At 33.5% G+C, this 57,671-nt stretch carries 54 protein-coding genes and 1 tRNA gene (2 of these 55 only partly in view); 30 read left to right on the top strand and 25 right to left on the bottom strand.

The genetic code is table 11. The annotated features are described in order from the left end of the window. A protein-coding gene (locus OZP07_RS22085) for a DNA-binding protein (protein WP_281636810.1) crosses the window boundary here: on the bottom strand, positions 1-489 show its beginning. Its footprint begins 561 nt before the window's first position; 489 of the gene's 1,050 nt are visible here — the first part of the coding sequence; it begins with the start codon at positions 487-489; the stop codon falls past the left edge of the window. 32 nt (positions 490-521) lie between these two features. Here OZP07_RS22085 and OZP07_RS22080 point away from each other — a divergent pair, with 32 nt between their 5' ends. After that, positions 522-827 (top strand): DUF1294 domain-containing protein, encoded by a 306-nt coding sequence (locus tag OZP07_RS22080; RefSeq protein WP_281636809.1) that lies wholly within the window; start codon positions 522-524, stop codon positions 825-827. Here OZP07_RS22080 and OZP07_RS22075 read toward each other — a convergent pair. The 4 genes from OZP07_RS22075 to OZP07_RS22060 all read right to left on the bottom strand — a co-directional run bounded on the left by OZP07_RS22075 (position 817) and on the right by OZP07_RS22060 (position 4,653). After that, complete coding sequence (locus tag OZP07_RS22075; RefSeq protein ID WP_281636808.1) at positions 817-1,959, bottom strand: ATP-binding protein; 1,143 nt, start codon at positions 1,957-1,959, stop codon at positions 817-819. The genes OZP07_RS22080 and OZP07_RS22075 overlap by 11 nt on opposite strands. 207 nt (positions 1,960-2,166) lie before the next feature. After that, positions 2,167-3,084: a cation diffusion facilitator family transporter gene (locus tag OZP07_RS22070; protein ID WP_281636807.1), complete on the bottom strand. Its 918-nt coding sequence runs from the start codon at positions 3,082-3,084 to the stop codon at positions 2,167-2,169. Positions 3,085-3,090: 6 nt separating this feature from the next. Beyond that, the gene (gene rpiB, locus OZP07_RS22065; protein ID WP_281636806.1) at positions 3,091-3,519 is read right to left on the bottom strand and encodes a ribose 5-phosphate isomerase B; all 429 of its coding nucleotides are present in this window, start codon (positions 3,517-3,519) and stop codon (positions 3,091-3,093) included. A gap of 900 nt (positions 3,520-4,419) precedes the next feature. Beyond that, a complete protein-coding gene (locus OZP07_RS22060) occupies positions 4,420-4,653 on the bottom strand; it encodes a DUF2007 domain-containing protein (protein WP_281636805.1) in 234 nt (77 codons plus the stop codon). Positions 4,654-4,759: 106 nt separating this feature from the next. Between OZP07_RS22060 and rnr the strand changes: the two genes are divergently transcribed. The 3 genes from rnr to OZP07_RS22045 all read left to right on the top strand — a co-directional run bounded on the left by rnr (position 4,760) and on the right by OZP07_RS22045 (position 8,424). Further along, entirely contained in the window at positions 4,760-6,940 is a 2,181-nt protein-coding gene (gene rnr, locus OZP07_RS22055) for a ribonuclease R (protein WP_281636804.1), read from the top strand. Positions 6,941-7,046: 106 nt separating this feature from the next. Next, on the top strand, positions 7,047-7,712 hold the full coding sequence (locus OZP07_RS22050; RefSeq protein WP_281636803.1) for a head GIN domain-containing protein: 666 nt from the start codon (positions 7,047-7,049) through the stop codon (positions 7,710-7,712). Between the two features lie 34 nt (positions 7,713-7,746). Next, positions 7,747-8,424, top strand: coding sequence for a LysE family translocator (locus tag OZP07_RS22045; RefSeq protein ID WP_194642472.1), 678 nt, complete (start codon positions 7,747-7,749; stop codon positions 8,422-8,424). Between the two features lie 256 nt (positions 8,425-8,680). Here the strand turns inward: OZP07_RS22045 and OZP07_RS22040 are convergent. From OZP07_RS22040 to OZP07_RS22025, 4 genes are all read right to left on the bottom strand, one after another. Continuing rightward, positions 8,681-8,751: transfer RNA gene (locus OZP07_RS22040), tRNA-Cys, on the bottom strand. Between the two features lie 81 nt (positions 8,752-8,832). Next, entirely contained in the window at positions 8,833-9,204 is a 372-nt protein-coding gene (folB, locus tag OZP07_RS22035) for a dihydroneopterin aldolase (RefSeq protein WP_281636802.1), read from the bottom strand. Between the two features lie 4 nt (positions 9,205-9,208). Then, entirely contained in the window at positions 9,209-9,505 is a 297-nt protein-coding gene (locus OZP07_RS22030) for a type II toxin-antitoxin system RelE/ParE family toxin (RefSeq protein ID WP_281636801.1), read from the bottom strand. Continuing rightward, positions 9,498-9,719, bottom strand: a complete 222-nt coding sequence (locus tag OZP07_RS22025; protein ID WP_281636800.1) for a hypothetical protein — start codon at positions 9,717-9,719, stop codon at positions 9,498-9,500. The genes OZP07_RS22030 and OZP07_RS22025 overlap by 8 nt, the downstream gene beginning before the upstream one ends. A 106-nt stretch (positions 9,720-9,825) precedes the next feature. On the opposite strand from OZP07_RS22025, the gene OZP07_RS22020 reads away from it, so the two are divergent. From OZP07_RS22020 to OZP07_RS22005, 4 genes are all read left to right on the top strand, one after another. Then, positions 9,826-11,946, top strand: coding sequence for a glutamine--tRNA ligase/YqeY domain fusion protein (locus OZP07_RS22020; RefSeq protein ID WP_281636799.1), 2,121 nt, complete (start codon positions 9,826-9,828; stop codon positions 11,944-11,946). Positions 11,947-12,479: 533 nt separating this feature from the next. Then, complete coding sequence (locus OZP07_RS22015; protein WP_194642467.1) at positions 12,480-12,809, top strand: YtxH domain-containing protein; 330 nt, start codon at positions 12,480-12,482, stop codon at positions 12,807-12,809. A gap of 10 nt (positions 12,810-12,819) precedes the next feature. Continuing rightward, entirely contained in the window at positions 12,820-13,170 is a 351-nt protein-coding gene (locus tag OZP07_RS22010) for a competence protein (RefSeq protein ID WP_194642466.1), read from the top strand. 3 nt (positions 13,171-13,173) lie between these two features. After that, the gene (locus OZP07_RS22005) at positions 13,174-13,419 is read left to right on the top strand and encodes a DUF6327 family protein (RefSeq protein ID WP_194642465.1); all 246 of its coding nucleotides are present in this window, start codon (positions 13,174-13,176) and stop codon (positions 13,417-13,419) included. A 35-nt stretch (positions 13,420-13,454) separates the two neighbouring features. Here OZP07_RS22005 and gltX read toward each other — a convergent pair whose 3' ends face one another. After that, a complete protein-coding gene (gene gltX, locus OZP07_RS22000; protein WP_281636798.1) occupies positions 13,455-14,966 on the bottom strand; it encodes a glutamate--tRNA ligase in 1,512 nt (503 codons plus the stop codon). 151 nt (positions 14,967-15,117) lie between these two features. Between gltX and OZP07_RS21995 the strand changes: the two genes are divergently transcribed. The 10 genes from OZP07_RS21995 (at position 15,118) to OZP07_RS21950 (ending at position 28,248) form a co-directional block, all read left to right on the top strand. Next, complete coding sequence (locus OZP07_RS21995; protein WP_281636797.1) at positions 15,118-18,438, top strand: hypothetical protein; 3,321 nt, start codon at positions 15,118-15,120, stop codon at positions 18,436-18,438. Further along, complete coding sequence (gene ybeY / locus OZP07_RS21990; RefSeq protein ID WP_281636796.1) at positions 18,435-18,854, top strand: rRNA maturation RNase YbeY; 420 nt, start codon at positions 18,435-18,437, stop codon at positions 18,852-18,854. Before OZP07_RS21995 ends, ybeY begins: the two co-directional genes overlap by 4 nt. Before the next feature lie 210 nt (positions 18,855-19,064). After that, positions 19,065-20,936 (top strand): tRNA uridine-5-carboxymethylaminomethyl(34) synthesis enzyme MnmG, encoded by a 1,872-nt coding sequence (gene mnmG, locus OZP07_RS21985; protein ID WP_281636795.1) that lies wholly within the window; start codon positions 19,065-19,067, stop codon positions 20,934-20,936. Positions 20,937-21,678: 742 nt separating this feature from the next. Continuing rightward, a complete protein-coding gene (locus OZP07_RS21980) occupies positions 21,679-22,659 on the top strand; it encodes an IS30 family transposase (RefSeq protein WP_281635297.1) in 981 nt (326 codons plus the stop codon). Between the two features lie 452 nt (positions 22,660-23,111). Further along, on the top strand, positions 23,112-23,360 hold the full coding sequence (locus OZP07_RS21975) for a hypothetical protein (RefSeq protein ID WP_281636794.1): 249 nt from the start codon (positions 23,112-23,114) through the stop codon (positions 23,358-23,360). Positions 23,361-23,667: 307 nt separating this feature from the next. Further along, complete coding sequence (locus OZP07_RS21970; RefSeq protein WP_281636793.1) at positions 23,668-24,516, top strand: class I SAM-dependent methyltransferase; 849 nt, start codon at positions 23,668-23,670, stop codon at positions 24,514-24,516. A gap of 59 nt (positions 24,517-24,575) precedes the next feature. After that, positions 24,576-24,839, top strand: coding sequence for a hypothetical protein (locus tag OZP07_RS21965; protein ID WP_281636792.1), 264 nt, complete (start codon positions 24,576-24,578; stop codon positions 24,837-24,839). 40 nt (positions 24,840-24,879) lie between these two features. After that, positions 24,880-25,020, top strand: coding sequence for a hypothetical protein (locus OZP07_RS21960; RefSeq protein WP_281636791.1), 141 nt, complete (start codon positions 24,880-24,882; stop codon positions 25,018-25,020). 302 nt (positions 25,021-25,322) lie between these two features. Next, the gene (locus OZP07_RS21955; protein WP_281636790.1) at positions 25,323-25,877 is read left to right on the top strand and encodes an OmpH/Skp family outer membrane protein; all 555 of its coding nucleotides are present in this window, start codon (positions 25,323-25,325) and stop codon (positions 25,875-25,877) included. Positions 25,878-25,977: 100 nt separating this feature from the next. Continuing rightward, positions 25,978-28,248: a helix-turn-helix domain-containing protein gene (locus OZP07_RS21950; protein WP_281636789.1), complete on the top strand. Its 2,271-nt coding sequence runs from the start codon at positions 25,978-25,980 to the stop codon at positions 28,246-28,248. A 658-nt stretch (positions 28,249-28,906) separates the two neighbouring features. On the opposite strand, the gene OZP07_RS21945 is transcribed toward OZP07_RS21950, so the two are convergent. Together OZP07_RS21945 and OZP07_RS21940 are read right to left on the bottom strand one after the other, a co-directional pair. Further along, a complete protein-coding gene (locus tag OZP07_RS21945) occupies positions 28,907-29,122 on the bottom strand; it encodes a hypothetical protein (RefSeq protein WP_194642453.1) in 216 nt (71 codons plus the stop codon). A gap of 244 nt (positions 29,123-29,366) precedes the next feature. Beyond that, the gene (locus tag OZP07_RS21940) at positions 29,367-30,215 is read right to left on the bottom strand and encodes an AraC family transcriptional regulator (protein WP_281636788.1); all 849 of its coding nucleotides are present in this window, start codon (positions 30,213-30,215) and stop codon (positions 29,367-29,369) included. A gap of 91 nt (positions 30,216-30,306) precedes the next feature. Between OZP07_RS21940 and OZP07_RS21935 the strand changes: the two genes are divergently transcribed. The 3 genes from OZP07_RS21935 to OZP07_RS21925 all read left to right on the top strand — a co-directional run bounded on the left by OZP07_RS21935 (position 30,307) and on the right by OZP07_RS21925 (position 32,307). Beyond that, complete coding sequence (locus tag OZP07_RS21935) at positions 30,307-30,696, top strand: DoxX family protein (RefSeq protein WP_281636787.1); 390 nt, start codon at positions 30,307-30,309, stop codon at positions 30,694-30,696. Between the two features lie 8 nt (positions 30,697-30,704). Further along, positions 30,705-31,652 carry a polysaccharide deacetylase family protein gene (locus OZP07_RS21930; RefSeq protein ID WP_281636786.1) on the top strand — a complete coding sequence of 316 codons (948 nt, stop codon included), beginning with the start codon at positions 30,705-30,707 and terminating at the stop codon, positions 31,650-31,652. Between the two features lie 91 nt (positions 31,653-31,743). After that, entirely contained in the window at positions 31,744-32,307 is a 564-nt protein-coding gene (locus OZP07_RS21925; protein WP_281636785.1) for a TetR/AcrR family transcriptional regulator, read from the top strand. Between the two features lie 617 nt (positions 32,308-32,924). On the opposite strand, the gene OZP07_RS21920 is transcribed toward OZP07_RS21925, so the two are convergent. Continuing rightward, positions 32,925-33,908, bottom strand: coding sequence for an HU domain-containing protein (locus OZP07_RS21920; protein ID WP_281636784.1), 984 nt, complete (start codon positions 33,906-33,908; stop codon positions 32,925-32,927). A 204-nt stretch (positions 33,909-34,112) separates the two neighbouring features. Here OZP07_RS21920 and dprA point away from each other — a divergent pair, with 204 nt between their 5' ends. Then, on the top strand, positions 34,113-35,213 hold the full coding sequence (gene dprA / locus OZP07_RS21915; RefSeq protein ID WP_281636783.1) for a DNA-processing protein DprA: 1,101 nt from the start codon (positions 34,113-34,115) through the stop codon (positions 35,211-35,213). Positions 35,214-35,440: 227 nt separating this feature from the next. Here the strand turns inward: dprA and OZP07_RS21910 are convergent, their stop codons facing one another. After that, entirely contained in the window at positions 35,441-36,337 is an 897-nt protein-coding gene (locus tag OZP07_RS21910; protein WP_281635207.1) for an IS982 family transposase, read from the bottom strand. Positions 36,338-36,471: 134 nt separating this feature from the next. On the opposite strand from OZP07_RS21910, the gene OZP07_RS21905 reads away from it, so the two are divergent. Continuing rightward, on the top strand, positions 36,472-36,720 hold the full coding sequence (locus OZP07_RS21905) for a type II toxin-antitoxin system HigB family toxin (protein ID WP_281636782.1): 249 nt from the start codon (positions 36,472-36,474) through the stop codon (positions 36,718-36,720). Positions 36,721-36,736: 16 nt separating this feature from the next. Continuing rightward, a complete protein-coding gene (locus OZP07_RS21900; RefSeq protein WP_281636781.1) occupies positions 36,737-37,093 on the top strand; it encodes a helix-turn-helix domain-containing protein in 357 nt (118 codons plus the stop codon). Positions 37,094-37,277: 184 nt separating this feature from the next. Here OZP07_RS21900 and OZP07_RS21895 read toward each other — a convergent pair whose 3' ends face one another. Continuing rightward, positions 37,278-39,764, bottom strand: coding sequence for an Hsp70 family protein (locus tag OZP07_RS21895; RefSeq protein ID WP_281636780.1), 2,487 nt, complete (start codon positions 39,762-39,764; stop codon positions 37,278-37,280). 13 nt (positions 39,765-39,777) lie between these two features. Beyond that, complete coding sequence (locus tag OZP07_RS21890; RefSeq protein WP_194642444.1) at positions 39,778-40,065, bottom strand: hypothetical protein; 288 nt, start codon at positions 40,063-40,065, stop codon at positions 39,778-39,780. Between the two features lie 138 nt (positions 40,066-40,203). Here OZP07_RS21890 and OZP07_RS21885 point away from each other — a divergent pair, with 138 nt between their 5' ends. Beyond that, a complete protein-coding gene (locus tag OZP07_RS21885) occupies positions 40,204-41,049 on the top strand; it encodes a hypothetical protein (protein WP_281636779.1) in 846 nt (281 codons plus the stop codon). 109 nt (positions 41,050-41,158) lie between these two features. On the opposite strand, the gene OZP07_RS21880 is transcribed toward OZP07_RS21885, so the two are convergent. Next, a complete protein-coding gene (locus tag OZP07_RS21880) occupies positions 41,159-41,788 on the bottom strand; it encodes a hypothetical protein (protein WP_281636778.1) in 630 nt (209 codons plus the stop codon). A gap of 319 nt (positions 41,789-42,107) precedes the next feature. Between OZP07_RS21880 and OZP07_RS21875 the strand changes: the two genes are divergently transcribed. The 3 genes from OZP07_RS21875 to OZP07_RS21865 all read left to right on the top strand — a co-directional run bounded on the left by OZP07_RS21875 (position 42,108) and on the right by OZP07_RS21865 (position 45,051). Then, the gene (locus OZP07_RS21875; protein ID WP_281636777.1) at positions 42,108-43,502 is read left to right on the top strand and encodes a DUF1800 domain-containing protein; all 1,395 of its coding nucleotides are present in this window, start codon (positions 42,108-42,110) and stop codon (positions 43,500-43,502) included. Positions 43,503-43,581: 79 nt separating this feature from the next. Continuing rightward, complete coding sequence (locus tag OZP07_RS21870; RefSeq protein WP_281636776.1) at positions 43,582-44,751, top strand: DUF1501 domain-containing protein; 1,170 nt, start codon at positions 43,582-43,584, stop codon at positions 44,749-44,751. 69 nt (positions 44,752-44,820) lie between these two features. Then, on the top strand, positions 44,821-45,051 hold the full coding sequence (locus OZP07_RS21865) for a uroporphyrinogen decarboxylase (protein ID WP_281636775.1): 231 nt from the start codon (positions 44,821-44,823) through the stop codon (positions 45,049-45,051). A 340-nt stretch (positions 45,052-45,391) separates the two neighbouring features. Here the strand turns inward: OZP07_RS21865 and OZP07_RS21860 are convergent, their stop codons facing one another. From OZP07_RS21860 to OZP07_RS21835, 6 genes are all read right to left on the bottom strand, one after another. Beyond that, complete coding sequence (locus tag OZP07_RS21860) at positions 45,392-45,904, bottom strand: alpha/beta hydrolase (protein WP_281636774.1); 513 nt, start codon at positions 45,902-45,904, stop codon at positions 45,392-45,394. Beyond that, positions 45,862-46,125 carry a hypothetical protein gene (locus tag OZP07_RS21855; RefSeq protein WP_281636773.1) on the bottom strand — a complete coding sequence of 88 codons (264 nt, stop codon included), beginning with the start codon at positions 46,123-46,125 and terminating at the stop codon, positions 45,862-45,864. Before OZP07_RS21855 ends, OZP07_RS21860 begins: the two co-directional genes overlap by 43 nt. 403 nt (positions 46,126-46,528) lie before the next feature. Further along, complete coding sequence (locus OZP07_RS21850; RefSeq protein WP_194643939.1) at positions 46,529-47,197, bottom strand: potassium channel family protein; 669 nt, start codon at positions 47,195-47,197, stop codon at positions 46,529-46,531. A 234-nt stretch (positions 47,198-47,431) separates the two neighbouring features. Continuing rightward, positions 47,432-50,350: an FAD-binding and (Fe-S)-binding domain-containing protein gene (locus OZP07_RS21845; RefSeq protein WP_281636772.1), complete on the bottom strand. Its 2,919-nt coding sequence runs from the start codon at positions 50,348-50,350 to the stop codon at positions 47,432-47,434. A 299-nt stretch (positions 50,351-50,649) separates the two neighbouring features. Beyond that, positions 50,650-52,545: a phosphoglycerate dehydrogenase gene (gene serA / locus OZP07_RS21840; RefSeq protein WP_281636771.1), complete on the bottom strand. Its 1,896-nt coding sequence runs from the start codon at positions 52,543-52,545 to the stop codon at positions 50,650-50,652. A gap of 376 nt (positions 52,546-52,921) precedes the next feature. Further along, a complete protein-coding gene (locus tag OZP07_RS21835; protein WP_281636770.1) occupies positions 52,922-53,734 on the bottom strand; it encodes a DUF1338 domain-containing protein in 813 nt (270 codons plus the stop codon). A 187-nt stretch (positions 53,735-53,921) separates the two neighbouring features. Here OZP07_RS21835 and OZP07_RS21830 point away from each other — a divergent pair, with 187 nt between their 5' ends. Continuing rightward, complete coding sequence (locus OZP07_RS21830) at positions 53,922-54,392, top strand: Lrp/AsnC family transcriptional regulator (protein WP_281636769.1); 471 nt, start codon at positions 53,922-53,924, stop codon at positions 54,390-54,392. A gap of 80 nt (positions 54,393-54,472) precedes the next feature. On the opposite strand, the gene trpS is transcribed toward OZP07_RS21830, so the two are convergent. Continuing rightward, positions 54,473-55,447 (bottom strand): tryptophan--tRNA ligase, encoded by a 975-nt coding sequence (trpS, locus tag OZP07_RS21825; protein WP_281636768.1) that lies wholly within the window; start codon positions 55,445-55,447, stop codon positions 54,473-54,475. Between the two features lie 192 nt (positions 55,448-55,639). Between trpS and OZP07_RS21820 the strand changes: the two genes are divergently transcribed. Then, positions 55,640-56,401 (top strand): lysophospholipid acyltransferase family protein, encoded by a 762-nt coding sequence (locus OZP07_RS21820; protein ID WP_281636767.1) that lies wholly within the window; start codon positions 55,640-55,642, stop codon positions 56,399-56,401. A 292-nt stretch (positions 56,402-56,693) separates the two neighbouring features. Here the strand turns inward: OZP07_RS21820 and recA are convergent, their stop codons facing one another. After that, positions 56,694-57,671 carry the 3' portion of a recombinase RecA gene (gene recA, locus OZP07_RS21815; RefSeq protein ID WP_194643926.1) on the bottom strand. Its footprint extends 42 nt past the window's final position, so the window shows 978 of its 1,020 coding nt (coding positions 43-1,020); its start codon lies off the right edge, out of view; it ends in the stop codon at positions 56,694-56,696.

The raw sequence follows: 57,671 nt of genomic DNA, 5'->3' as shown, positions 1-57,671 counted from the left end.
ATTAATAAATTTAGTAGAACCTCCTAATTTTTTATTTAAAACATCAATTACTACATTTAAAACAAAAGTTCTTACCTCTTTAGCTTTATCAGAAGTTTGTAATAACATTCCAATGTTTAATAACGCTTTAAAAGTAAAAACAGACAAACTCGTTGCTCTTTTTCCTACCAATTCATTGTCATTATCTTCCATCAACTGACCGACATTGATGTCGGTCAGTTGATTTATAAAGTCTTTAAAATCTTTAAGTTTAACACCTCTAAAAATTTCATAACCTGAATTATGCAACTCCTGATTATTATCCTGCAAAATACGTTCTATAGTTCTTGTATCGACTTCATAAAATTTAGCAACCTGATTCAGTGTAAACCTATATTTATTTTCAAAATATATCCCCGTAAAACCTAATTGGTTATACATTTCTTTAATAGCTACATTGTTATTTAATATATTATTTCTGTCAATCTGTGAATTAGTTAAATCTTTCATTTTATTAATATAAATTAATAATTATAATATAAATGCTAAAATACTATCTTTCACTTCCAATTCGAACTCCAATGCTATTTTTATTCTACACTTTCTTAATTTTAAACATAATCGTTTTTTTATTAATGGCCTACGACAAAAATCGAGCTCAAAACCACCAAAGAAGAATTTCCGAAAAAACACTTTTAACTTTTGTTTTACTTGGAGGAACAATTGGTTCAGGATTAGGAATGCTGTTTTTTAGACATAAAACTTCGAAAATATCCTATTTGTGGAAATATTTTGGAATCGTTTTTATTCAAATTTTGATTGCTTGGTTTTATTTAACTAGAGAATAAAATCCAAATAATTACTCCTGTTAATTACTTCAAAAGTCGCTTCAGGATAGGCTTTGGCAAAAGCTGTAGGAATCTTTGCTTTTCTATTCTCGTTCCATTTGAATTCAAATCCGGCGAGTGTTTCTCCTCTTTCTTCTAACCAATCCAATTCTTGTTGGTCGTAAGTGCGCCAAAAATAATTTTTGGTATTTATTTTTTGATACTGCTGTTTTTTTATTCTTTCGGATGCAAGATAATTTTCCCAAAGTTCGCCAATATCATTGCGGTTTTCAATGGTTTTAAAGTTGTTTATAATGCCATTTCGAATGCCGTTGTCATAAAAATACCATCGCGACGATTTTACTATTTCTTTACGAAGATTGCGACTAAAACCTTCTACTTTAAACAAAACAAAAACTTTAGAAAGTAAATCCAAATAATTAGCCACCGTGTTTTTTGACATTTGCAATTGCTTGGCCAATTCGAGTAGCGAAACCTCTTTTCCGATTTGAAAAGCAATTAATCGCAACAAATCATAAATTTTATTCGAATATTTGATACCGTCAAAAATCAAAATATCTTTTAGCAGATAGGAGTTTATAATTTCGTTGATATACTCCTCTTTACTTGCCCAATCTTCATATTGTTCGAGTTCTGGATAGCTTCCAAAAAGTAATCTTTGCTCTAGATTTTCGATGGTTTTCTTATAATTTTCTTTCTCTGAAAACTCTATCTGTGCCAGTGGAAAAAGATAGATCGTGTTTTTTCTACCTACCAAAGGTTCGCCCAAATTATTCGACAAATCAAAAACCGACGATCCTGTAGCGATTACTTTTATACCATCGATAGAATCGACTATCAATTTCAAAATCATTCCAATATCAGGAATATGCTGCGCTTCGTCAATGACCAACAAAGGCACATTTGCTAAAAGCCGTTTATAATTACTTACGGAACGTTCTTTTAACAAATTGGCATCTTTTATATCTTCTCCATTCAATTGCAAATAAGAATCGGCAGGAATTGTTTTGAGATAATTTTTGATTAAGGCTGTTTTACCCACTCGCCTTGCGCCCAACAAAATCAATACTTTATTAGGCAGTAACTTGCGGGTAAATTCAGTTAAAATGGCTCTTTTATAATGATTAGGCATTTCTAATTATTTAAAAATCATAATGCAAATATAACTAAAAAACGTTAATTTAGTCAATACGATGACCAAATTAACATCAATTCAGTCAATGCGATGACTAAATTAACATTAATTCAGTCAGTAGAAAACAAAAAAAGCCCAGTTTTTTGACCAGCTTTGTAATATTATTGGTGCGAAGCACCGCGATTTTTTTTTTCAATAAACAACCTAATCCTGAACGATGAAATCCTTGGAATCTTCCTCCTTTTTATATTCCGGCTGAATATTAATGTGATTAATATGAAATTTTTCGAACAGAACGTGTTCAACTTTGTCCAAAAGTTCATTGAACTCAGACATTTTTATATCTTCGGAACAGTCGAGATGTGCTTCGAGATGTAATTCCTCTTCGTTGAGATACCAAAGATGAATATGGTGCAGTTTATGCACTCCCGAAATTTTATGAACTTCGTTGATAATACTATCAATATCAAGATGACTTGGCGTAAAAAGCATCAGCATTTGTGTTGACTTTTTTAGCAGATCAAAACCGACGATTATCAGGTAAATGGCAATTATCAAAGTTAATAAACTGTCAATCCAAAACCATTGGAAATATTTCATCAGCAGACCACCTATTAACACAGCAATGGAAGCCATCATATCAGTAAACAAATGCAGATAAGCCGATTTCATATTCAGATTTTTGTCGGCATCATTTTTTAGCATTATTACTGACAAACCATTGGCAACAATACCTATAATTGACATCCAAATCACCAATCCTGATTCTATATGCTGTGGATTGAAAAACCTTTCTACTGCTCCATAAACCAAAAACAAAGCCACTATTATCAAAGTCATTGCATTAATAAAAGCGGCTATCAATTCGGCTCGCTTGTAACCAAAAGTTTGGTCGTTGGAAGCTTTTTTTCGGGATAATTTATGGGCTACATAACTAAATACTAAAGAAAGTACATCGGAAAAATTATGCAGGGCATCTGACAGCAAAGCCAGACTTCCTGAAAGAATTCCGCCAATAACTTGTGCTACCGTAATCACAATATTCAATACAATCGAAAACAGCAGATTTTTACCTTCTACATGATGGTGATGGCTGTGGCTATGATCGTGATGATGTTCCAAAATATTTTAACAGCTTATTTTATCAACTCTGGTTTGATGTCTTCCTCCTTCAAATTCGGTTTCCAAGAAAGTTTCAACAATCTCTACTGCCTGCTGAATAGAAGTATAACGGGCTGGAATGCTTACGATATTAGCGTTATTGTGTAAACGGGTCAAATAGGCAATTTCCTTAGTCCAGCACAAACCTGCACGAACTCCGGCATGTTTATTAACAGTCATTGCAATTCCGTTGCCGCTGCCACAAATTACGATTCCAAAATCAGCTTTTCCTTCTTCAACATCTGTCGCAACTGGATGTCCAAAATCTGGATAATCTACAGATGCTTCTGTATCTGTTCCATAATTAGTAACCTGATGTCCTTTTGATTCTAAATATTGAACAATTGCTTTTTTGTAATCCGGTCCGGCGTGGTCATTTCCTATTGAAATTTTCATTTTTTTTGTATTAGTTTTTAAAATACAAATTTAACCATTCTATTTAAGATAGCATACAAAAATCCTTTTCACTTTCTATTACTAACACATTAAGAAATACAAAAAAAGAGAAACTTTATAATCTGCTATAATTTGCTGATTATAAGAAAATTTGAAGGTTATTAACATATTTCCTTATTTATAAGAAGCTGTAAACCAGTAAAGAGAATGTAATTATAATGTTAATTTTTTATCATGTTAATACCAAAATGTAACTACTTGATATTCAGTTAACCTTAAATTAACACAAAATGTTTATAACTTTGAAAAGAATTTTAGAAGTTTTTTTAGTTTGTTTCAAAAAATTATGTAATCCAAAACCTGTTTTTAAAAACCAAATAAAGTTTGAGGAATTTTTGGAAAAGTTATCAATACTAAATTTTAGTTTTTGAACAAGAAAATAAAAAACACTTATTTACAATTTATCGCAATTTTGAAATATTAACAGTTGTTAACTATTTTTAAAAATATCTTAAAAGACAGGAATTTACATATAAATAACACTGTTGATAACTCAAGATAAAAACCTAAAACTTGATTTCAATGCATTTTTTTAAAAATTTATAGCAACAATTAACAAGCTATAATAACCATAAATATTTTTTAAAATTTTAAAATTTCTTTTTGTTGTATTTAATATATGTTGACAACTTTGAAATTTGAAAACAAAAAAAAAATTTAAAATATTCTGTTTCTTCAAAAGTTGTTTCTTTTTTACTGTTTCTGTTCTTGTTTTGCAGGATTTGCGTGAGGGATGGAAGTGGAGCTCTCCCGATTTTTCATCGGGAAGCGGGAACGGACAGCCCGACCCGACCTTTTCGGGAGGGTCACGCCCAAAAAAAAGTTGAATTGTGAAGTTTTCTAAACGATGGAAAGTTTTGGATTCAAATTGTCGAGAATTTCCTGAACTTGTTCAAAATCGTTTGGATGTACCTTGAGCTGTATGCCTCCGAAGGCAAAGCTTGCCAGCGGATCAATGGAGACAATGTTTTCGTTTTCAAAAAAATAATGAATTTCCTCCTGATCCAAAATGTGTTTAAGTACCACAATTTCATGCTGATAATTGAAAACAGCAATTGTTTTAAAGCCTTTCATTTAGAATTTTTTATAAATGTAATGAAGTTATTATTAGTTTAAAACTCTTTTGGAATACGGAATAGTGAATACAATTTCGTAATTTTAGGCATTTAAGAAAAGATACATGGGTAAAAGATTAAGAAAGCCGATTAAGAAAGATAAAGATTTCTCGGATAAAATTATAAAAATATTATCGCAAAGTGCCAATAAAGCCTTTAACTACAAACAAATAGCTTCGAAATTAGAATTGGATGATACGCAAAGCCGTAATCAGATTATAAAAGATCTGAAGATTTTGGCTTCTTCCAAAAAAATTATAGAAACCGAACCTGGAAAATATTTAATAAAAGCCACCAGCAGAGAATATTACGAAGGAACAATTGATATGACAGGCCGAAAAAGTGCCTATTTCATTTGTCCTGAATTTGAAGAAGATGTTTTTATTCCATCCAATAATCTGAATCACGCCTTGGATAAAGATACCGTAAAAGTGTATGTTTATAACAAAAGAAGCGGCAGAAGGGCTGAAGGTGAGGTTATTGAAGTTATCGAAAGATACAAAACTGATTTCGTTGGAGTGATTGATATTCAGAAGAATTTCTCTTTTGTTTCGACTGCGAATCCAAAAATGTATACGGATATTTTTATTCCAAAAGATAAAATAGGGGAGGCTGAACAAGGAGATGTTGTTTTGGTTCATATAGAAGATTGGCCGGCGAGAGCCGACAGTCCGTTTGGAAAAGTGGTAAAAGTACTTGGAAAACCAGGAGAACACGATACTGAAATTCATGCTATTCTTGCTGAATATGGTCTGCCTGCAGAGTTTCCTATTGAAGTGGAAACGTATGCGCAAAAAATTGATACTTCGATTTCAGAAAGTGAAATTGCAAAACGTCGTGATATGCGCGATACGCTGACTTTTACGATTGACCCGAAAGATGCAAAAGATTTTGATGATGCTTTGTCTTTCAAAAAATTAGAAAATGGGAATTACGAAATTGGTGTACACATTGCCGATGTTTCTCATTATCTGGAAGAAGGAACTATCCTTGATGATGAAGCATATCAGCGTGCTACGTCGGTTTATTTGGTGGATAGGGTAGTGCCAATGTTGCCTGAAGTGCTTTCTAATTTTGCCTGTTCATTGCGTCCTCAGGAAGAGAAATATACGTTCTCGGCGATATTTGAAATTACTGAAAAATGTCAGGTTGTCAATCAATGGTTTGGAAGAACGGTTATTTTTTCAGACCAGCGTTTTGCTTACGAAGAAGCGCAATATATTATTGAAAATAAAGACAATACAATTCCTGTTGAAATTTCGATTACCGGAAATTCTTATGTTGTTTCGGATGAAATCGTCGAAGCAACTTTGAAAATGGATCAATTAGCGAAGATTTTTAGAAGAAAAAGAATGAATGAAGGTGCTATTTCTTTTGATAAAGTAGAAGTAAAATTCAACTTAGATCAAGAAGGAGAACCGGAAGGAGTTTACTTCAAAGTCTCAAAAGATGCCAATCATCTGATTGAAGAATTTATGTTATTAGCCAATAGAAAAGTGGCAGAATTCATTGGAAAACAAAAGAAAACGTTCATTTACAGAATTCATGATGAACCCAATGAAGACAAATTAATTGCAATGCAGAATGTGATTGCTAAGTTTGGTTATAAAATTGATTTCAGAAATAAAGGCGATATTTCAAAATCGTTGAATCAGCTTATGGTTGATGTTAATGGCAAAAAAGAGCAGAATTTAATTGATACTCTGGCTATTCGATCGATGAGCAAAGCCAAATATTCTACGGATAATATTGGCCATTACGGATTAGCATTTGATTATTATTCACATTTCACTTCGCCAATTCGTCGTTATCCCGATGTTATGGTTCATCGTTTACTGCAGTTTTATTTGGATGGTGGTAAATCGGTAGATGAAGAAGAGTATGAAACCAAATGTCTGCATTCATCAACAATGGAAGGTTTGGCTACTAATGCCGAAAGAGATTCTATAAAATACATGCAGGTTAAATACATGCAGAATCATCAGGATCAGGAGTTTTTGGGTGTTATTTCGGGTGTTACTGAATGGGGAATTTATGTTGAAATCATCGAAAATAAATGTGAAGGAATGGTGAGAACCCGAGATATAAAAGAAGATTACTATACTTTTGATGAAAAACAGTATGCTTTGGTAGGTGCTAATTCCAATAGATTACTGCAATTGGGTGATGAGATTTACGTTAAAGTCAAAAACGCGGATTTGGTTAAAAAACAATTGGATTTCAATTTTATTAAAAGAAACGAATAAGTTTTTTTTTAAATAGTTGCTAAGTTTCAAAGCTGCTAAGTTCCTAAGATTAAAAACTTTGTAGTTTAGTAACTTAGAATTTTTACTAACAATTAATTTTTAAAACATGAAAAGGATAATTTTAATAAGTTTTGTGTTTTTAGCAAAATTCTCTTTTGCACAAACGACTATAGAACTTAAGGATTTTGATGATGTAAAAGTGTTTGATAAACTGAGTGTTACTTTAGTCGCTTCTTCCGAAAATAAAGTAGTTATTACAGGAACAAGCCAAAGTAAGGTTGAAGTTGTTAATAAAAACGGGCTTTTAAAAATAAGAATGCCATTGACCAAAATAATGTCTGGTGACGAAGCAAAAGTGACATTATACTTCAAAAGAATCCAGAGCATTGATGCCAATGAAGGAAGTAACGTAATTTGTACTGATACTTTTAAACAAACTTCTTTTTTGTTAGGTGCTCAAGAAGGTGCTAAGATAAATGTTAGTTTAGATGTCGATAAAGCTGAAATTAAAGCGTATTCAGGAGGAATTATCAAAGTTAAAGGTAAAGCAGTCACTCAAAAGGTTTTGATTAATTCTGGAGGAATTTTAGAAGCTGGAGATTTAGAAACTTCACAAACCACTGTCAGTTTATCAGCAGGAGGAAGCGCTGATGTAAGAGCCAGCTCTCTTGTTGATGCAAAAATAAAAGCCGGAGGTACTATTTTTATTTATGGCAAGCCAAAAGAAATAAAACAGGAAACTTTTATGGGAGGAACAATAGTTCAGAAATAGTAAATTTGTAACCAATTTTTAAAGTCATTTTTTAATGATAAACGATATTTTGACAGGTATTCCGTGGGGAGTATTATTAAGTTTTATGATTGGCCCCGTTTTTTTTATTCTGATTGAAACCAGTATAATTAAAGGATTCAGAGCCGCTTTAGTTTTTGATTTAGGTGTTGTTTTAGGAGATGTTTTTTTTATAACAATTGCTTATTTAGGAAGTTACAGACTGATCCAAAGTCTAAATGATAACTCTTCGCTGTTTATTTTTGGAGGTTTTATTATGATGGCTTATGGTTTTATTTCGTTTTTAGGAATAAAAAAAGAAAAAAGAGTTAACACAAAAACCATCGATAACGAGATTATTAAAAAAAATTATGTTGGACTTTTTCTGAAAGGTTTTTTTCTAAATATTATCAATATTGGCGTTCTTGGTTTTTGGCTGGCTGTAATTATTTCTGTAGGACCAAAATTAGAAATGGAAACCTCAAGAATGCTTACCTTTTTTATCTCCGTGATCCTTACGTATCTTGGAATAGATTGTATTAAAATATCGTTGGCAAAACAATTAAAACACAAAATGACACCAACGAATATCTATAAAATCAAAAGAGGAATTAGTATTGTACTAATGATTTTTGGTTTCGCATTAATCATTCAAGGCTGTTTTCCTGAGGAAAAGCAAATGGTTAAAAAAGCTTTTGAGAAGATAGAAAAGTAGTTTAAAAGAAATTATAAAAAAGGAACCTAAACAGTTCCTTTTTTTTTGAACCATTAAGATATTAAGAAAATTAAGCTAGCTACTTAATGAAACTTAATATCTTAATGGTTCAAAATTTTTAAATTATGGTTTAAAAAATAGATACAGAAATGTATCTCTCTTCTTTTGGCATCGTCTTGATTAGAACATAAACTTTACTTAATTTTTTCTAAAAATTAGCCATAAAAAAACCTCTAAATTGCTTTAGAGGTTCTTGAGGCATCGTCCGGATTCGAACCGGAGTAGGAGCTTTTGCAGAGCCCAGCCTAGCCGCTCGGCCACGACGCCATTCATTAACGGTTGGCAAAAGTAACTTAAAATTTTAAAGTTTAAAAGTATAAAGTAAACTTTTTTATTTTTTTATAAGTTTTAATATAATTTAAAATTTCGCTCTTCTTCCATTTCAATTGTAACAGCTTCAACATCACCGCCAATAGGAGGATTTATTTTTGAAACAGCTATTTTAATTCTTGAAACCGTTTCGAGTTCAGCCAACGCTCTATCGATAATTCTTTTGGCTACATGTTCCAGTAAATTCGATCGGATAGCCATTTCCTCTACCACAATCTTGTTTAAATGTACATAATCTACAGTATCTTTCAAGTTATCGGATTCGGAAGATTGTTTCAAATTGGTGCTTATTTCTAAATCAACACTATAATCGGATCCTATTTTTCCTTCTTCTATCAAACAGCCATGGTACGAGAAAGTGCGTATATTTTTTAATTTTATGATGCCCATTTTTTTATTTTTTTCTTGAAAAAGGCAATAAATAGTCATTAATTATTGCTTCTATATATACAATTTTATTTTCTTCATCAACCCTAAAATAAATTTTATAAGGAAATTTTTGAAGATGAATTTTTCTTAATTTATCAGAATCAATCTGATAATAAGGATTGATTTTTAAAGATTCTATTGCATTTCTAACTTCAATATAAAATTTACCTCCCAATTCATTTGATAAATTTTTATAATAAATTGCAATTTCATTCAAATCTTGTTCTGCCCAAAATAGCATTTCAATGGCATATTTATCCATTGAAATTCCATTTTTTATCCAGTTCTTTCTTTACTTCTTCCCAACTTCTATAATCCTCTGGCTTAGCATTTTTCATACGTTCCAAAACCATTTCCTGTTGCCAGATCGGAACTTCATCCTTTATTTCATTAATAGAAACATTAGGGATATGTTTGAAAAAACTAACAAAAGTTTCATAAAAATCGTCTGGAATTGTTACTGTTAATTGTCTCATAACTTTCAGTGTTTATGCAAAAATACTAATAAATTTAATTCAAAGTCTATATTGTTATTACCCATTATCTGTCCTCAATTTTTTATCTTTGCTAAAATTTTTAAAAATGGCATCAGAAGAGAAATCACTTCATTTTATTGAACAAATTATAGAAGACAGTTTAACAAACGGTTTTCCCCAAGATAAATTACGCTTTCGTTTTCCACCAGAACCTAATGGGTATCTGCACATTGGCCATGCCAAATCTATATGTTTAAATTTTGGTTTAGGATTAAAATACAATGCACCGGTTAACTTGCGTTTTGATGATACTAATCCTGCTAAAGAAGAGCAGGAATATGTTGATTCCATCAAAGAAGATGTAAAATGGTTAGGTTTTAACTGGTCAGAAGAGGTGTATTCCTCAGATTATTTTCAGCAGTTATATGAATGGGCTGTTGCCATGATTAAAAAAGGTAAAGCCTATGTTGACAGCCAGTCTTCTGAAGATATGGCAATTCAGAAAGGAACACCGACTCAAGCAGGAGTTGACGGGCCTTACAGAAACCGTTCTATTGAAGAAAATGTGGCTCTTTTTGAAGGAATGAAAAATGGTGATTTTCCCGAAGGAAGTCATGTTTTGAGAGCCAAAATTGATATGGCTTCTACAAATATGCTGATGCGTGATCCATTGATGTACAGAATATTACACCGTCATCATCACCGTACAGGAAATGATTGGAATATTTATCCAATGTATGATTATGCACATGGTGAGAGTGATTATGTGGAGCAGATTTCGCATTCGATCTGTACTTTGGAATTTGTAATGCACCGTGAATTATACGACTGGTTTTTGGATCAGATTTATGATGAAAATCAAGTGCGTCCGCATCAATATGAGTTTGCCCGTCTGAATTTAAATTATACTGTAATGAGTAAGCGTAAGCTTCTGCAATTGGTTCAGGAAAACATCGTAAGCGGATGGGATGATCCTAGAATGCCTACTATTTCCGGACTTAGAAGACGTGGTTATACTGCAAGTGCTATTCGTAAATTCTGTGAGGTTATAGGTGTTGCCAAGCGCGAAAATATCATTGACGTATCGCTTTTGGACTTTTGTCTTCGTGAGGATTTGAACAAAACAGCTCCAAGAGTTATGGCTGTTTTGGATCCTGTAAAAGTGGTTATTACCAATTATCCGGAAGGAAAAGAAGAGTTGCTTGTTGCAGAAAATAATCAGGAAGATGAATCGGCTGGTTATAGAAAAGTGCCTTTTTCCCGTGAATTATTTATCGAAAGAGACGACTTCCTGGAAGTGGCTCCAGCTAAATTTTTCCGTTTAAGTATAGGAAATGAAGTGCGTCTTAAGAATGGTTATATCATTAAAGGTGAAAGTGTTACGAAAGATGCTAATGGTGTAATTACCGAAATTCAGGTTACTTATGACACGGATTCTTTGAGCGGAAGCGGAAGCGAAGCTAGCAAACGTAAAGTTGCCGGAACTCTGCATTGGGTTTCTATTGCTCATGCTGTTGAGGCTGAAGTTCGTTTGTATGATCGTCTGTTTATTGACGAAGCACCAGACAGTCACAAAGAGAAAAGTTTCTTGGATTTTATGAACACCTCTTCTTTAGAAATTGTCAAAGGATATGTTGAACCTAGTTTAGCTGAAGCTAAAATTGGTGATCATTTCCAATTTCAGCGTTTGGGTTATTTTGTTGTTGATAAAGATACAACTGATTCAAAATTAGTGTTTAATAAGACAGTTGGACTTAAAGATGCTTGGGAAGAAAAAGGTAAAAAGGATGAAAACAGCATTAATAATTCGCTAAAAGAAATCAATAAATATTTTAAAGTTGCTACAAGAGAAGAACGTATTGCAATCAGAAAAGCAATAGGAGAGACGCTGTCAGGAATTTCTAATTATAGTTTATTACAAAATTCTTTCAGAAAGAATATTAACAATAATAAAAGTTCTTTATTGTTTGCCAATTTTATTCTGAAGTATGCCAATTTGAAACCTTCGGATTATGACAAAGAGGATTTATCTAAATTGTATTTAATGTCACTTCGAAGTGAATCTACTTTTGTTCGTTCCAGAGCAATTTTAAATTTAAGCAATTTGGATTACGATTCAGATTTTGTAAATTTATTTAGAGAGGAAGTTTTAAAATTACAATCCAATCCTTCAAAAAGTACAACAGAACGTGAAACTGAATTTATTGAAAAATTTCTGTTGAAATAAAAAAAATAAATTTTATCTATTAAGAGCGCTTTTTATAAAGCGCTTTTTTATTATATAGTATTATGATTATTTTTTAAATTTTAATAATTTTTATTTATTAAAATTGACTTTCATAAATTGATTTTAAGAGTTTTTAAAATTTTGTTTATACCAATTTATGTTTTTTTGTTTTTCGTTTATTAAAAGCTCTTATTTTAATTTTTGATAAAAACTATAGATTTTCTTTTTTTTATGCTTTTTTAGGATTACAATTAACTATGTTTTTTAATAAATTTAATAAAATATATTTATTATTTATTAAATCTATTTTAAAAATAGTTTTAATTTATTTTAACTATTAAAAATAACATTCATAAATCGTTTTTAATACGTTTTTTTATGTTTTCTATATAAATACTTCGTTTATTTTTTTTAGTTGAAATATGGTCTTTATTTTAATTTTTGCCTCATTATTTTGTAGTTTAACGGCTTGTTAACACATGTTTGTTCATAAAGTTGTAAATTTAGTATATAGTAACTTTAAATTTATAAGAATGTCAAATAATACTGGAAATACAATAGTAGCTGTTTTGGTTGGTGTAACAATTGGTGCCGGACTTGGAATTTTGTTTGCGCCGGATAAAGGTTCCAAAACAAGAGAAAAAATAAAAGATGGTTTTGATGATGTAAAAAACAATCTTACTGATAGATTACATGAGGTTTCTGAAAAGCTGATGGGCAATGGTGTATTAGGTAAAAATGAAATTGATCGCCATTATGAAAGTATCGTCAATAATTTAAGTGATAAGACTGAAGATGTAGTTTCTTATTTGGAAAACAAACTAGCGGAACTTAAAGAAAAAAATGCTAAATTTCAGTCATAAAACTTAGTCTATGGCATTTGATAAAATAAAAGAAAATTCAGAGGATATTCAAAATCAAGCTCAGGCTTATTTCGAAAAATCTGTTTCCTATTATAAATTATGGGGTTTCAAGGTTGCAATGAAATCAACAACCATGATTTTGAAATTTGTTTTGATTTTATTGTGCTTTAGTATGGTATTATTGTTCAGTTCCATTGCAGTTGCTTTTGCTTTAAGCAATTATTTTGGAAGTTATACAATTGGGTTTCTTTCTGTTGGAGGAATGTATTTGATTTCAACAATACTTTTATTTTTGGTTAAGGAAAAAATAATTGAAGGACCAATTTTAGAGAAATTTTCAGAAATATTTTTTAATGATTAATTTATGGAAAACAAAAAATATTCATCCTACGCATCTATTGATCGTGATTTAGAAATTCTGAAATTAGAAAAACAGATCAGCTACCAGAAATTAATTTTAAGTATTCAAAAAACTAAAGATTCTGTAACTCCCGAAAATATAATTGCTGGGTTTTTAGCTCCTTATAAAGAGAGTTTTCCAAATCCCTTTAGATCTATTTTACAGACGATAGTTCCTTATCTGATAAGTTATTTTATCAATCGAAAATAAAAAAAAGCTCCCAAATCAATGGGAGCTTTTTAGTTTTATATTCTTGAAATCGCTTTCTGTATTCGTGAAACAGTTTCCTCTTTTCCAATGACTTCGACTATGTCAAATAGGTGAGGACCTTTCAGCGCTCCAACTAAACTTAATCGGAAAGGCTGCATTACTTTACCCATTCCAATTTCATTTTTGGTCATCCAGTCTTTTACAATAGTTTCAATATTTAGAGAAGTAAAATCTGTTATTTCTTCAAGTACCGAAATCAATTCCTGCATCAACGCTGGTGTTTCAGCTTTCCAGTTTTTGCTTGCTTTTTCATCGTAAGCTGTTGGCGCTATAAAAAAGAAGTCACTCATTTCCCAAAAATCAGAAATAAAATCAGCTCTGTCTTTAATCAGCGAAATAATTTTGGTCATTTCGTTCAATGAATAATGTCTGTTCAAATGTTTTAATTCAATGATTTTAGAATATTCTTCCGCTAAAACTGAATCTTCTTTTTGCATTAAATATTGGTGATTGAACCATTTGTTTTTCTCTGGGTCAAACTTAGCACCGGCTTTATGAACTCTTTTTAAATCAAAAGCTTGTGTTAATTCTTCCAATGAAAAAAGTTCCTTATCAGTTCCGTCATTCCATCCTAACAGTGATAAAAAGTTAACAACTGTTTCAGGGAAAAATCCTTTTTCTCTGTAGCCTGATGAAACGCCTTCTTCAGTTTTCCATTCCAGAGGAAATACCGGGAATCCCATTTTATCACCATCTCTTTTGGATAATTTACCGTTTCCAATTGGTTTTAATATCAATGGCAAATGTGCAAATTCTGGTGCTTCCCATCCAAAGGCGCGGTATAGCATCACGTGTAGGGGCATAGAAGGTAACCATTCTTCACCACGGATTACGTGTGAGGTTTCCATTAAATGGTCATCAACAATATTAGCCAAATGATAAGTAGGCATACCATCACTTTTATATAATACTTTATCATCCAAAAGGCCAGTTTCAAATTTTACTTCACCGCGAATTATGTCCTGTAAATGCAAAGTTTCATTCTGTGGAGTCTTAAAACGAATAACATAATCTTCGTTATTTGCGATCCTTTTGGCAGTTTCTTCTTTTGAAATTACCAATGAAGTATCTAGTTTTTCACGATTATGGTGATTATAGATAAATGTTTTTCCTTCAGCTTCGTGCTGTTTTCTATGAGCGTCCAATGCTTCTGCAGTATCAAAAGCATAGTAGGCATTTCCCGATTCAATTAATTGATCGGCATATTGTTTGTAAAGGTGTTTTCTTTCGCTTTGTCTGTAAGGTCCAAACTTTTCATTCTTTTCAACAGTTTCTTCCGGAGCGATTCCTAACCATTCCAAGGCTTCCATTATATATTCTTCGGCACCTGGAACAAATCTATTTTGGTCAGTATCTTCTATCCTAAGATAAAAAGTTCCTCCATTTTTTTTTGCAAACAAATAATTGAATAAAGCGGTACGAACTCCGCCTATGTGTAATGGCCCCGTTGGGCTTGGTGCAAACCGCACACGTACTGGTCTTGACATTCTTGTAATTTTTTTGCAAATATACAATTTCAAATTGTCGTTTTATCGGTGTAATTCGTGTTTCTTCAATGCTTTAATATTATGTTTTATTTACCTTTTAGGAAACATTATAATTAGTACTTTTATTGGTTATTAAATTAATACCGATATTTTGGAAAAGTCAAATTCGATACATCAAAAACTAGAAGATTTTATAAAGAAGTATTATGCCAATGAATTGATCCGCGGTGTCCTTTTTTTCATTGGACTTGGACTGATTTATTTTCTGTTTACGTTATTTATTGAGTATTTCCTTTGGTTAAAACCAAAAGGAAGAACATTCCTTTTTTGGATTTTCATTATTGTTGAAGCCATTTTGCTGTTGCGTTTTATACTTTTTCCAATATTCAAATTGTTTAAATTTCAGAAGGGGATTGATTATGCTCAGGCTTCTGTTATCATTGGAAATCATTTTTCAGAAGTGAATGATACTTTGATAAACTATCTGCAGTTATCAAAATCGGATACTAGCGTTTATAATTCTGAATTATTGTTGGCTTCCATTGAGCAAAAGGCCAATTCACTTCGTCCAGTTCCTTTTGGAAAAGCGATTGATTTTAGCGTAAACAAAAAATATTTGCCACTGGCAGTATTACCAATTTTGCTTTTACTCTTTTTTTTCCTTTCGGGAAACAGCCAGATTATTTCTCAAAGTTTGGATAGGGTAGTGCATTTTAATTCGGCATTTACGCCACCGGCTCCGTTTAAGTTTACAATTTTAAATACTGATTTGGTTTCAGAGCAAGGTAAGGATTTCGTTCTTCAGGTAAAATCAGAAGGAAAGATAGTTCCTGAAAACGTTATGATTTTTATTGGTGATGAAAGTTACTTTTTGGAAACGGTTCGTACAGGTGAATTTCAGTTTAAAATTGCCAAACCTATGGATAATGTTTCCTTTCATCTGGAAGCGAATAATATTGTCTCACCCGATTATGAATTGAAAGTTATTGCTGTTCCAACCATTTCTAATTTTCAAATGAAGTTTGTTTACCCTTCGTATTTGAATATGAAAAGCACAATTGTAAAAGGAACTGGCAACGGAATTATACCCGAAGGAACACAGGTTTCGTGGATAATGAATACAAATGCGACTCAGAAGGTAATGTGGAAAAATGATTTTCAGGTTCTTCCATTCGCTAAAACTGAAAACACCTTTAATTTGACTAAGAATATAGTTCAAAATACAGAATATCAAATAATTACATCAAATAATCAATTAAAAAACTTCGAAAAGCTATCTTATCAGCTGAATGTTGTCAAAGATCAGTTTCCAACCATCAATATTACAAAAGCTCCTGATAGTTTAGGTGTAGATAGTTCCTATTTTGTTGGTCAATTGGCCGATGATTATGGGTTGTCACGATTACAGATTGTTTATTATGAATCTGGTAAACCTGCTACTGGTAAACGTGGAACCATAGCTGTTAAGCACGACACTTTCGATCAGTTTGTGTTCAATTTCCCAAGTAATCTTGATGTTGAAAAAGGGAAGAATTACGATTTTTATTTTGAGGTTTTTGATAATGATGCTATTCATCATTTCAAAAGTTCCCGTTCTGTTGTCTTTTCAAACCGAATTTTATCTGATGAAGAGAAGCAAAACAATACGCTTCAGGAACAAAATAATACAATTAACAGTCTGCAAAAAACCTTGTCCAAACAGGATAAGCAGATTTCTCAGATGGAGAAATTGAAACAGACTTCCAAGGAAAAAGAAGGTCTGGATTTTAATGACCGTCAAAAGATAAATGAATTTATTAAACAACAGCAACAACAGAATGATTTGATGAAGGAGTTTGCTAATAAGATGAAAAACAATCTGGATAAATCCAATCCAAAACAGCAGGATGATACCAAGGAATTGCTTCAAAAACGTTTAGAGAATACTGATAAGGAATTGGATAAAAACAAAAAATTATTAGACGAATTGAACGAGCTGAACAATAAAATCAAGGATGAAGATTTTACTCAGAAGCTGGAGAAATTCAAGGAGAACAGTAAAAGTCAAAATAAGAGTTTAGCGCAATTGGTTGAGTTAACCAAACGTTATTATGTAGAAAAAAAGGCAGAACAATTAGCTGATAAATTGGATAAATTATCTCAAAAGGAAGATAAATTATCAGAGAATGAAAAGGAGAATTCGGCTCAGGAGCAAAAGAAACTGACAGATGAATTCGAAAAGATTCAGGAAGAATTGAAGCAATTGAACAAAGATAATGAAGATTTAAAATCACCTATGGACATTCCATCTGATCTGGATAAGGAAAAAAGTATCAAGGACGATCTTAATAAAGCGGGCAATGATTTGCAAAACAACAATAAATCAAAAGCAAAACAAAATCAAAAAAGTGCTTCTAAAAAGATGAAAGAAATGTCCAAAGCAATGGATAAGGCGATGGAAGAATCCAGTAAAGACCAAATAGAAGAGGATGTAAAAATGTTGCGTCAGATATTGGATAACCTTTTGGCTTATTCATTTTCACAGGAAGATGTTATGAATCAGTTCAAGGCTACTAAGATTGGTTCACCTTCTTTTGGTAAATACATTCGTAATCAGCAGAACTTAAAAACACAGTTCAAACACATTGATGACAGTCTTTTTGCTATGTCTTTGCGTCAGCCAAAAATCGCTGAAGAGGTAACAAAAGAAGTTGCTAATGTACAATACAATATTGATAAATCTCTCGAAAGTTTATCCGATTCACAATTGCAAAGGGGTTTTGCCCAACAGCAATATGCGATTTCATCGGCTAATAAATTAGCAGATTTGTTAAGCGATTCATTGAATAGTATGCAAATGCAGATGTCCGGCAGCAGTGGAGGGAAACCAAAACCAGGGCAAGGTTCAGGAATGCAGTTGCCTGATATCATTAAAAAGCAGGGAGAATTGAGTGAAAAGATGAAGCAGGGTATGAAACCTGGTAACAAACAAGGTGAAGGAAATAAACCTGGAGAAAGCAAAAATAAAGGTTCTCAATCAGGGAAAGGTCAGGGAGATAATGGCGATTCAGACGGCGATGGAGAAGGAGATGCAAAAGCGACTATGGATATTTACAAAGAGCAAAAACAGCTTCGCGAAGCATTGCAGGAAGAATTGAATAAGAAAGGAATTGGCAACAGCGGTCAGAATGCTTTGGAACAAATGAAGCAATTGGAGAAGCAATTATTAAACAAAGGTTTTACTAATGAATCCCTGCAAAGAACAAATAGTATCAAGCAAGAGCTTTTGAAATTGGACACAGCTATTCGTTTGCAGGGTGAGGATCCAAAACGACAGTCTGAAACCAATACCAAGAATTATAGTAATCAGGCTAGTCCTTTACCAAAGGCACTTTCAGATTATTTGAATAGCATAGAGATATTAAATAGACAATCGCTACCTTTGCGCTCGAATTTTAATCAAAAAGTTCAAATTTATTTTAATAACAAATGATCAATTTTAATTACGAATCGGAATTCACTCTTGAGAATGAAGAGGCTATCGCTACTTGGTTAAGTTCCGTAATAGTTTCAGAAAATAAAAGTGAGGGAGAAATCAATTACATCTTTTGTGATGATGAATACCTTCACAAGATTAACCTTGAGTATCTTAATCACGATACACTTACTGATATAATCAGTTTTGATTATACAATGGGAAATGAAATAAGCGGTGATATTTTTGTATCTATCGAAAGAGTTTTAGATAACTCAAAGGATTATAACACAAATTTTGAAGACGAATTAAAACGTGTATTGGTTCACGGTGTTTTACATTACTGTGGTTATAAAGATAAATCCGAAGAAGACGAAGCTTTAATGCGAAGTAAAGAAGATGAAAAAATAACCATGTTTCACGTGGAACAGTAGATTTAAACCTATCAAAATTATATAAAAAAGCATTATGTTCCACGTGGAACGTTAAGTTTTTTTTAAAAATTTTAAATCATAATTTAAGTTTGTTTTTATGTTCCACGTGGAACGTGTTTAAAAACTTTAATAGTTAGTAAAAGTGTTTCACGTGGAACGTAGGTTTGAAAATTCACAATTCCTTTTGAAAAGGATTAATATAAAAGAAAAATGTTTTTAGAAGAGTATGATGTAATTGTTGTTGGTGCGGGTCACGCAGGTTCCGAGGCCGCGGCAGCGGCAGCAAATTTGGGATCCAAAACTTTATTGGTTACAATGAGTCTGCAGAACATTGCACAAATGTCGTGTAATCCTGCAATGGGTGGAATAGCGAAAGGACAAATTGTTCGTGAGATTGATGCGCTTGGAGGATATTCCGGAATTGTTTCAGACAGAACTGCAATTCAGTTTAAGATGCTGAATAAATCAAAAGGTCCTGCAATGTGGTCACCGAGAGTTCAAAGTGATCGTATGCGTTTTGCCGAAGAATGGAGAATGATGTTGGAAAGAACTCCTAATTTAGATTTTTATCAGGAAATGGTAAAAGGGCTGATAATCGAAAATGGAAAAATAAAAGGAATCAGAACTTCGCTAGGAGTGGAGATTAGATCTAAATCAGTTGTTTTGACAAATGGTACTTTTTTGAATGGTTTGATTCATATCGGAGAAAAGCAATTTGGAGGAGGACGTGCTGGTGAAAGTGCTGCGTATGGAATTACCGAAGATTTGATTAAAGCCGGTTTTGAAGCGGGAAGGATGAAAACAGGAACGCCTCCGCGAGTTGATGGACGTTCTTTGGATTATTCTAAAATGAATGAAGAAAAAGGTGATGCACGCCCAGATAAATTTTCATACTCCGATTTGACGAAACCTTTGGAGTTTCAAAAATCGTGTCACATGACCTATACTTCAAACGAAGTGCATAATATTTTAAGAGAAGGTTTTGATCGTTCGCCAATGTTCAACGGAAGGATAAAAAGTTTAGGTCCGAGATATTGTCCTTCGATTGAAGATAAGATAAATCGTTTTGCTGATAAGGAACGTCATCAGTTATTTGTAGAGCCGGAAGGCTGGAATACCTGTGAGGTTTACGTGAATGGTTTTTCAACATCTTTGCCGGAGGATATTCAATTCAAAGCTTTGCGTTCTGTTGTGGGTTTTGAGAATGTGAAATTTTTTCGCCCTGGCTATGCTATCGAATATGACTATTTTCCTCCAACGCAATTGAAACATACTTTGGAAACCAAGTTGGTTGAAGGTTTGTATTTCGCTGGACAAATTAATGGTACAACTGGTTATGAAGAAGCAGCTTCTCAAGGTTTGATGGCCGGAATTAACGCTCATTTAAAAGTTCACGAAAAAGCACCATTGATTTTAAAAAGAGATGAAGCGTATATTGGAGTTTTGATTGACGACTTAATTACAAAAGGAACGGAAGAACCTTATCGTATGTTTACTTCTCGTGCTGAATATCGAACCCTGCTTCGTCAAGATAATGCTGATTTTAGATTAACGCCTTTGTCGTATGAAATTGGTTTAGCTTCGGAAGCGCGTTTACGCCGTATGGAAAAGAAATTAAATGAATCTGAAAGGATGGTTTCTTTTTTCAAAGAGACGAGTGTTTCAGTTGCTGAGACAAATCCAATTCTTGAAGAGAAAGAATCCGCTTTAATTTCACAGGGTGATAAAATGTTTAAAATATTTTCCAGACCGCAGATTGATTTGGTGGATATTTTGAAATTTGAAAAAGTAAAGGAATATGTTGCCGAAAATGATCTTGATCAGGAAATTTTGGAACAAGCCGAAATTCAGGTGAAATATTCGGGTTATATTGAAAAGGAAAGAAATAATGCAGATAAACTTTCGCGTTTGGAAGATGTAAAAATCCCTGAGGATTTTGATTATAATAAAATAAAATCAATGTCGATTGAAGCGAAGCAAAAATTGAATAAGATTAAACCTGTAACAATTTCTCAGGCATCAAGAATCAGTGGTGTTTCACCGAGTGATATTTCGGTGCTTTTGATTTATATGGGCAGATAACTAAAGTTATTTTAAATTTTAGTACTGAAAAAAGAATTTTGGTTCTAAAGTTTTATTGGTTACAATATCGGGTTTGGAATTTTGTTGTTTATTGCAGTATTTTAATAATGCGAAAAAATCTAATTTTTGACCTTAGTATTGATAAATAGTTTTTAAAATTGAGAGACTTTCAGTCACTTGTCAGATAAACCTCTGTACAGAATGTGCAGAGTGTTTTTTTGTTTATAAATGCAGATATTTAGAAAAGGTTCGTACATAGTAAGCAGATTTATATATCATTTTGTTTGGGTTATAAAATTTAGATTTTAAGTTTTAATGGTGATGTTTAAGAGTGTTGTTGTTAACTTTTGCTATTGAAATTTTTAAGGGAGTTGTTTATTTCGGGTCAAGTTAATATGCTCCAAAATATAATGTTAATGCAATTTTTATTTAAAAAAATAGTGGACGGTTTTCAATAAAAATTCAAATGGAATTTACTGAGTTGAAGAATAGTTGTTTGAATAATATTTTTAAGCAAGTTGTTATTGTATTTGAAGTACTGAAGATATCACTGATAAAATAGTAAATGAATATTTGGAATATCATCAAAGAAATGAAAATGATGATAATTAAAACTTAGATTCAAGTAATAAATGCAACGTGAAAAAAAACTCTAGTGTTATTCTTTTGACCTAGGTCAAAAGAATAACACTAGAGTTGGCGAAAAAATCATCATATCTTTGGGTTGCAACACTCAAAATAGATGGCACATTTAACGTTAGAACAAAGATACAAAATAGAAGTATATAGAAATGCCGGTATCAGTATTTCCGAAATTGCTGAATTGGTAGATAAAAACAAATCAGTTATTTCTCGAGAAATAAAACGTAATTCTGATCAAAGAAGTGGTGTTTATAAAGCTGTTTTGGCGGATAAAAAAGCTTTAAACAGGCATAAGGTTAAGATCAAAAAATGCACTTTAACCTCAGAAGTTGAAGCAAATATTTTGTTTTATTTAAAGCAAGATTACAGTCCTGAACAAATTGTTGGCAGAGCAAAAATTGACAAAAGAGCAATGGTTTCTAAAGAAAGAATCTATCAATATATTTGGGAAAATAAACGCAAAGGAGGACTCTTATATAAACATCTTAGGACCAAGGGTAAAAAGTATAAAAAAAGAGGACATTTAAAGGATAAAAGAGGACTTATTATTGGTAGGGTCGATATTAGCGAGCGTCCAAAGATTGTAGAAAAGAAAAGTAGATTGGGCGATTTAGAGATTGATTTGGTCATTGGTAAGAATCACAAAGGAGCGTTACTAACTATCAATGACAGAGCCTCTGGAATACTTTTTATGGGAAAAGTAGAAAGCAAAGAAGCTAGTGCAATACAGCAGAAAACAATTGAATTATTGAAAGATTGGAAACCAATAATCAAGACCATTACTTCGGATAATGGAAAGGAATTTGCCAATCATCGGGCCATTGCAGAAGATTTAGATATCGATTATTATTTTGCCAAACCCTACCATAGCTGGGAACGAGGAGCCAATGAAAATTTAAACGGATTAATAAGACAATATTTTCCTAAAAAATCTAACTTTGAAAACATCGAAGAACAACAAATAAAAACAGTAGTTAATACATTAAACAACAGACCCAGAAAAAGATTTGGCTATAAAACACCTAATGAAATTTTCGCCGAAAAAATCAATAAATTGAATACTGTTGCATTTATATGTTGAATCCACCAAATTTAATTCTTGAATGAAAAGAATTTAGAGATTCAAGTCCCTCTTAAAATAAACCTCAGAACTGAAAGTGCAGACTGGTTTTGTTTAAGGTTAAATTCAGTTTTTTTTGGTATTTTATTTACTTCTTTTTTATTTAAAGTTTTACTTTAAGTTGTTTTTTTAAAGGATTTGAAAAGAACACAAATTACTATTTGTAAATAATTACAAGTATTAAAAAGTTTAAATATGCTTTTCATCTTTATGACTTTGTGAACCCAAATTCACGTATAAATATACAGAAGTAAAAATTGTTAGGACTAGAATTTGAAAATTATCTTTAATTTTTTCTGTAAAATGATACTAGTCTCGAAGAAATAAAAAAAATAAAATTGATATGTTCCACGTGAAACTACTGTCGTATTGCCTATATTTGTTGAGTTAATAGATTTTTAATGATTTGAAAAATGAATATTGTTCAAACTAGTATTTTAACTTCTGAACAAAAGAATAGGTTGTTTGAACTTTGGAATTCTGAATATCATGAGAGAATTTTTTATAATGACTTAGAAGAATTTGAAAAGTATTTAGAAGGACTTTTAAATATAAAACATTATTTACTGATTGACGATTTAAAGCAACTTCAGGGTTGGGCTTTTACCTTTTTAAGAGATAATGAAGATTGGTTTGGAATTATAATTGATACCACAATATAAGGAAAAGGATTTGGATTGCTTTTGCTTGATCAGTTAAAAATGGATAATTTGGTTTTGAACGGTTGGGTAACAGATCATGAGAATTTTTTAAAAAGAAATAAAAAACAATATTTATTCCCATTAGTTTTTATACTAAATGCGGATTTATAGTTAACGAGAATATACGGTTGGAAAATGAAAAAATTTCTGCTGTGAAAATAAGATGGGAGAGAACATAGCAAATTAATATTTTTTCAAGCCCAATAAAATTAAAAGAATTTCTTTTCAGCTTTTGAATCGAGCTGAAATTATTTATTTAAAAACACTAATGGATATTACAAACAAAAAACACTTTCTTACTGTAAAAGATTATTCAGTTTCGCAAGAAACTTTCGATTTGTATCATGATAAATCATTCGATATGCTGGTTACGCATCCGCAGCCAAGTTTAGATATTTTAGGCAGATATTACGAAAGTGCCGATTACATTTCGCATACAGATTCGAAAAGATCATTATTTGAAAAAGCATATCATTTCGTAAAAAATATTGCTTTAAAAAACAAATTGGATTTAATCAATTCCTATCAGCCTTCAAAAGGATTTATTTTAGATATTGGAGCAGGTACAGGTGAATTTTTGGCTGTTGCTGGAAAAGACGGCTGGAAAACTATGGGAACTGAACCTAGTGACAAAGCAAAAGCTATCGCTAAAAACAAAGGAGTAAATTTTGTAGAAAATACTTCCGAATTGGAAAGTCATTCTTTTGATATTATTTCGATGTGGCATGTTTTGGAGCACGTTCCAAATCTGGAAGAACAGATTAAAGAATTGAAACGATTATTAAAGCCTACAGGAACTTTGATAGTAGCAGTTCCAAATTTCAAATCTTTTGATGCAAGACATTATGGTAATTTTTGGGCAGCTTATGATGTACCTATTCATTTTTGGCATTTCTCTAAAAAAGCGATTGAATTACTTTTTGCAAAAGAAAAAATGAATTTAAAGAAAGTTTTGCCAATGAAATTTGATTCTTTTTACGTGAGCCTCCTTTCTGAGAAATACAAAAACGGAAAAATGAATTATTTCAAAGCTTTTTTTATTGGACTTAAGTCTAACTGGAAAGCTAAAAAGGATATGGAATATTCATCACATATTTACATTATTAGTAACAACTAGTTATGCGTCAGTTTCGAGCGACAGAAAACCGAAAAAAACAAGCAATCCAAATATTCGAAATGAAATATGTTTTTTCAATTTTAATATTATTTTCGTTTTCCTGCTTTAAATCTAAAAATTCAGAATTAGAAAAAAATATTGGCTCAAAAAAAATTGAATTTAATCAATATAATGTAAAAGATAAGATTAGCGAAATTAGGATAAGTCATAAAGAAGGTACTGAATATCTAGATGCGTACATAGAAAGTGGTAAATTATATATTTCAAAATCTATAATGGCAATAATTGACGAAGAAAATAAAATCAAAAAAAAAGAGTTTTAAACCAAACGGTTTTGACTTATATCTGACAGGTAAAAATAATATGTCCGAAGAATTGTTTGGAAAAGATTATTTTTCACCAAAGGCAGGAAGTGAATACATTGTCAAAGGGAAAGTTATTGGATTCAAACATTCATCATTTCTTTTCCGTGTCGATAGTTATAAAAAATTTGTAACTAAATAAAAACGGAACACATAACAGCTGCAACGGATTTTAGCAATTGGCTTAATGAAAAAATGATTTTGTTTTGGAATGATTTGGCAAATCCGAAAATATGGCTTAATTTAACCCCAAACCCGCTGTAGTAACAACTAATTAGTTTAATATTTTAGCAGTTTTAGGTTATAGTTAATCACTATTTCTTTATAATTATTAATAGTTAAATTTTATGGTATTTATTTAAAGCATTCTTGAAACTTTTTATCAATACTATCTATTTTTTTATATTTTTGTCAACCATACTAAAAAACTTGAAATACACCAAAATGAAGAAATTATTATTATTTATCGCAATTTCAGTATCACTTATTTCTTGTGATAAAAAAGCTCCGGAAACGAAAGAATTTAAGACGGCATATGTGGACACTGCTGAGCTGATGAAAGAATATACAGAGACTAAAGATTTAGAAGCAAAATACAAAGGACAGGCTGCTGAGAAAGGTAGACAATTGGAAGCTGAAATTAACAGATTTAAACAAGAAGCTGCTAATTTTCAAACTAACGCAAGAGCAAACGGTCAGGAATGGGCTCAGAAAAAAGGTTCAGAATTACAGCGCAGAGAGCAGCAGTTAGCGCAGGCTCAGCAAGGTTTACAAATGCAATTGCAGCAGGAGAGCGGTAAAGAAATGGATTCTCTTGTAAAAGGAGTTAAAAAATTTATCAAAGATTACGGTAAAGAAAAAGGGTATGACTATATCTACGGGACTGGCGATGCGGCTTCTGTTCTTTATGCTAAAGATTCATACGATATTACAAAAGAGATTATTAAATTATTGAACGAGAAATATAAATCGGCTCCAAAGGCTGAGGACAAAAAATAATCTCAGTTTAACTAAACAGATAAAACCTTCATCTTGAATTAGATCGAAGGTTTTTTTTATTTCCATTATTTTATATTTTAGCTTTTAAATTATACGCCAAATGCAATCCATATCCAAAGCTGCTGCCTACGCACTGCGTTTTATTAACCAAACTCAGCAATCCATTTTTCTAACTGGGAAAGCCGGAACTGGTAAAACGACGCTTTTAAAAGAAATTATTGCTACTACACACAAGAATACAGTTGTTGTGGCACCCACTGGTATAGCAGCGTTGAATGCTGGAGGTGTTACAATTCACTCGATGTTTCAATTGCCTTTTGGCGGGTTTATTCCAGATAATTCAGCCCCGCAATTTTCAGATTCGACAAAGTTTGAAACTAAGGCAACACTCCGCAGGCATTTTAAAATGAGCGGACAAAAGCGTGCTGTGATACAAAACATGGAATTGCTTATAATCGATGAAGTCAGTATGCTGCGCGCTGATATGCTTGATGCTATGGATTTTATGATGCAGTCTGTTCGAAAAAAAGTGCAGCCTTTCGGCGGTGTACAGGTATTGTTTATAGGTGATTTATTACAATTACCGCCAATCATTCGAGATGAAGAATGGAGGACACTTCGAAATTACTACAGAGGAAAATTCTTTTTTCATGCGCATGTGATCCAGCAGTATCCGCCGCTGTATATTGAATTGTCCAAAATCTACCGCCAGACTGATGACCGTTTTATTTCGGTTTTGAATAATCTTCGTAATAATGAGATTACGGCAAGCGATATTCAGACGCTTAACGAATTCGTGAAACCTGATTTTGATCTGAAAGAAAATAAAGGCTATATCACTCTGACAACCCATAACGTCAAAGCTGATGTAATGAATGCTCAGTCTCTTGAAGATTTAGATGGAGAGGCTATGACTTTCCTGCCACAGATTACAGATGATTTTCCAGAGAAAATTTATCCTGTAGATTCCAATTTGCAACTGAAGGTTGGTGCACAGATTATGTTTGTCAAAAATGACTTGTCGATGGAGAAAAATTATTTCAACGGTAAAATGGGAATTGTAAAAACAATGACTAAAAAAGAAATATGGGTTCATTTTCCTGACGAGAATAAAACGATCGAAGTAGATAAATATGAATGGCAGAACATCCGCTATACTGTAAATGAGCTGACTAAGGGAATAGAGGAGGAGGTTTTGGGTACTTTTGTTCATTATCCTATCAAACTTGCCTGGGCGATTACGGTTCACAAAAGCCAGGGATTGACTTTTGACAAAGCTGTGCTTGATGTATCGCAGGTTTTTCTGCCTGGTCAGGCCTATGTAGCATTATCTCGTTTACGTTCCTTAAACGGGCTTATTTTGCTCTCTCCGATGCGGATGAATGGTATTTCGAATGATCAGGATGTTATGGATTATGCCGAAAACAAAGCATCAGACGAAGTTTTGGCCAATGCTTTGAAACGCGAAACGAAGAATTTTATTCTTAACTATCTGAAAAACAGTTTCGATTGGAACGTTTTGGCACAGGAATGGCGCAATCATCAGTTCAGCTATAATGAAGATGCTGAAAATTCAGTAAAATCGAAACATGCAGTCTGGGCAAAAAATCAGGCTGGCGTAATCTGGCAGCTTTTAGATCCTTCTTCTAAATTTATGCTGCAGCTGGATAAACTGTTCCACAGCGAACAGCTTGAATTCAAACATATTTCTGATCGTATTAACGCTGCTTTTAATTATTTCATGGATCCAATGGACAAGCTTTTATATGAAATCCTTTGGAAAATTGAAGAAGTAAAACGACAGAAAAAAGCCAAATCTTTTTATGATGAATTAGTCATTCTTGACGATTTACAGACTAAAGCTGTACTGCAGCTGATGAAAGCTAAGCTGATGATTGAAACCTTAGTAAACGGCGAAGCGATTTCCAAGGAAAGACTGACTTCACCAGAAATTAAGCAATACAAAACGATAAAGCTGGAACGAGTTTCTGAAGATTTTAAGAAAGCCAATATCACTCTTATTGAAGATGAAAAAGATGCTGACCGCTATTCACCCAAAAAAGCAGGTACTAAAGAACCTAAAAAATCTACAGTGGAATTAACTTATGAGCTGTGGTTAGAAAAGAAAACAGTTTCTGAAATTGCGCTGATCCGGAAATACAATCAGGAGACGATCCTTTCGCACCTCACAAAACTGATTCAGTCTAAAACCATAACCATTCAGGAAGTCCTTCCCGAAGACAAAATCCATGCACTTACTGACGCTTTTGAAGGATACGCAGAAGAATCCGTTTCTCCGTTAAAAGAAAAACATGGCGATAAATTTTCTTGGGAAGAGTTAAGGATGTTTAAGGTAAGTCTGAATGCGTAGTTAAAATAAACTTTCAGAATTATTTTACTCAGTTCTGTGAATAATAATTTAGGACACGACCCCGCTTGAGAAAGGAGGCTTATTTTCTTATCAGTTAGTGGCTACTTTCCCCAGTGGACTCAGGCTATCTATGCTGCTTTGGCTGCTTATTTCTATCCGAATGTCATTAAGTTAAGAGAGATCCAGAGGATTTCAATGTTTATAGAAATCAAAAATATGCGTTACAAAAATCCCAGCGGGGTTGTACGATATGAAGAAACATTTAAGGCGGCTGGGGTCATTGTCATAATCGAATATTATTTCTATAAATATTAGACCTCTCTGAGGTCAAAAAATCTTGACTTAATGACATTGATTTCTATCATTCAGTTAAGCTCGTTACAGCAAGAATAATTTTGAATTAGTACATAAATGAATGATTACAATAAATATCTTTTCTAGTAGATTTAAACAAAAGTGTAGAAATGAGCTGTAAATCTTTTTTTATTGGTTTCTAACCATTTCTTGTCTGAAAGGAATATTTATTTGGAACCGAAAACTGCAGTTCAAATTTGTATTGTTATTCAGTATTTATAAAAAATAGAGACTGATATAAATCAAGTCTCTATCTATATTTTAAGAAGATTTTTGTTGTTGTTTTTTAAAGTTAAAAATGATGTTAACCGTGTACAATATGTTTTCTTTTATAAAAAAGAGAGGTAAGAAACACGATCATGTTTAAAACAATTATTGCTGTTGCAAATGAATTGAAATTCATAGCTTTTTCAAGACTGTCTGTAAGTTTGCTAATCGACATCAATAAAAATGTTGAAATGCTTACATAACCATAGATTATAAACGCACATTCTCTGCTGGAAATTTGATTAGTTTTCATCTTGTTATTTTTTAAGTTTCTATTTTAATTATAACTCCAAATTTTTATTTTTCTGATATTAAGACCTATACAAATTTATAATAAGGTTTTTTTTACTGAAAACAAATCTGATAAATAACATGTTAATCCGATAAATGACTAAAAATAATTTTATTGAGATTGTATATTTATAAATGGCAAAAAATACATCTCCTGGTATTAGTTAAGTATTTGAACAGTGGCGGTTTAAAAATTTTCCTTTGGTCTAATAAGAAGTCTGCTTTTCATCCATCATTTTCTTATACTCGCTTGGACTTATTCCGTTATATTTTTTGAACAGGCGGTTTAAATGGCTGGAATCACTAAATCCCAGTTCATACACAATTTCATTGATCTGCATATCGGTGTAGCGAAGCCTGGTTTCAATTAGTTTTATTTTATAGGCAATGATATAATCCTGAAGAGTCTCTCCAATATGAATTTTAAAAAATGTACTGATATACTTGGGAGAAACATTAAACCGCTCTGCAATCCGCTCAGATTTCAGCAGAGCGGGGTCATATATGTTTTGGTGAATATAACTCAGCAATTGAATTGAATAATCTGTTTTAGATTTATCCGTAACAGATGGCGGCATAAGTAATATATTTCTTGAGGCAATGATAATGATTGTATTTATCAGCTGTTTTATGACTTCCTGCTGCTGAAATTGCGGGTTCGCATTTTCACGGATAAGCGCTTCGACTAAGGCTCTAATTAATGCTTTATCTGAAACATTTTTTAAAATACACCCAGGCAGATGATTGTGGTTGTTGAAAATCAGTTCTAGTTTCTGAATCCATTCTTTCGGCTGTGTTTTTAGATAACTGTCATTAAAACGAAGAAAGAAAAAACTCGTGGTTGTGGTAACTTCGAATCCATGTATGTCTTGGGGAAAAATCAAAAAAAGTTTGTTGCTGGCATATGGTAATTTATGATTGTTAATCATTTGTGTGCCTTCGCCTTCTAGTACAAAAACCATTTCAAAAAATGTATTCCTATGTTCACGATTTTCATAGTTATCGATTTTCAATAACTCCAGTTCAAAAGGCTGATATAGATTTCGGATTTCCATACTAACAAATGTACAATTATTCCCAATGATTATACAAATGAAGCATATGGGAGTGCCTCATCTTTGTATTCTAATTTTAAACATTTTAAAAATGAATGCAACAGTTTATTTCTTGTTACGGCTTGCCATAGGAGCAAGCATGTTTGGTCACGGATTGGTTAGAATACCCAAATTGCAGGCCTTTAGTTCTTGGATGGCGGAAAGTTTTGAAAAATCGCTTTTGCCAAAAACCGTTGTGGTGCCTTTCAGTTATGCTTTGCCGATAGCTGAGCTGTTTATTGGACTTCTGCTCATTGCAGGTTTATTTACCAAAACAGCTTTAGTAGTGGCTGCTATCGTGATGGTTATCCTTGTTTTTGGAACTGCTTTGATTGAGAATTGGGAAGCTTTGCCGTCTCAATTGATTCACGCTGCTTTCTTTGCTTTTTTGCTTCAGTTTATTGTGGCTAACACTATTTCATTGGATTCTTTAATCAAATAATAATCAGAATGAGTTCAAGACGTCATTTCATTAAACAGGGAAGTTTAGCCGGATTAGCAGGAATAGTTAATCCATCCGAAATTGTTAAAGCTTTTCCAATTGAAAAAAGAGAACCGCAGTCTGCAAAATGGTCTGATGGTTCCAGATTGGTAGTTTCAATTTCGATGCAGTTTGAAGCGGGCGGTCAGCCTGTCAATGCCGAAAGTCCTTTTCCGCAGAACATTCAGAAAGGATATATTGATCTGCCTGGTGCAACATGGTTTGATTATGGTTACAAAGAAGGAATTCCCAGAATGCTTGATAACTGGGATAAATTGGGTATAAAAGTTACTTCACACATGGTTGGTTCTGCGGTATTGAAGAATCCAGTGCTGGCCAAAGAGATTGTACAGCGGGGTCATGAAGCCGCGGCACACGGCATGAATTGGAGTTCACAATATACAATGCCATATGAAGAAGAAAAAAAGTTTATTAAGGATGGAGTGGAAGCTATAAAACAGGCAACTGGTTTTGATGCAGTTGGCTATAATGCTAATTGGTTACGGCGTGGCGTAAACACTCTGAAAATTTTGCAGGAACTTGGATTTAAGTATCATATCGATGATTTGAGCCGTGATGAGCCTTTTATTATTCAGGTGAATCATTCTGATTTTGTAGTTGTGCCGTATACACTTCGTTGTAACGATATTGTTTTAATAGAAGGCAGGAATTTTTCGGTTGATCAATTTTTTAATCAGGTTAAAACCGAATTTGATCAGCTTTATATTGAAAGTTCATTCAGAAGAAGACAGCTTTCTATTAGTTTTCATGACCGCATCGGAGGAACTCCTCAGATGGTAAAAGCGGCTTATGATTTAATACAATATATGCAAAAGCACAAAGGAGTAGTTTTTAAAAGAAAAGATGAAATTGCTTCATTGGCATTAGCCGATCCAACAACAATTAGAGACTATTGATTTTATTTTGATTCAGCAGTTTTATGATTATGTTTAAAACCTTTTTTATTATTTATTCTTATCTTTACGACTGATTAATCAGTTAAATTTTATGAATAAAGATCAAATAATTATTGAAACAGCTATTAAACTCTTTGTTGACAATGGTTTCCATGGAACAGCAACCAGTAAAATAGCTCAGGAGGCAGGTGTTGCTAATGGAACTTTGTTTAATTATTTTGTTACCAAAGAGATACTTATCGTTAGTATTTACAACAGCATTATTAAGAAAATGGATGATTTTATTATCGAAAGTATTGAGTCAAATTCGGTTTCAAAAGAATCTTTCCGTTCTTTATTTACTGCTTCTTTGCAATGGAATCTGGAGAATCCGAAGGAGTTTCATTATCTGCAGCAGTTTATCAATTCTCCTTATTCAAAATCTGGGATTACTAAAGTTTTAAATAATGATGAACATCCTCTTTATGTTTTAATTCAAAACGGAATTAATCTGGTTGTTTTAAAGCCGATGCAGGTAGGTTTGGTATTTTCGCTCTTTACAGCCCAGATAAATGGATTGTATTATTATCTTATTTCTAATAAAATTACTGGAGACGAATCCGATCAGCTTATTGCAGATACCTTTGAATTACTTTGGAAAATGATTGAAGATTAAACAATTAAAACTATAGACTGATTAATCAGTCTGTAGTTTTAATTGTAACTAAAAATGCCCATAGATTAAATTTTATAATCTGTGGGTGTTTTTGTATTATTATAGTTTTTGTAAAAGGTATTTTTAAAATATATCACAAAGAAAACGGTATTTTACAATCCACTAGGAATTTAGCAGGAGTCAGTGCAAAATCGGTTAAATCCGTGTCATCTTTGTGCCTTTTTTTATAATTTGAGTATATTGAATTTAAAAGTCTTAAAACGAATGCCCTGTCCTGTATGTATTTATTCAGCAAAATAAAAATCAAATTAGTAGATTGAGAATGGAAAATTATTTGAAGAAAGTATGAATGAATTTGACTAACGAAGTGATTAAACAATTGAATTTATCTGTCAGGCTAAAATTGGTATTGACGATTTGATTCAATTTGGGTTCCAAAACTGCTTTTTTGTGTTTTTTAAAGGACTTTAGGTATCAAAAGCTGTTCGTGTTTGTTTTTGAAGAAAAACAGCCTGAAACAGCTTAAAATCATTTAGAATCCATTAGAAAAACAAAAATCCCGAAACAAGCCATTTTATATTGGTTTGTTTCGGGATTTAGTATTTGAAATATTGATTTTATAAAGACTGAATCAAAATCCAAGCTTGAGGATTATCAGTTTCGATGATTTCTTTTTTGTCTTTTTCTGCTTCTGCAAAAGTGCTGTAGCTTCCGTATAAAACAGGGTAGTAACCGTTTTTGTTAACACCTAATACTCTAGCATCATAACCTTTGGCGACCAATTGGCTGTATCTTTTTTGGGCATTTGCTTCACTTCTGAAAGCGCCGGCCATAATGTGATAAGGCAGTTTGACAGCTTCTTTACTGTCAGATTTTAAAGATAGTGTAACCGCAGGAATTGGTGTCTGTATAAAGAAAGTTGCTTCCTGTATTTTATTCTGCACCTTTTTTTGCACGGCAGTTTCTACTAAAAGAGTTTCGGACGCAATTTGATTTTGATACAAGGGATATCCGACAGATCCGGCAACAGCAAGTCCTACTACAAATACAGCAGCATATTTTAGATAAGAATTATTTTTTCTTGTTTCTGTTTCCGGAATAAAATTGAAAACAGGTTTTTCTTCTTCGATTACGGTTTTTTGAATCTCCGCTATAACTTCCGTTTTTGGAAGTTCAATTTCTCTTTTTATTGCCGGTGAAACAAATGTGGTCAATCCAAAAGACTTTGCATTGTAATTTGTTTGTTCATTTGGAGTAAAAAGAATATTGTTTTCGGTATTCAAGTTAAGGATACCAATGTTTTTTATTGATAAAGTACGGTTTTCGTGTAATGCTTTTTTCCAGTTCAAAACCTCATATTCAATAGCACTTACGGCATAATCATATGAAGTTTTTTCGGCTTGAGCAATATGGTTTGCCAATAATCCATCATTGTTTTTTATATGAGGATTAAAGGAAATTGTCTTTTTTGGCGGGAAAAAAGAATGCGAGCTTTCAAGCAGCTGTGCCGATTGGATTTCGGCCAAAAAAGCTCCAAAACCAGGAAGAGTTACACATTGGTAACGGTATAAAAGTTGCGCGATGTAAAGTTCTATTTTCATGTTAACAAAGTTATGCAACGTGAATAGTTATCAAAATTTTATTCACAATTTTTATTAACAATTTGTATGTGTTATTGAATCAGTTGTTTATGTTTTATTTTTGATGTGCAAAAAACTCAATTTCTTGTATTTATTCTAAAAAAGAAATGGTTTAAATTTTTAAAGCTTTCTGATATTCAAAAATTTGTCTTATAATTGTAAGATATGTCAGAAGAAAATTTATTTTACACATTGGCTTTACTTCGGATAGAGGGCGTTGGCGACATTATGGCCAAAAAACTGCTCACTCACTTTGAAACAGCCGAAAATATTCTAAAAGCTAAATCCCAGCATCTTGCCTCCATTGATGGTGTAGGCACGGTTTTACTAAAGAATTTCAAAGATAAAACCATTTTTGATAAAGCCAAAAATGAACTGGATTTTATTCAAAAGAACAATATTGCCGTGTCAGGTTTTCAGGACAGCAGCTATCCAGATCGATTAAAACACTGCATTGACGGACCAGTTTTACTATTTTCGTCTGGGAACATCGATTTGAAAAACCGCAAAATAATCAGTATTGTCGGGACTCGCCAAATCACTTCTTATGGAACGGAATTCTGCCGAAAGTTGATTGAAGATTTAGCTCCGCTGGATCCGATAATTGTCAGCGGTTTTGCTTATGGTGTTGATATAGTGGCACATCAGTTCGCGATGGATCTTGATCTGCAGACGATTGGCGTTGTTGCTCATGGTTTGAACCAGATTTATCCCAAACCCCATAAAAAGTATGTTGCCAAAATGGAACAGAATGGCGGTTTTATGACTGAGTTTTGGAGCACTTCCAATCCTGACAAAGAGAATTTCGTCCGGCGCAACCGCATCGTTGCCGGAATGTCCGAAGCGACGATTGTCATAGAATCTGCTGATAAAGGCGGTTCGCTCATTACTGCCAATATGGCCAATGATTATAACCGAGATGTATTTGCTGTTCCAGGCCGCACCACCGACAAATACAGTCAGGGCTGCAATAATTTAATCAAAACCCAAAAGGCCATTATCCTCACCTGCACCGCCGATTTGATTTATAATCTCAATTGGGATATTGCACAGGAAAGCAAAGCGGTTCAAAAACAGCTGTTTGTCACCCTTGATGATGATGAGCAGAAAGTCTATGATTATCTTTTGAAAACAGGTAAAGAACAGATGGATATTATTGCACTCCACTGCGATTTTCCCATTTACAGGATTTCTGGTTTATTGCTGAATATGGAATTGAAAGGCGTCATACGGCCTCTGCCTGGGAAAATGTTTGAGGCGGTTTGATTGTAGAATAACGATTCTAGATTGCAGATTTGTACATCTTTGAGAATCTTATCTAAATTCTTCGCGTCGTAAATTCTCATCACTTTGTTCAGCAGGTGATTCAATTCAAAGTAATTAGAATCGAAAGACAAAACAATGTTTGCAAAATGAAAACAATTTTACACCTTTGACAATGAATATAATTAGCAGAAACACAATAATTTATTATACTCAAAACCTGAACTCGATTAATAAAATACAGCCAATTGGTTAGTTTTAATCGTTTCGTATTTCAAAGAAGGTTTTTTAGGCAGAAAATTATAAGCAATTATTCCAGCGATAAGATTTGACAAAAAGTTGGTAAATGAACGATGTCTAGAATGTTCAACTTGGCAAATATTTTTAAGTTCATCGTTAACCGTTTCTATTATTGAACGTTTACGGAGTAAAATTTTATCACTCATTTCCATCAAACTATTTTTCATATTATTTCGAATACTTGTAATTAATTGGATTCCATCAACAAATAATAATTGAGAGAGTTTCTCGCTTATATATCCTTTATCACCAAATAGTTTTCCGAAAATAGCATTCAAAAAGCCCTCATTTTTCAGTGGCTCTCTATCATCTACGTTGGCTTGAGTTACAGCAAAACTTAACAATTCTCCTTTGTCATTAATGATGATGTGGAGTTTAAACCCATGAAACCAGCCCATTGTAGATTTCCCTGTAGTGGCAATACCTTTAAAAACTTTGTTTCTACTGATTCGTTTGTTTTTACAAACTCTAATTGGTGTTGAGTCTACAAACGAAATGCCTGTGCAATTGCCTAAGCAACAGGTTTTGGCAAAAATTGTCATTGGCAAAAGAACACTTTGCATTAGTTCTAAAAAGCGATTATAAGAAACTGTATTAGGAAATTCATTTTGCATATGCTTTTGGACATAAAAAATGTAATAATGCTTGAAACAGCGAAAACCACTCAAATGAAAAAGTAAATAAATTGTAATTACTTCTGATTTTGACATAATCGAAGGACGTTTGGAAGGTTTTCCTAGCAGAAAAGACTGTGTGGTTTTATCAAAATCTTTGCAAAATTCATCAACAATAGAAAAAATATCTGTAATTTTATCAAAACAAATCATAAGGTAGAGTTTAGTTAAATATTTAATTGTCAGAAATTTAAATATACTAAATTTTACCTTTTTCTACAAAATTTTCAACCAAAATTATTAATCGAGTTCAGGTTCAAAAATATCCAATTGCAAATAATTAATTATTGACATGGTATAATGAAGTTTCTAAAAAAGATTTTGACAATTTTAATGAACTCAAAGAAGTTTACAGAAATGCAAGTTTAGTAAACAATCAAAGAGTCGTTTTTAACATCAAAGGAAATGATTTTAGATTAATGGTTTCATTCAAATTTAGACGAAAAGCGTGTTATTCAATTTGGTTTGGAATGCATAAAGAATATGATAAAATAGATGTTGAAACCATTGAGTTTGACGAAAATTTACATCTGTAAAATAAAAAATAAAAAAATGAACTGGAAGGTCATAAAAACAGAAGCCGAACATAAAATTGCTGTAAAACGTGCAATGGAAATATTTCATGCTGAACCTGGCACACCCGAAGATGATGAACTAGCTGTTTTACTTATTTTGATAAAAGATTTCGAGGACAAACATTTTTCAATGCCTGAACTTGATGCGCTGGAAGTTATTAAAATGAAAATGCAGGAAATGGGTTTAAAAAACAAAGATTTAGAACCCTTAATAGGTACGAAAGGGCACGTTTCGGCAGTGCTTTCAGGCAAACGTGAAATCACTCTTAAAATGGCAAAAAAACTGAAAGATTATTTTAGTCTTCCGGCTGAGGTATTTCTTCCCAGTTCTTAATTTTTTTAGAATACAAATTCAGATTTTGAATTACAGATTATTTGAAATCTTGATGTGATTTAAAATAGTAAGAACAAAATAACTACATGTTTTTTACCATATAAGTCATTTAATACAAGTAAGAAGCTAATAAAATTGATTCTTAAATGTGCTTAAATGACTTATATGGTTTAAATTTATACTGTTATTTTATCCCAAGATTCCCGTCAAATGTATTGAAATCGTCTTTTCTTTTGGGCTTAACAATCAGTAAATTATACAGCTGATGGCAGATTGATTTCAATTCGGTTAAGTTGGAGTTGTCAATTGCTTTTTCGCCTAACTGCATTAGTTTGCTGTGTTTGGAACGGTCTTTGAAAACGCTTGGATCTTCAAAACGCAGATAATAAAAATAGTCTATATAGCTTTCATCCTGATTGTTATAAATATTTTCCAGCAGGCTTTCCAGTTCTTTATTTTTTTTGCGGATCAGATATTTATTGTTGGACTGCAGAATTTCCTTTTCGTTTTTTATAATCTTTTCGTACTCTTCTTTTTGGCGCGGACTGCCTTTTTCGATATAAAAAGAAAGACTGTCTTTTATCTTATTGTATTCATCAAGTTCAGATAGTATATGTTTGTGTCTGATAATATCATCAAATTCCTGAATATAGATTTTTTTCAGCTCATCGATTTGATATTTTTTATCAGTAATGGCGTCATTTTTATTCTCCAATGCCTCATTGTAAAGAATGCTCAGCGATTCTTCAGATCGTTTTAATTTGGCCAAATATTCATAATTTTCATTCTGAACTTCATTTCTTATTTCTTCAGTAACAGCGTCTAAGGCATTTTTGATTTCAGATGATAATTTGTCGATGGAAATCATTCTTTGATGCGGATTGAAGACTTCGTTTATTTCCAGATCTAATGCACTAATATAAACATCGATGCTTAAATCCCGTGATTCCGAAACTTTGAAATTAAGTTCAATATCCATTCCTTTAACTAAATCCTGGTCAAAATCCCTGCCGGATATTTCGATGTAACCAATGGATTGATTACTGCCGACCATGCTTCCCGCATTTCCTTCAACGACATTGATAATTAGTTTTTGATCTGAGTTTTTGAGAATGTTTTTGGAGCAGGTTTTATAAATCGTTTTCTTTAAAGGCAGAATATCATTTTTCTTAAAGATAATTTCCATGTGGCTTTTACCGGATTCTTCATCCAGCTCAAGGCAGATGTCATTAGGAATCGGCTGGCCTAAAATACTGTAAAGTCCATTTGTAATCTGGATAGAATCATTGCTGAATACCTGTTTTTGCTGACTGTCGTATAAAAACAGCGTGAACTGATTCGATGTTTTTTCCAGCAGAGGAACAAACTCGGCTATTTTTTTGCTTGCTTTCAAAAGACCTGTGTCAAAACCGCCGTCAGCACGTATAATTCTGTAATAACCGTCAAATGATTCTGTCAAAAGAACTACGATCAGTTCTTCTGAATCTTTGGAATGTGGTTCATATATAGTTTCGGCATGAATGCTGTTCTGCTCGGCTTGAGGTGTTTTTACAATTTCTTCTTCGATTAATTCCGAAGGTTTTGAACCAGCATAATATGCTGCGCCAATGATTACTGCTGTTGTCGGATCCAAACTGGTCTCCACCTGAATTTGGGTACGTTCCTGCAATTGCTGGCGTATGTACGGAATGTAAGTTGTACCGCCGACAAGGATAATGCGCTCGATGTCCGAAAAGGTTAAGAGATTATCTTTAATCAATTTTTCAACCAGATGGAAGGATTCTTCAAATTTGGTTTTGATGATTGCTTCAAATTCTTTTCTGGTGATGTCCAGATCCAATGAAATGGAAAGTTCGTCGAAATCAACTTCTATGCTGGAAGTTTCTTTTATCGAAAGTTCTTTTTTGGCTTCTTCTGCTTTGAAAAGAAGCTCAAAAAACAGCTTGTTGTAATCTGTATTTTCTTTGGAAATCAGTTTCTCCCAAAGGTTTTTTTCCTGAGTCTGTTTTTCTATTTTCGGGCAGATTATTTTCTCGACAAATAAAGTATCCAGATCGACGCCTCCCAGGAAATTGTTGCCTTTATGGTCAAATACCTTAAGTTCGCGCTCATTGATTTTGATTAATGCGATGTCAAAAGTACCGCCTCCAAAATCGTAAACCAGCCATTTTTTATCTTCGGTAATTTCAAGATTCAAGGAATTGGAGTAGGCCAGACAGGCGGCAATTGGTTCCTGAAGCAGAACAATTTCTTCAAAACCTGCTTGGTAACCTGCTTTTTTGGTAGCATTGGACTGAATTGTATCGAACGAAGCCGGAATCGTAATCACTGCCGATTTTAAACTTTCGCCTTGAGCGAAATTAACCAGCTCGTTCAAAACCATCGATGACAGTTCTATCGGGCTGCAGTTTTTATCCAGGTCTTTGATATAGTAAACTTCGTCGGATCCCATTTTCCGTTTGAAGGACGAAAATACATTTTCAGCATTTGTCGCACTGTGTTCTCTGGCTTTTTCGCCTATCTGAATCCGCCCTTTTCGGAACGAAACTACAGATGGAATGGTGTCTTTGAAACCAACAGGGTTTTTGTAAATACTGATTTTACCGTTGTCATATTTTGCAATCCCCGAATTGGTTGTTCCCAAATCAATTCCGATATTTATATTTTTCATATACTGCTTGCTGTTATTCTACGATTACAACTGCTTTCTGAACCAGCTGAAAAGTATCGTTTTCTGTTTTATAAATGGTGGGTCTGATGACTTTGGTTATTTTTTTTGAATTCGAATTAAGTATGTTCGCTTCAATAGAACTGTCTCTTTCGTCATAATTTGTTCCCAGCGGATTTATTATTTTATATCCTTTTTCTTCCAATTCGTGGTAAATTCTTTTTAGATTTCGCTCAAAACCATCAATGTTTTGTTCTAACGCTTTTTTTTCAATTTCAAACAGCTGGTTTATTATTACATTCATATATTTTTAAATTGGATTTTAGGTATGGGCAATTTACAATTTATTTTGTAGGTTGTTATTTGCTAATAATATTTTTTATCAAAGGTTTTGCAAAAGCTTTAAATTGACTATGTTTGTGATTGAAAATTAGCACAAAGTATGAATATAATTGAGTTATTTGAAGAGTTAAAGATTGATAAAAGCAATATCCAGTCTTTTTCTCCAGAAGAAATAATCCGCATAGAAAAACAGATTAATGTTGAAAAAAGAATAAATCCTGACATAGATACTAATGCGGCCAATAATCTGGTTTTGGCATTCAAGGAATTCCCTCAAGAACTCTATTTTGTGGTTTCAAACCGTCTTCTGTTTAATCTTTTTTCTAAAAAAAACTATTCGAGACACCAATTTCCTGCACCACAAAGAGTATATGATTCTGAAAAAATTCAGGGTTTTATCAATCAGTTTCTTATAGATGATCTGGTGCTTTTTTATGATGGATATTTATCCCAGAACAAGTTTGATACTATCGCTGATGTTTTTGAATACAAAGACTGTTTTCCAGAAGATGCTCTTTTTCAGCTGAATAAAAAATTAATTGTTAAAATTGATTTTCTGTTAATGAGGCTGACTCAGTCTGTCAATACAGATCAATCTGATATTTCATATATTCAGTACAGAAGTTTTTATGATTTATTATCTTTTTTCAGTTCTATCGAAATGGATGATAAAGTGCGGAGTCTGACGAATATTATCACTGAGCGCTATAATGCGAACAGGCAGTCTGATTTTTTGATGGCATGTATATCCTCAATGGCTGGTTATAAAGCTTATGATCAAAATCTAACAGACGTTTTGCTTAGAAACAGGGAAACAGTTTTTGCTAATATTGCTAACCAGGAATCATCAGGATCTTCATCTGGAATCTCTGCGAGGACAGTTATTTTTATAATAATTGCAATTATTAAGATACTAGTACTTTGCTCTAGATGTTCCAGCCATTAAATCCATAATTTACTCCAGTAAAAATAGTATTATCAAAAAAGCCTAATCAAAATATTCTGATTAGGCTTTTTTGATGCCAATACTCTGCGGTATCAATCACTTTGAAATATTAAAAAAAGGAAACAGCGGCAGGAGTAGGATCATTTTCTTTAATTCTGTTTCTGCATATTCTTTCGATTTCTAAAATATCAGTAACTCCCGAAATATAAATGACATCGGGAACATACTTATCGGGTTTGTTCTTTTCACTTACCATTTTCCCTGTGCGTAGTTCCATTGACATGTCTTCTTTTTTACTGTTTATTTCCATATTCCCGGAAAACTGCTCCCAGTCATAGGTGGTTATAGTTCCTTTTCGGTAATGAATCAGTCTGTTTGGAGTGCCCACAAAATTACCGCCTTTTTGAAAGAATGAGTAAAAACCGCTGCTTAAAATACCTATTCCTATTAAAACAAAAACTCCAATCAACAGTGTAGGAACAAGCATTTGGTCAAAATTCTCCCAGCTGCCGGTTACCGGTTCATCGTTTACTTTAAAATGAACCTCTTCGCCCTTAAAAAGCGGGACTATAAAAGCAAATACAAAAATGCTGATAAATGCTGTCCAGATGGTTCCAAAAATGATAAGTCCGAAGGAATTTTTTAAGGGCTGTTTTCTCTTGGCAAGAATAGAAAAATCAATTTTTTCTGTTCCAATAACTGATTTTAAATCGGGGGGCAATGATTGAATAGTGTTCAATTGTTTAATTCGTTTTTGGATGTTAGTTTTAAATGACTGCCCTGCTGTTTAGGCAGAAGCTTAATTTCAAATATATAAAAAATTGTGTACATATGCGATTTTGATTACTAAATTCAAACAGCAGGAATATTTTTTGTATCGGTTGCGGTGCTTTTAAATCATAAAATTTATTTCTAAGATTCCCGTTATAACCAGTAACTAGCGCAGTTCAAAGTCATTTGTATTACACGATACGTATTTTTTTATGATTATAATTAAACCATTTTCATAAAAACCGGTCAAACTAAAACGATTTCGCATTCATCTAAACACTTTTATTATGAATCAAAATGTGCTTTGGTCACTTCGTTTGGGTTTTACTGATAAAGAAGCATCGAAAATTTCTAAAAAAGAACTGGCTTCTTTTCTTGAAAATTCATTTTCGGCTCCAGTAGATTCCTCTATTCCTTCCTTTTTGGAAAACAGCCCAAAAACAATAGCTGAATTTCAGCAGTTTCGGGATTTGTATAAAAATGCCCCAAGGGAACAAAAACAGGAAAAACAGAAACTAGAACGGCAGACTTTTGAAGAAATGAAAATCTGGTGGATTGATAAAATGGTCACTTCAGAATTTCCGCTTCGCGAAAAAATGACTTGTTTCTGGCATAATCATTATGTGGCTGCGTTTTCAAAGGTGAAAGTAAATTACTGGCTTTTTCAGCACAATCAGATTTTAAGGAAAAATGCTTTTGGAAATTTCAAAACCCTGACTAAGGAAATTGTTAAAAGCAATGCAATGGTGCGTTATCTGGATAATACAGACAACCGAAAAGGCAAACTCAACGAAAATTTAAGCAGGGAATTATTGGAGCTTTTCACACTCGGAATCGGTAATTACTCGGAAGATGATATAAAAAACGGTGCCAAAGGCCTTGCTGGTCTAGGTCTAGGTGATGATGGAGCCGTTTACAGACCAAAATTTGAAGATAATGAGAGCTTTGTTTATTTTGGGAAAAAAGGCAGTTTTAAAATCGATGAAATGATTGACATTATTTTTGAACAGCCGAATATACCTTATCTGATTACCCGAAAAATAATGCAGTGGTTCATTTACGATAATCCAAAAGAAGAACTGGTTCACTACTATGGTGATTATCTGAGAAAAAAGGATTTTGAAATAAAGCCCTTATTAACCAAGATATTTATTGAAGAATTTGCCAAAAATAATGCTGGTTCCAAGATTAAAAGCCCATTGGAATATATTCTGCAACTGACAAACGAACTCAATATCGAAAACCCAAATGAAAGATTAATTGCTAAATTTCTAAGAGATCAAGGAATGGATCTGTTCAATCAGCCCAATGTAAAAGGGTGGGACGGAGGTAATTCCTGGCTTACTTCACAGGTTTTTTTACAGCGGAGCAATGTTGCTGATCTCCTTTGTAATGGTAAAAACTTAACTCGTGGGAATAAACAAAATATTGAAAATCAGATGATGGCTCAAAATCCAAATAGGCAGTTTAAAGTGAAACTGGATTGGGATAAAAGCGGAAGCAATAAAGTAATCATTGCCGAACTCGAAAACCGTCTGCTGTTTAAAACCGATGCATCCGATCAGGAGGATTTCGAAAGAATTTTAAAGTATGATTTTGACAGTAATACAGAAGGTTCGGACAATGCTGTATTGCGGTTATTCAATTTTATGGTAAAAACTCCTGAGTTTCAATTAATATAATAGTTAGAGAAAGACCATAAAGTTAAACTTAATGAGGGTTTTAGAATTTATGGCTTTTCAACCTTAAGACTTATTCATCATGGACAGAAGAAAATTTTTAGCGCTTACGGGAACATTTACAGGAGGATCACTTCTGTTACCTGATTTTTTATATTCTTTTGGCTCACAGACTAATTTGGTTTTGGGCGAACAATGTGTGGTTTTTGTGCAGTTAAATGGCGGAAACGACGGGCTTAACACTTTTATTCCTTTTGAAGATGCGCTGTATTATAATTCACGTCCGGCAATTGCTATTTCGAAAGGTGAGGTTTTAAATACTGCAAAAGGAATGGCTTTTCATCCTGCTTTGAAAGGGTTTGCGAGCATGCAGCAAAGCGGTGATTTATCTGTTATCCAAAATGTTGGTTATGCAAATCCGGTGCGTTCTCATTTCAGAAGCCAGGAAATCTGGCAGACAGCACCCACAAATCAAGAATATTTAAATGACGGCTGGCTTGGGCGTTATCTGGATCTGCAGTGCAGGGAGCATCAGCCTACAGCAGGAATAAATATTGACACTATTGATAACTTGGCACTGAAAGGAGATGAACCGAATTCAATTACTGTAAAAGATCCCGAACGGTTTAAAACCAAAAACAGACAGGAAAATGAAGGGCAGTTATCGGGAAATCCTCAATTGGATTTTGTTCGAAAAGTGGCAAACTCTGTTATAGAAGGTTCAGATGAAATTCAGAAAGCATTAGCAAAATCAGCTGCTTCAGATGTGGTTTATCCAAAAACAGGCTTGGCAAAAAACCTCGAATGGATTTCGAAATTGATAAAAGGTAACTTAAATTCCAAGGTGTATTATACTTCCCTTGGCGGTTTTGATACCCATGATAATCAGCTTTCTATTCACAAAAACAGATTGACTGAACTTAATGATGCTGTTTTTAGTTTCTACAAAGATTTAAAAAAATCACAGCAGTTACAAAACGTAACTATCGTAGTTTTCTCTGAATTTGGACGCCGTGTAAAAGACAACGGACGGGGAACTGATCACGGAACAGCGGCTCCAATGTTTATCATCGGAGGTAATAATCAAGGAAAAATTATTGGAAATAACCCCAATCTCAGCAATTTGGACAATGGTGATTTGCGCCATGAAATTGATTTTAGAAGTGTTTATGCTTCCATTTTGAAGAATAAACTGAATTTTGACTTTACAAAAATTGGAATCCAAAATAAAGTATTGGAGGGTTTGTTTTAAAAAACATAAATTTTATATATTAAGAATCAAGACAATAACCTATTTTTATCTCTCTTTAAATTAAATAACATGATGGATATTTCTTTAACAGAATGGGTAGGTTATTTAGCATCATTCGTATTGATGACTTCATTTTTAATGAAAAACATCAATACCCTGCGGATTGTAAATTCTGCGGGCTGTATTTTATTTATCATTTATGGCTTTATGCTGGCTGCTTCTTTGCCAATTATTATCACAAATGCATTTATATTGGGAATCAATATTTTGTATTTAATTAGACATTATCGTAGCCAGTAATGTGCATACCTGTCTTAAATTAAGACCAACTCATCAATTTAAATTCACATTTAGATTAGATTTCTTTGTGTTATAGCGTATTCGCGAGAGTTATACTTGGTGAATTTTTGTCAGGAAATATTAATCTATATGACTTCCGTGACTAATATCCAATCGATAATATTGGCCACAGATTATAAAGATTAACACAGATTTCTAAAACATGCATGTAAAATCTGTGAGAATCTGTGTAATCAGTGGCAAAAAAAACATTTAGTATGTTTTGCGGATAGGCATATTAATCTAACAGCATTGTTAGAATACTTTTTTTATTTAGAAAATCAAATGTATGGACCTCTTTTTAGTTATTTATAAATTTTAAAATAATCTTCAAAGTTGTAGCCTGCTGTTCTTCTCTTGTGATACTTGCTTGATTATCTTCTAATTGAAATCCATAATAACCAAATTGCGAATGATTAGCACCTTCTATTTTTTGAAATTGTGCTGTTTTTGGAAGTTTTGATTTATTGTCTAAAATTGATTTTTCGTCAGCTACACCGTCATTTGATCCGTAAATTTTTAAGATGGGTATTTTGCAGTCCGCTAGAGAAATCGTTTTTGGATGTGTACTGCCAATGAGTATCAGCTTGTCTATTAATTTAGGGTTTTCAAATACAAACTGAGCGCCCATTTTAGCTCCTAATGAATGACCCGAAAGGATGTATGTTTTGGTTTTATCACTAAGTAAGTGTAATTCTTTTGGTTTGTTATATCCTTTGGATGCAAGCTGCGAAGGTATTTTGATTAAATAAACCTGTATATTGTTTTCTGCTATTTTTCTGCAAAGCGGGACATATGCTTTTGGATCAACCATTGCGCCAGGAAAAAAATAAATACATTTTTAAATGCTTCTTTTGGCGTAAAACTATAATAATCATCAGTATTCAGTGTTTTAATTGTAGCGCTTTCTTCTAGTGACTGATTACTCACTCCATATGATTCTGATGAATAGAACAGCCAAAGCGTGAAAACTATCCCAGCTATTATCCAGATTTTCTTTAAGACTTTTTTTATAGTCGGCTTTTTTGCTGTCATGATTTCTTCAATCAATATTTCTGTTAGGGGTATTGATTATTTGGACGTAATTTTTCAGCAAGTCTTTTTGGTGCTGTTTCACAATAAGCAGTTGTCAAAGCATCAATAAATAAATCTTCGTGGACTTATTCCATTTCGATTAATGTCCAGCCTTGTTTGCCCCATTTGTTTTCCAGTGGATAAATAATGGTTTTATCTGCTGATGAAAAAAAGTCTTGGTCAATTTCGGATAATTTTATGCAGGCTCTTTTGAGTTTTTCATCATAGGTGGCAAAGATTTTTTTTTTACTCTGAAAGATGTTTTTTCAAAGTGTGGTTCCTCGGTGGCTTCAGGGAATGAAAGGGCTAGTTTTCGAAGGGAATCAATTGTTACCATTGGTTTTAATAATATTATTCAAATCGCCTAATTTGTATTCTTATTATCAATAACAAACAGTGAAGCAACGTAAGCTGTAAATGTTCCAAAAAGTCCAACTCCAGCTGTCATTAAAACTGATGCGATTATTCGCCCTTCTGTGGTAACAGGAAATTTATCACCATAACCAACCGTTGTAATCGTAACATACGCCCACCAAATAGCATCTTCAGCAGTTTTAATATTACTATTTGGATCTTTTTCTACTTGTAGTATAGCAATCGCAGAAAATATAATAAGTAAAACTGCAATGATAGAAACAGAGGTTAAGGCTCCTTGTGCTTTATTAGCAAAAATATGACTTATCAAATGTTTTGTTGATCTAAAAGCTCTAACGATACGAAGCAGACGTATTAAACGTAATAATCTTCCTGTTCGCAAATAATTTACCATTGGAATGCAAGAAATTAAATCAACCCAGCCCCAACGCATAAATTTTAATTTATTTTCTGTTTTGAAAAAACGAATACAAAATTCTACAAAGAAAAAAGCACAAATTGTGTTGTCTATATAATTTAAAAGAGTCGAAGTTTCAGGTGACAAAATTACAAAAGAATCAACAAGTAACGAACCTAAAACATATATTGATAAAATGATCACTAACAGATTTAAGATGCCAAGTTTATTTTCTAAATTTTCAATTTTAGTTTCGCTCATTTTTAGTAGTATATTAGTTTGGATTATCAATTATTTTGGTTTTATGTGACTAAATTTGTGCAGAATAACTCAGTTGAATTAAGCATTATTATTTTCGAAAGATATAAAAGATTCTTAAAAAATTTCAAATTGATTTTTTATTATTAAATACCTTCATTAAAGATTTCAAGCTCAAAAAAAAAATGCAGCCATTTCCAAAACAGCTGCATTTCTTATATAAAGAACTAATTGTACTTATTTTAAAGCCTTAAAAAGTATCTCAACAGGGTGAAATGCTTTTCGGCTGGTTCCGTCGCTAATTTGGTGTCTGCAGCTCGTTCCTGATGCAGAGATCAAGGTCGCTTGTTCTTCGGCACGGATGGTTGGGAATAAAACCAATTCTCCAACTTTCATCGAAATGTCATAATGCTCTTTTTCATAACCAAAAGAACCCGCCATACCGCAACAGCCGCTTGGGATATTAAGAACGGTATAATTTTTAGGCAACATCAAGATTTTTTTAAGAGGCACCAATGAAGACAAGGCTTTTTGGAAACAGTGACCATGCATTCGCACTCTTTCTGTGTTTTCTGTAAAAGAATCGGATGTGATGCGCCCTTCGTCTAGTTCTTTGGCCAAGAATTCTTCGATAAGCATCGCTTTGTCTGAATGTTTCTTTGCTTTTTCTTTCAAATCACCACGGCACAAATCAGGATATTCATCGCGGAATGACAAGATAGCCGATGGTTCGATTCCAACCAAAATGGCGTTTTCCGGCATTTCTTTGGCGAAAGCCTGAGTATTCTTTTCGGCGATTTCACGCGCTTCTTTCAGCATTCCTTTGGAAAGATAAGTTCTTCCGCTGATACTAATTTGAGGAACGACCACTTCATAACCTAATCGGTTAAACAGCTTCACGGCAGTCTGCCCAATTTCAACGTCATTGAAATTAAGGAATTCATCATTGTATAAATATACTTTCCCTTGAACGAAATTACCGGTTTGCTTGTAATTTTTTATCCATTTTGCAAAAGTAACTTTGTACATCTGTGGCAAGGATCTTTCGGTGGCAAAACCGGTTGCACTTTTCACAATGTTTCCAATGATTCCTTTGGTACCAAAATTATACAGCCAAGGCAATGAAGCAAATAATTGATTGATTTTTGGAGTATTACCGATTAACTTAGAACGGAATTTCACGCCGTTTTTATCATGGTATTGCTGTAAGGTTTCCGCTTTTAGCTTCGCCATATCCACATTCGAAGGACATTCGGATTTACATCCTTTACAGCTCAAACATAAATCAAGAACTTCAAGCAAAGCTTCGTCATCGAATTTATTCTGTTTGGTCGAATTAGTGATGGTTTCTCTCAAAATGTTGGCTCTGGCGCGGGTGGTGTGTTTTTCATCACGGGTTGCCATATAACTTGGGCACATTGTACCACCGCTTTTTTCGGTTTTTCTACAGTCTCCCGATCCGTTACACATTTCGGCAGCGCGTACAAATCCGTTGTGTTCAGAGAAATCAAAATACGTTTCTGGCATTGGAGTGTCTTGACCTGGATTGTATCTCAGGTTGGTGTCCATTGGAGGAGTATTTACAACTTTCCCCGGATTAAAAATTCCCCAAGGATCCCAAGTGTTTTTTACTTGGATAAACATTTGGTAGATTTCGTCTCCCAACATTAGCGGAATAAATTCCCCACGAAGTCTTCCATCTCCGTGTTCTCCACTCAATGAGCCTTTATATTTTTTAACCAAATGAGCGATATCGGTAGCTATTGTTCTGAACAGCGCAGTTCCTTCTTTGGTTTTCAAGTCAATGATCGGGCGAAGGTGTAATTCTCCTGTTGCAGCGTGCGCATAATGCACACAGCTGAGGTTTCGCTCTTTTAGAACGGCATTAAAATCTTCGATAAAATCAGGTAAATCGTTTACGTCAACGGCAGTGTCTTCAATTACCGCAACGGCTTTGGCATCGCCGGGAATATTAGACAATAACCCCAATCCGGCTTTTCTCAAGTTCCAGACTTTATTGGTGTCTTCGCCCCATACAATCGGGAAATGGTAACCCAAATTTTTGGAACGCATCAATTCTTCCATTTCTTTGGCCGCCTGCACGATTTCCTCTTTGGAATCTCTTAAAAATTCCACAACCAAAATCGCCTGTGGATCACCTTCCACAAAGAATCTGTTTTTGCTTTGCTCAATATTTTCTTTGGTACATTCCAAGATGTAATGGTCAATCAGCTCCACACTGTCGGGGTTGAACTTCAATGCTTCTAAATTCGCTTTCAATGACTCATTGATGCTGTTGTGGTGTACGCAGACCAAACCGGCGAACGGTTTTAGGGCATCAACTAAATTCAGTTTTATCGCTGTCGAAAAGAACAAAGTTCCTTCAGAACCTGCAATTAATTTACAGAAATTGAATTTTTCGGTTGGATCACCAAAAGGCTGGCTGTCTGCCAATAAATCTAAGGCGTAACCTGTGTTTCTTCTGGGAATGGTTTTCTTAGGATAATTTTCCTCAAATAAAGCTCTATTTTCAGGCGAACCTAGTAATTCTTTCGCTTGAACATAAATAGCCTGTTCCAATGGACTAACCACATTTACTCCGTTGCATTTGTCTTCAAATTCGGCATTGGTAAGCGCTCCAAAAGTAACTTCGTTTCCATCGGCCAAGAAACCTTTGATTTCCAACAAATGCTCACGAGTTGAACCGTAAATAACGGATCTTGCTCCACAGGCATTGTTACCTACCATTCCGCCGATCATACAGCGGTTACTGGTCGAAGTCTCAGGGCCAAAGAATAATTTATAGGATTTTAAATGTAAATTCAGCTCGTCGCGAATCACTCCGGGTTCTACCCAAGCCGATTTTTCAACCGGATCAACCGAAAGGATTTTGGTAAATTCCTGTGAAATATCAACCACGATTCCGTTTCCAACCACTTGTCCGGCAAGAGAAGTTCCGGCCGCACGCGGAATGACACTGCTTTTGTTTTCGCGGGCAAAAGCGATAATTTTTTGAATATCTTCTTTCGTTTTTGGAATGGCTACCGCCAACGGCATTTCTTTGTAAGCACTTGCATCAGTGGCATAAAGTGTACGTATGGTTTTGTCGTACAATAATTTTCCAGCTAATTGCTTTTCAAGATTTTCAAGCTTCATTTTATTTTAGATTTTAGATTAACGATTGTTGATTTCTGATTTTATAGCGAAAGTGTAAAGTTTGTTTTTTACAACAACGAAATCTGAAATCAGTCCCAATAATCTCGGGATAATCAACAATTTAAATCAAAATTGATAATCTTTTTTGTTTTAACAACTTTGCGCCTTTGCGTCTTTGCGAGCTATTTTTCTCGAAGAGTCGCAAAGACGCAAAGTCTTTTATATTTTATATTAACGATTGCTGATTTTTAATAAGACGAAATCTTCAATCAAAAATTGTTAATCAATAATCTGAAATCTTAATATAGAATTCTGTATCTAATTGTATTTGGAATCTCTTTTAATTTTTTCTCTAGATCCGTGTTGTGGAAATTATCAATATCTGTGATTACATAACCAAGAGTTTCGTTGGTCTTCAAATATTGTCCCAAAATATTGTTGTCATACTCCAAAAGAATATTGTTGATTTGAGCCAAAATACCTTTCACGTTTTCGTGTATGTGCATGATACGGTGCGCACTCTGCAATTCAGGCAATTGGATTTCAGGAAGGTTTACACTTCCGTAAGTAGTACCGGTATTGATGTAATTAATGATTTTTTGAGCAACATAATGTCCAATGTCTTCCTGTGCTTCTTCGGTACTTCCTCCGATGTGCGGCGTCAAGATTACATTTTTCATTCCGATTAATTCAGAAACGAACGGCTCGTCATTATTTTTAGGTTCTTCAGGGAAAACATCGACTGCCGCTCCGTGAATTTTACCATTTTTTAAGTTGGCTACCAATGATGGAATATCAACTACATGACCTCTAGAAAGGTTCAGGAAGATAACTCCGGGTTTCATGGCTTCAAAAGCATCGGCATCAATTAAATTTTTGTTGCTGGCGCGTCCGTCTACGTGAAGAGAAACCACATCTGAAAGTGCCAACAATTCTTTTAATGAAGAACATTTTTTAGCATTTCCAAGAGCCAGTCTGTCAACGGCGTCATAGAAATATACTTTCATACCCAATGCTTCGGCAACGATAGAAAGTTGTGATCCGATACTTCCGTATCCAACAAGACCTAATTTTTTACCACGTATTTCAACACTATTTGTAGCTGATTTGTCCCAAATACCTTGGTGCATCATATTACTTTTTTCAAAAGTGTTACGAACCAGCATAATGATTTGTCCCAAAGCCAGTTCTACCACTGATCTGGTGTTGCTGTACGGAGCATTGAAAACTGAAATTCCTTTCATGCTGCAGGCATTCAAATCTACTTGATTGGTTCCGATACAGAATGTCCCAACAGCATGCAGTTTATTAGCATGTTCCAAAACTTTGGCTGTAAGGTTGGTTTTTGAACGTATTCCAAGAATGGAAACTCCTTTTATTTTTTCGATCAGTTCGTCTTCATTCAGCGAACCTTTCATGGTTTCAACGCTATAACCTTCGTGTTCAAAGATTTTAACGGCATCTTGATGTATATTTTCTAATAATAAAACTTTAATTCTGTTTTTTGGATAAGAAACAGATGCTTTATAGGATAGTTCATAAAGGATTTCGTCCAATGACGGAGCAATCTGGCTGGCTTTTTCAACTACAATTTTACGGCTTACGTTTTCTGTAAAAGCAAAAAACTTAGAAACAGCACCGCCTTCAAGAGTTTCATAATCAGTATAACCGTCACCAATCATTATCGCTTCACCTTTAAGGTTCAATGATTTGATTTTCTTTACTTTTCCCTGGTTCTCACACAATTCATCTTTTTCATCAAAACCAATAATTTTTCCATCGTGGTCAAATTTGAAAGTGTTTGCTAAAACGTGTTCTGGTTTGATGCCATATTCAGAAACGATCGGGATGATGATTTCCTTAAAACCGTTTGAAATGATATAAATGTTTTCTGAATGCTGTTTGAAAAAAGACCTGTTTCGTATTACAGATGCTGTAACCTTCTTTTTAAGTTCCTCAATTACAGTTCCAATATGATCTCTGTTGGCCTGTAATAATTGAATTCTTTGAGTTAAAGATTCTTTCAATGACAATTTACCTTCCATTCCAAGATCGGTTAATCTTTGAATTTCGCTTAAAATTTGAGTTCCAGCGGCACTATCTTGGTAAATTACTTCGCATAATACATCTAGTGCCTCGACTTTCATAAATGTACTGTCAAAATCGAATATAAATGTTTCCTGATTTTCTGTCATCTTTTTAGTGTTTGTCACAAATAAAAATTATTTGTAAATTTTTTGCACAAAGATAAAACCTCCATTGCTATTCTGAAAATATATTGGTATAATACTGGCGCGTTTAACGATAATTGAGGTTATTGTTATAAATAGTATTTTTGACCGTGTATTATTAAATTTAATCCTCGAAAAGCAATTTTAAATTTTGTTTTATTTATTTTAAAAAGTGTTTTCAAAACAGGTTTTGCAAGTTGGAGATGATATTTTTTAAAAAAATTGAATAAGTTGTCATAATTCAAGGTTCAAAACAGCGAATATGATAACTTGAAGGAGTTTTATTAGCCACAGATTCACAGATTTTAATCTTTTTAATCTGTGAATCTGTGGCTAATTATTACTTTTCTTGTAATTTCACATCCGTACTTTCAAAAATTTTATCGGCTGATGAAGCTACAAATCCTTGATATAAATTTCCATTGGGCATAGCGTACCTCAAAGCAAATTCATAATAGCAGGATGGGATTTCAAATAAACCTTCTTCAAAATTTACTGAATATAAATCTGCCAAAGTACTTGATTGTTCTAATAACTGTTCAGGAGTTCCTTTAATTTTCCCGCCCGAAGCATTCAGTTTCCAGCCGTTTTCTTCTAAGAATCCGTTCAGTTCTTCCAGTTTTTCAAAATTCTGCAGTGCATTTACATTAATAGTAAAGTGATTGGCTCGGAAACCATATACGTACATCCAGGCCGCATATTCGGATTCTTCCAGCAATGATGTATAAATCGCATGAGAATTGGATTTCCAAATAGAACCGCTCAGTACTAATTCTGGGTTATTAAATTCGTTCTGGTCACAATCGCCCAAAATGGTTTTTACGGTTTGCAGTAATTTGTCAGAACATTTTTCCAATTCCAGTTCGGAGATGAAAATCCTTGGTGCATTCGCATCGGAAGTGTGCTCATAATGTTTGGCAAAAAGTTTTTTGGATTCAAAAACATATTCGCCTCTTGCTTCGTAACCAATAGCAAGAAATGGTTTTTCTAATACAGCAATATTGATGCGCGGATCATTAAAAGTACGGATCGCAATATGATCATTTTGTATTGTCTCACCTCTATCTGCTAATAAAGTATGTATTTTTTTGGCAGATGGTGTTATTGCTGCATATTGTTCCCAAAGTTTCGAAAGCAGTTGATTTTTGTCCATTTCTGTCTGTTTTTTTAATTGTTATAATGACTCAAAACTAGACAGAAATATTGTAAAATGACATGTTTGCATTTCGATTATTTATAAATACACTTTTTAATCTAATAAATATGTAATTTTGACATTTTTAAAAGCTGTTTTAGTTTTCGAATTGTCAATTTTATAGTTTCCAACCAAAAAGTAAGCAATGTTAAACTCCAAAAACAATGAAAATACTGATTATTTAGATCAGGAAATCATCAGAAAACTGAGCGAAAATGGAAGAATTCCTTTTTCTGAACTAGCCAAGGAATTGAAAGTGTCCAATTCTCTGGTGCATCTTCGTGTGAAAAAATTACAAGATTCAGGATTAATTACTGGTTTCTCGGTAAAATTAAATGCTAAAACGTATGGTTTTGAAACGATTACGTATACCGGAATTACTACTAAGGAAGCCCGTTTTTCGTATTCAATTGCAGAACAATTGAAACAGATTCCTGAGATTGTGGAATGTCATTGGGTTTCTGGCAAGTATGCTTTGTTCATCAAAATTGTTGCGGCAAATAATGAAGAGCTCCGTAAAATTATCTACGAACAAATTCATATTATAGAAGGAGTAGGGGGTACGGATTCTTTTATTTCTTTTGGTTCTGCATTTGAGAAAAACTTACCTATATAATATAAAACACGAATTTCACTAATTAGCACAAATTTGTTTGTGTCAATTAGTGAAATTCGTGTTGTTTTTTGTAACGCTATCTAAACCTCAAAACCTAAAACTTCCCTCACTCTGGCCAAAACGCCGTCAGCAACAAGACTCGCTTTTGCAGCCCCTTTTTTCAATAGCGCATCTACTTCGGGAAGGTTATTAATATAGTAGTTGTATTTTTCTCTTTCGTTTTTGAATTTTTCCAGAATCAATTCAAACAATGCTTGTTTGGCGTGGCCATAACCATAATTACCGCCAAGATAGTTAGCTCTCATGGTTTCGATTTGGTTTTCATCTGCAAGCAGCTTATATAAGGTAAAGCAGTTGCAGGTATCTGGATTTTTTGGTTCTTCAAGTGGTGTACTGTCAGTTTCAATACTCATGATCTGTTTGCGAAGTGCTTTATCATCCAAGAAAATATTGATAAAGTTATTGGCTGATTTGCTCATTTTTCCGCCGTTCGTCCCTGGAATGAGCATGCTGTCTTCCTGAATTTTTGCTTCTGGGATTACAAATGTTTCTCCCATTTGGTGGTTGAATCGGGATGCAACATCACGAGTGATTTCCAAATGCTGTAACTGGTCTTTTCCAACAGGAACAAATTCTGCATCATATAATAGTATATCTGCAGCCATAAGCATAGGATAAGTGAATAAACCGGCATTGACATCTTCTAATCGATCGGATTTGTCTTTGAAAGAATGTGCTAGTGTTAAACGCTGAAAAGGGAAGAAACAGCTTAAATACCAAGACAGCTCAGCAGTCTGTGCTACATCGGACTGGCGGTAAAAAGTTACTTTTTCTATATCTAAACCGCAAGCTAACCAAGCGGCCGCAGTACTATAAGTGTTGGCTCTTAATGTTTCTCCATTTTTAATCTGTGTAATAGAATGCAGATCGGCGATAAAAAGAAAAGATTCGTTTTCTGGTTTATTGGACAGCTCGATTGCAGGTATAATTGCGCCTAATAAGTTACCCAAATGTGGTGTACCTGTACTTTGAACGCCTGTAAGTATTTTTGCCATTTTTTGTTTTTTAAATCTCGTACGAGTATGATGAAGTATGTTATTTTTTTCGCAAAGTTAATTCTTTTGCCAAATTTTCCGCAAGTTTCCCTATTTTTGGAGGAATGAAATGAGTATTATTGTCATCTTGTTGATAATACTGACGGTAATATGCGAATTACATGCGATAAAATAGAATAATTATAGCAGCACATGAAAAGTATAAAAAAAATATTGTGGTCCGTTTGGAGAGTTTGGTTTTATGTGGTGATGCTTATTCCCATATTGATTATGCTTCCTTTTTTGGTGATTTCTATATTAACCGAAAGTGGTTATCCCTATTTTTTTAAAATGTCCCGGATTTGGGCCAAATGTGTTCTTTTTGGAATGGGCTTTTATTATAAAGTCGAAAAGGTTCAAAAATTAGACCGCAAAAAAAGTTATATGTTTGTTGCCAATCATACATCGATGACTGATATTATGCTGATGCTTGCAGTTGTAGATAATCCTTTTGTATTCGTTGGAAAAATGTCGCTGGCTAAAATTCCGCTGTTTGGTTTTTTCTATAAAAGAACAAGCATTCTTGTAGATAGAAGCTGTTCTAAAAGCAGAATGGAAGTGTTCGATCAGGCGCAGAAAAGAATAAACAGAGGTCTCAGTATTTGTATTTTTCCCGAAGGCGGTGTGCCGCATGATGAGTCTATTCTATTAGATGCATTCAAAGACGGAGCTTTCCGTTTGGCTGCCGATCATCATCTGCCGATAGTTCCTCTTATTTTTCCCGACAATAAAAAGAGATTATCTTATACTTTTTATAGCGGAAGTCCTGGTTTGATGCGTGCCAAAATTTTACCTCCTGTTGAAACAGTTTCTGCAGCTGGTGAATCTTTAGACCGAAAAGAACTTCGTGAACAGGTTCGAAATTTAATTTTAAATGAATTGATGGAGTTTCAAAAAAAAGATAGCGTCAAATAAAATTGACGGACACAAATTTTAAAACCATTAGAGCCTGTTTAAGTTTTATTTATTGGCTCTCTTATGATGATTTTTGGTTACAACTTTGTTAAATTTTCATACAATAGCTCTGCTATTTTATAAAAATTTGCCTTGTTTCACTCAAAAATCCTCTAATAATAAATCTCAAAAATAAAATTTAAACAGGCTCTTAATATTAAGATCCATTTAGAAAAATAAGAACTTAATTTTCCTTTATCTTAATATTTTAAATCTGATAAAAAAAGACCGCTGATCAGCGGTCTTTCAATTTTTATGCGTCAGCTAACTCTTTAATCTGAGTTTTGATTTTTTCTTCCAGTTCTTCAGCCAGTTCCGGATTGTCCTTAATCAAAGATTTTACAGCATCGCGTCCTTGTCCTAATTTGGTTTCGCCATAACTGAACCAAGAACCCGATTTTTTGATGATTTCAAATTCAACAGCAAGATCAAGTATCTCACCGGTTTTGGAAATTCCTTCACCGTACATGATATCAAATTCGGCTACCTTGAAAGGAGGCGCTACTTTATTTTTTACAATTTTTACTTTTGTGCGGTTACCCAAAACATTTTCTCCGTCTTTAATTTGAGTAGAACGGCGAATGTCCAAACGTACCGATGCGTAAAATTTTAAAGCATTACCTCCAGTAGTCGTTTCAGGATTTCCAAACATTACACCAATTTTCTCTCTCAGCTGGTTGATGAAAAATACAGTACAGTTTGTTTTGCTGATTGTTCCTGTTAATTTACGTAAAGCCTGTGACATCAAACGTGCGTGAAGACCCATTTTGGAATCTCCCATTTCACCTTCAATTTCGCTTTTTGGCGTCAATGCAGCTACCGAGTCAATTACTACGATATCAATCGCTCCGGAGCGGATTAAGTTTTCGGCAATTTCAAGTGCCTGTTCCCCGTTATCCGGCTGCGAAATGATTAGGTTTTCGATATCAACATTTAGTTTCTCAGCATAGTTTCTGTCAAATGCATGTTCTGCATCTATAAAGGCTGCAATACCTCCTGCTTTTTGAGCTTCGGCAATTGCGTGCAGGGTCAAAGTAGTTTTACCAGATGATTCAGGTCCGAATATCTCAATAATTCTTCCTTTTGGATAACCTCCAACTCCCAAGGCTAAATCTACTCCCAAAGAACCAGATGAAATTGTTTCAACCTCCTCAATGGCTTTATCCCCCATTTTCATTACAGTTCCTTTTCCGTAGGTCTTGTCTAATTTATCAAGCGTAAGCTGCAATGC

It is taken from the genome of Flavobacterium marginilacus (assembly GCF_026870155.1).
Lineage (GTDB): Bacteria > Bacteroidota > Bacteroidia > Flavobacteriales > Flavobacteriaceae > Flavobacterium > Flavobacterium marginilacus.
This window is presented reverse-complemented; position numbering and strand designations above follow the sequence as displayed.

What these genes read in the sequence shown, in the direction of transcription:
- OZP07_RS22080 (WP_281636809.1), top strand. Translation starts at nt 522, where the DNA reads ATGCTAAAATACTATCTTTCACTTCCAATTCGAACTCCAATGCTATTT.
- OZP07_RS22075 (WP_281636808.1), bottom strand. Translation starts at nt 1,959, where the DNA reads ATGCCTAATCATTATAAAAGAGCCATTTTAACTGAATTTACCCGCAAG.
- rpiB (WP_281636806.1), bottom strand. Translation starts at nt 3,519, where the DNA reads ATGAAAATTTCAATAGGAAATGACCACGCCGGACCGGATTACAAAAAA.
- OZP07_RS22060 (WP_281636805.1), bottom strand. Translation starts at nt 4,653, where the DNA reads ATGAAAGGCTTTAAAACAATTGCTGTTTTCAATTATCAGCATGAAATT.
- rnr (WP_281636804.1), top strand. Translation starts at nt 4,760, where the DNA reads ATGGGTAAAAGATTAAGAAAGCCGATTAAGAAAGATAAAGATTTCTCG.
- OZP07_RS22050 (WP_281636803.1), top strand. Translation starts at nt 7,047, where the DNA reads ATGAAAAGGATAATTTTAATAAGTTTTGTGTTTTTAGCAAAATTCTCT.
- OZP07_RS22045 (WP_194642472.1), top strand. Translation starts at nt 7,747, where the DNA reads ATGATAAACGATATTTTGACAGGTATTCCGTGGGGAGTATTATTAAGT.
- folB (WP_281636802.1), bottom strand. Translation starts at nt 9,204, where the DNA reads ATGGGCATCATAAAATTAAAAAATATACGCACTTTCTCGTACCATGGC.
- OZP07_RS22030 (WP_281636801.1), bottom strand. Translation starts at nt 9,505, where the DNA reads ATGGATAAATATGCCATTGAAATGCTATTTTGGGCAGAACAAGATTTG.
- OZP07_RS22025 (WP_281636800.1), bottom strand. Translation starts at nt 9,719, where the DNA reads ATGAGACAATTAACAGTAACAATTCCAGACGATTTTTATGAAACTTTT.
- OZP07_RS22020 (WP_281636799.1), top strand. Translation starts at nt 9,826, where the DNA reads ATGGCATCAGAAGAGAAATCACTTCATTTTATTGAACAAATTATAGAA.
- OZP07_RS22015 (WP_194642467.1), top strand. Translation starts at nt 12,480, where the DNA reads ATGTCAAATAATACTGGAAATACAATAGTAGCTGTTTTGGTTGGTGTA.
- OZP07_RS22010 (WP_194642466.1), top strand. Translation starts at nt 12,820, where the DNA reads ATGGCATTTGATAAAATAAAAGAAAATTCAGAGGATATTCAAAATCAA.
- OZP07_RS22005 (WP_194642465.1), top strand. Translation starts at nt 13,174, where the DNA reads ATGGAAAACAAAAAATATTCATCCTACGCATCTATTGATCGTGATTTA.
- gltX (WP_281636798.1), bottom strand. Translation starts at nt 14,966, where the DNA reads ATGTCAAGACCAGTACGTGTGCGGTTTGCACCAAGCCCAACGGGGCCA.
- ybeY (WP_281636796.1), top strand. Translation starts at nt 18,435, where the DNA reads ATGATCAATTTTAATTACGAATCGGAATTCACTCTTGAGAATGAAGAG.
- mnmG (WP_281636795.1), top strand. Translation starts at nt 19,065, where the DNA reads ATGTTTTTAGAAGAGTATGATGTAATTGTTGTTGGTGCGGGTCACGCA.
- OZP07_RS21980 (WP_281635297.1), top strand. Translation starts at nt 21,679, where the DNA reads ATGGCACATTTAACGTTAGAACAAAGATACAAAATAGAAGTATATAGA.
- OZP07_RS21975 (WP_281636794.1), top strand. Translation starts at nt 23,112, where the DNA reads ATGAATATTGTTCAAACTAGTATTTTAACTTCTGAACAAAAGAATAGG.
- OZP07_RS21970 (WP_281636793.1), top strand. Translation starts at nt 23,668, where the DNA reads ATGGATATTACAAACAAAAAACACTTTCTTACTGTAAAAGATTATTCA.
- OZP07_RS21965 (WP_281636792.1), top strand. Translation starts at nt 24,576, where the DNA reads ATGAAATATGTTTTTTCAATTTTAATATTATTTTCGTTTTCCTGCTTT.
- OZP07_RS21960 (WP_281636791.1), top strand. Translation starts at nt 24,880, where the DNA reads ATGTCCGAAGAATTGTTTGGAAAAGATTATTTTTCACCAAAGGCAGGA.
- OZP07_RS21955 (WP_281636790.1), top strand. Translation starts at nt 25,323, where the DNA reads ATGAAGAAATTATTATTATTTATCGCAATTTCAGTATCACTTATTTCT.
- OZP07_RS21950 (WP_281636789.1), top strand. Translation starts at nt 25,978, where the DNA reads ATGCAATCCATATCCAAAGCTGCTGCCTACGCACTGCGTTTTATTAAC.
- OZP07_RS21945 (WP_194642453.1), bottom strand. Translation starts at nt 29,122, where the DNA reads ATGAAAACTAATCAAATTTCCAGCAGAGAATGTGCGTTTATAATCTAT.
- OZP07_RS21940 (WP_281636788.1), bottom strand. Translation starts at nt 30,215, where the DNA reads ATGGAAATCCGAAATCTATATCAGCCTTTTGAACTGGAGTTATTGAAA.
- OZP07_RS21935 (WP_281636787.1), top strand. Translation starts at nt 30,307, where the DNA reads ATGAATGCAACAGTTTATTTCTTGTTACGGCTTGCCATAGGAGCAAGC.
- OZP07_RS21930 (WP_281636786.1), top strand. Translation starts at nt 30,705, where the DNA reads ATGAGTTCAAGACGTCATTTCATTAAACAGGGAAGTTTAGCCGGATTA.
- OZP07_RS21925 (WP_281636785.1), top strand. Translation starts at nt 31,744, where the DNA reads ATGAATAAAGATCAAATAATTATTGAAACAGCTATTAAACTCTTTGTT.
- OZP07_RS21920 (WP_281636784.1), bottom strand. Translation starts at nt 33,908, where the DNA reads ATGAAAATAGAACTTTACATCGCGCAACTTTTATACCGTTACCAATGT.
- dprA (WP_281636783.1), top strand. Translation starts at nt 34,113, where the DNA reads ATGTCAGAAGAAAATTTATTTTACACATTGGCTTTACTTCGGATAGAG.
- OZP07_RS21910 (WP_281635207.1), bottom strand. Translation starts at nt 36,337, where the DNA reads ATGATTTGTTTTGATAAAATTACAGATATTTTTTCTATTGTTGATGAA.
- OZP07_RS21900 (WP_281636781.1), top strand. Translation starts at nt 36,737, where the DNA reads ATGAACTGGAAGGTCATAAAAACAGAAGCCGAACATAAAATTGCTGTA.
- OZP07_RS21895 (WP_281636780.1), bottom strand. Translation starts at nt 39,764, where the DNA reads ATGAAAAATATAAATATCGGAATTGATTTGGGAACAACCAATTCGGGG.
- OZP07_RS21890 (WP_194642444.1), bottom strand. Translation starts at nt 40,065, where the DNA reads ATGAATGTAATAATAAACCAGCTGTTTGAAATTGAAAAAAAAGCGTTA.
- OZP07_RS21885 (WP_281636779.1), top strand. Translation starts at nt 40,204, where the DNA reads ATGAATATAATTGAGTTATTTGAAGAGTTAAAGATTGATAAAAGCAAT.
- OZP07_RS21875 (WP_281636777.1), top strand. Translation starts at nt 42,108, where the DNA reads ATGAATCAAAATGTGCTTTGGTCACTTCGTTTGGGTTTTACTGATAAA.
- OZP07_RS21870 (WP_281636776.1), top strand. Translation starts at nt 43,582, where the DNA reads ATGGACAGAAGAAAATTTTTAGCGCTTACGGGAACATTTACAGGAGGA.
- OZP07_RS21865 (WP_281636775.1), top strand. Translation starts at nt 44,821, where the DNA reads ATGATGGATATTTCTTTAACAGAATGGGTAGGTTATTTAGCATCATTC.
- OZP07_RS21860 (WP_281636774.1), bottom strand. Translation starts at nt 45,904, where the DNA reads ATGGTTGATCCAAAAGCATATGTCCCGCTTTGCAGAAAAATAGCAGAA.
- OZP07_RS21855 (WP_281636773.1), bottom strand. Translation starts at nt 46,125, where the DNA reads ATGACAGCAAAAAAGCCGACTATAAAAAAAGTCTTAAAGAAAATCTGG.
- OZP07_RS21850 (WP_194643939.1), bottom strand. Translation starts at nt 47,197, where the DNA reads ATGAGCGAAACTAAAATTGAAAATTTAGAAAATAAACTTGGCATCTTA.
- OZP07_RS21845 (WP_281636772.1), bottom strand. Translation starts at nt 50,350, where the DNA reads ATGAAGCTTGAAAATCTTGAAAAGCAATTAGCTGGAAAATTATTGTAC.
- serA (WP_281636771.1), bottom strand. Translation starts at nt 52,545, where the DNA reads ATGACAGAAAATCAGGAAACATTTATATTCGATTTTGACAGTACATTT.
- OZP07_RS21835 (WP_281636770.1), bottom strand. Translation starts at nt 53,734, where the DNA reads ATGGACAAAAATCAACTGCTTTCGAAACTTTGGGAACAATATGCAGCA.
- OZP07_RS21830 (WP_281636769.1), top strand. Translation starts at nt 53,922, where the DNA reads ATGTTAAACTCCAAAAACAATGAAAATACTGATTATTTAGATCAGGAA.
- trpS (WP_281636768.1), bottom strand. Translation starts at nt 55,447, where the DNA reads ATGGCAAAAATACTTACAGGCGTTCAAAGTACAGGTACACCACATTTG.
- OZP07_RS21820 (WP_281636767.1), top strand. Translation starts at nt 55,640, where the DNA reads ATGAAAAGTATAAAAAAAATATTGTGGTCCGTTTGGAGAGTTTGGTTT.